We start from the raw sequence: 41,843 nt of genomic DNA on the forward strand, positions 1-41,843 counted from the left end.
GCGAACGTGTGTCGCGGCCCGCACGGGTCGCGCGGATAGAAACTATCACTTATGTCACGACTGGGATGGTGGACCCCACGTCGCGGCCCGCACGGGTCGCGCGGATAGAAACTTGTAGTGGGCCGGGTCTTCAATCTCCCCGCTATCGTCGCGGCCCGCACGGGTCGCGCGGATAGAAACGTCAGGCCCCCGACGACAAGGCGCGCTGGGCGAGTCGCGGCCCGCACGGGTCGCGCGGATAGAAACATTGATGGCTGAGTCGATAACTCGAGAAGGGGGTGTCGAGGCCCGCACGGGTCGCGCGGATAGAAACACGGCCACGCTGGAGCGATACATCAGCCAGCCGAAGTCGCGGCCCACACGGGTCGCGCGGATTGGAATCTGCGATCGGTTATTTCACAGCATTTCAGTGGAGCGTCATGGATTAATCATGATCCTGCTTTTGGCCCGACGGCATCACCACCCACTCTGGCTCCTCGAACTCGCCGATCACGTGGATCTCGCAGAAGGGTGCAGCGCTCTTGATGATCTCCTTCACCTTGGGCGCAGGCTGGGCCTCCATGACGTCGCGGCTGGCCTTGCTGTCCCAGTGGGCGATGGCGATCAGGGTCTTGGGGTCGTCGATCTTGCGATGCAGTTCGGTGCCCAGGGCGCCGGGGGCCTGCTGGATCAACTCGCTGGCGCGCACCCAGGCGTCGGCGTACTCCTCGGCGGTGTGACCGTCGCGGATCTTCACTTCGAAGAGGTACTTCACGGTGTCTCCTCCCATCGGGTGTCGTGTCGGCCTACCTTGAGGGACTCCAGTGCCGTTCGACCGGTTCACTGTTGTCACCCACTAGGCCTATTTCCGAGACCGGACAGTGTCGCATGGTATTCCCGCTTCGCTCAGCAACCCGGAGACACCGTCGCATTGAGCTCGCCACGGCTCGAGGCGGTGCCGTCGGCTTCAGAATGATCGATGTTTTCACGCCCGCTGGGGCGTCAGTGCCTGGGTATGCAGGGCATCCCCGGCCGCATCCATCAGGGTGACGGTGAGGACCTCGCTCTCGCCGTCGAGATCCACCTGGCCGAAGAACTGGTAACCGTCGGAGGGCGGCAGGTTGGACTGCCCCTCCGGTGGTGCCTTCTGGAACACCACCTCGGGGCCGAAGGTGCCATCCAGCTCGCCGGGCCCGAAGGTGCCGGCGTGGAGAGGACCGCTGACAAACTCCCAGAAGGGGGCGAACTCCTTGAAGCTGGCGCGTTCGGGTGAGTAGTGGTGGGCGGCGGTGTAGTGCACATCGGCGGTGAGCCACACCACGTTGTGAATGGCTTCATCGCGGATGGCGCGCAGCAGCTCGGCGATCTCCATCTCACGCCCCAGTGGCTCACCATGGTGATCGTTGGCGATGGCCTCGAAGTGCTCGCCGTCGCGCACGATCAGCCCGATCGGCATATCGGCGGCGATGATCTTCCAGGTGGCGGTGGAGCGGCGTAGGCCCTCGAGCAGCCAGCGCAGCTGATCCTGCCCCAGGAAGTTGGCTGCCTCACCCTCTGCCTGCCGATTGTGGCTGTTGGCCGCGCGGTAGGTGCGCATGTCGAGCATGAAGACCTCGAGGCTGGGGCCATAGGCGAAGCGTCGATGGATCCTGCCGGGCGACTCGGGCAGTTGGCGCAGCGGCATGTACTCGAAGAAGGCACGCCGGGCGCGAGCCGCCAGCAGGCTGGCGTTCTTCTCGGTGTAGCGGTCGTCGTCGAGGAGTTCGCCCGGGTACCAGTTGTTGGTGGTCTCGTGGTCGTCCCACTGGGCGAGCATGGGGACCTCGGCGTTGAACTGGCGAACGTTGGCGTCCATCAGGTTGTAGGCGTACTGGCCGCGGAACTCCTGCAGCGTTTCGGCCACCTTGAGCTTCTCCGGCGTGATCAGGTTGCGCCAGGTCTCGCCGTTGGCGAGCGTCACGCTCTCCTTGAGCGGGCCATCGGCGTAGATGGTGTCGCCGGAGTGGATAAAGAAGTCGGGACGCTGACGACGCATGGTGGCGTAGGTGGTCATGCCGCCGCGCGATTCGTCGATGCCCCAGCCCTGGCCGACGGTGTCGCCGGACCACACGAAGCGCACGTCGCGGGGGGTGGCGGGCGGTAGGCGCAGCCGGCCGCTGATCGGTTCACTGATGGCGCGATGATCGTCGAGGGCGGCGAAGCGTACACGGTAGTGAGCGGTCTCCATGCCGCCAAGCCCGGTGACGTCGAGCTTGGCGGTGAGGTCGGTGGCAGGCAGGACCTCGGGCCCCATCAATTGACGAGCGTGACGGAACTCGGGGTTGTCGGCGACTTCCACCAGCATGCGTGCGGGCCGGTCGGCGCGTGCCCAGAGCATGGCGCGGTCGCGGCGCATGTCGCCGCTCATCACCCCGTAGGGCAGTATCGGGCGGCGGCCCTGGGCCAGCACGATGGAGGGGGCGGCCAGGCAGGTACCGAGGGTGGTGCCTGCCTTGAGACCGAGCTTGAGGGCATCACGACGCGTGATGTTCATAAGGAGCTCCGAGGATGATGAAGGCTGCCACCGCATCATCCGTTGTGGTGATGACATCCTCTTGTCGGTGCTATGACATTTAGACTTCCTTGTTAAGTCATTGATGATTCCACGCCGGGCCGTCAGGGTAACGGCCTTTTGCGTGGAGGCATCATGCGCCGTTATCTGCTGGCCGGCACGGTACATGTCATCCATGGCGATAGCGCCGGCCACCAATGGCGGGCAATTGCTGGCATCGGCCGGGGGTGCCTGGCGGATATTCGCGCCAGCGGCTTGCTGTGTGCCCGGCAGGGGGCGGTAGGCTAATCTTGAATCTGGCGGTCAAGCTGCGCATAGTCGAAGCGATCAACATCGAGGAGCCCTCCGTGCCATCTTTACGTCGGTATCTTGTTCATGTGGCCTGGCTGTTGCTGATGGTGGGGGGAGTGGCCTGGGCTTCCCCGAGTGGGCTGGCGCTTTCCCAGGGCACCACGAAACGCATCCTGACGCTGGACGAGGTGGAGGCCGTCACCACGACCCGCATCGACATGCGTCATCCGGAAGGCTTCGAGGGGCGCTTTACCGGGGTCTGGCTGGATGACTTCCTGCGCAAACATGGCCTGGAGTCGGCGCCTCGGGTGCGCTTCGTTGCCCATGATGGCTACACCGTCTTCCTGAGCCCTGCCCAGCGTCACGAGAAGGCCTACCTGCTGGTGACCCGGCTCGATGGAGAGCCGCTTACCGTCAGGAGCCACGGGCCCTTCATGCTGGTGGTGCCTGAGGACGCCGAGGCCGTGATCGAAGGCAGCGAACCGATGACACGCTGGATCTGGGCCATTCGCGAGATCAACGTCAGGTGATGTCACGCCTGTGGGCAAGAGGCCTGCTGCTGGCTTATCTGCTGGTCGTGCTGCTGTGTCTCTCGACCTTCGGGGTCTACTACTCCGAGGCGAGGCGGCTGGTGGGTGCCAACTACACCGCGATGGTGACCGATCTGGTGCGTGCCCAGCATGACCCCGATCGGCTGCGGCTGATTCTGGAGAGCCTGCTCGACAGGCCCGACCCGCTCCATCTGGAGCAGCTGCGTGATCTGATATGGAGAATCCCGCTCAGGATACAGGGACTTGATAACCACCTGCGGCGCAGCGATCTGCCTCCCCGGGATTATCGGCCCTTCGTGAAGGAACTGGCGGATGTGGAAGGCCGCCTGTCGGAGCTGGAGCAGGTTATTGACCGAGTGGGCCGCGACAGTACCCTGACGCAGCAGGAGGCCCATCAGCTACGCGAGCTGGGACTGGATATCGAGGAGTCGCTGGCCTGGTCCTATAGCGAGCTGAATCAGCTGCTTCACGAGGCCTCTGCCGACCAGCGGCACTTCATGCAGCGCCTTACCCTGACTGGTGCCGTCCTGATGTGGATGCTGCTGGTGGCCATCGGGGGCGTGCTGTTGATGTTGTGGCGTTTGCAGGTGCAGAGCGAGGCGATGCAGCGCCTCAGCCTGACCGACCAGCTGACCGGGGTGGGTAATCGCCGCCGTCTGCTGCAGGAGGCGGAGGGGGCCTTCGCCCGCCGTGAACGCGGTGATGAGCCTCTCGCCTTGGTGCTGCTGGATCTGGATCATTTCAAGCGTTTCAACGACACCTATGGCCACCCCCTGGGCGATGAGGTCCTGGTGCGGTTTTCCCGGTTGTTGCAGGAGAGCGTGCGTCGCATGGATGTGGTGGCCCGCATGGGGGGCGAGGAGTTCGCCATTCTGATGCCCCACAGCGATCTCGATGCGGCCCATCGCCTCGCCAATCGCCTGCTGGAGGCGGTGGGACAGATGCCGATGCCTGGAGCGGTGGCAACCGGCGAGCTTAGCGTGAGTATCGGCATCGCCGAGGCGAGCGAGCAGGATGACTTCGACAGGCTCTATGCCCGCGCCGACCGTAGGCTCTACCGCGCCAAGGAGCTCGGCCGCGATCGCGTGGAGTGGGTGACCTAGCGAGTGTATCTTCAGGAGATCTGTGAATGACGGTGCCGTCTGTTAATGAAACCCCCTTCCAGCAGGTCATGGAGGCGCTCGATGCGCTGCACGCCCAGGACCCCCGCCACGTCACCGTGGAGGGCGAGAGCGTGCCCCGGGAGCTGTGGCATGCCGGGCGCATGAGTGCCTGGCTGGAGCGGTTGCACGAGCAACCCGATGAGCGCATGCGCCTGGCCGTGCGGGGGCAGCATCTGCAGCGCTGGGAGGTGCCGCGCAGCGACTATCCCGAGGGACGGGTGGGCTACCTGACCTGGCGTCGCGATCAGGGGCAGCGCGCCGGCGCTACCACCGCGGCGCTGATGCGCGAGGCGGGCTATGGCGAGGAGGATGCCGAGGCGGTGGCGCGGATGATTCGCAAGCAGGGTCTGGGACGAGAGGCGGGTGCCCAGGCGGTGGAGGACTGTGCCTGCCTGGTTTTCCTGGAGAACTACTTCGCCGACTTCGCCAGGCAGATCGACCATGACCATCTGATTCGTATCGTGCAGAAGACCTGGAAGAAGATGTCGCCGCGGGCCCACGAGCTGGCGCTTGACCTGCCGATGAGCAAGCAGGCGCGCGCCCTGGTGGAGGAAGCACTGGCGGACTGATCGCCCGGCGGCAGATCCGGCATAACGACGACGGCCGAGCCCACCGGGGCTCGGCCGTCGTGCGTTCGGGGCCGTGGGAGAGACCACGGTTGCCCGACATGGCGTTACTCGGTCAGGGTCTGGGCGGCCTCGAGATAGGCGGCACCATGGCTGCTGACGCGCTCGTGGTCGAGGGTCTCGGAACCCAGGTGTACCTCCTCGAGGTCCACGGCCATGGTCTCGAGCTCCTCGTCGATCTTCGCCAGGGCGTTCTCGAGGGTGTAGGTAAGCTCGTGGATGGTGCCCAGATCGCTATTGCTGAGCTCCTCCTGGGCCAGCAGCTCGGCCAGCCGGCGGTTGGTCTCGGTGAAGTTGGTAACCGCCTGCTCCAGGGTCTCGGCGCTTTCGCCCTCGAAGTGGTCGGCGCGCTCGTGGTCGTCGGCACTGGCGGTGCTACCCAGCAGGCCCAGGCACATGGCGGTGAACAGCAGTTTCTTCATGGGAACTCTCGCTGTTGATGAGAATCATTTACGGCGAGAACTCTACGCCTGCTCGCTTATAATGACAAGCGTTATCGTTTGCCTTTGAGTGTCGTTTGTTTCTCCCCGCCAATGACTTCTCTCGCCAATGACTTCTCTCGCCAATGACCTCTCTCACCGCTCCCTCGTGCGTCGATGACCTCAGTCGACGGGCAGCGTCAGGGTGAGGCCGTCCGTGCTCTCGCAAGGCTTGCCGTGGCGCAGGGTCAGGCGTCGCTCGGTGAGATTCATGACCACGCCGAACAGCGTCTCCATGCGCTCCTCGGCGGGCTGGTCGGGGTTGAAGTGGCGACAGATCGACAGCGGATGATTGTCGTGATCGGCGAGGACCTCGAACAGCCGTGCCTCGTCTACCGGGGCATCTTCCGCCAGGCCGCCCAGCAGCGTATTCAGGCGTTCCAGGCGGGGGCGCGAGTCGGGACGCGGGAAGTCCTCGACCCGGCAGGTCACGGCGGCGTCATAGAGATGGTTGGTGTGGGTGACCGCACCGTCTCGGGGGGAGAGCGCGCCGGGCTCGCCGGAGTGGACCTCCAGGCCCACCGCCTGGCCATCGGCGCTCGCCACCAGGAAGTGTGCCGGCGAGCAGACGCGGCTGTCGGTGGCCACCGCCCGGGCAGAGGCCAGGTCGGGGCTCTCGAGTATCTTGCGCAGCGCCACATGGATCGGCAGCCCCTCGCCGCAGGTGCGGGAGCGGATGGCGTTGAGGCAGACGCCGATGCCATGGGCATTCATGCCGATCTTGGCCGCCATGCCGGCCTCGCCGATGCTGACCAGCGGCGGGGCATCGTCGCCCTCGATATGCAGTGCCACCACATTGTCGAGCTGGTCGGCGCGCCAGTCCCAGTTCTGGGCCAGCCACTGTGTTCCAGCGCGTTCGAGGGCGAAGGCGGAACAGCCGCCACTGGCCTGGGTCAGCGAGATCTCGCTGCGACAGTTGAGAGTCAGGATATCGGCGAGCTCGAGCCCGGCGCCCTCGGCGATGCCGGCCATCTCCTCGAGAATGGCGGGAAAGCGCTGTTCGATCATGCCACCGAAGCGCTCGGCCTGGCGACGCGCTTGGGGCCAGTCGAGGCCGACGAAGTCCCCAAACAGGCGGTCGTAGACCTCGATGCTGGCGTGGATCAGTGGCGCATGGGCACGGCCGTGCCCCAGACCGATATCGCGGCGACTGCCGCTGAGGTGAGTTATCTGCATGGTGACCTCCGCACGCGGATGTGTCGGGTCACTCTAGCATGGGGAGGCGGGCGGGGCCGGCAGGGTGCCGGCCCCGGGTGAGTCAGCCCTTGCGCGGGGCGTTGTAGATGCTCTCGTCGAGCTCGCCTTCGCTCTTGCCGACCAGGGTGGTGACCATCAGGTCGCCGGCCACGTTCACGCTGGTGCGGGCCATGTCGAGGATGCGGTCGATGCCGGCGATAACGGCGATCGCCTCCAGCGGCAGGCCGATCTGGGCCATGACGATGGAGAGCATCACCAGGCCCGCGCCGGGCACACCGGCGGTGCCGATGGAGGCCAGGGTGCCGGTGACGATGATCATGCCGTAGTCCATCAGGCTGAGATCGACGCCGAGCAGCTGGGCGATAAAGACCGCGACCACGCCCTGGTAGATGGCGGTGCCGTCCATGTTGATGGTGGCACCGACCGGCAGCACGAAGCCGGAGACACCCTCCGAGACGCCGAGGTTCTTCTGGGCGCAGCGGATGGAGACCGGCAGGGTGCCCGACGACGAGGCGGAGGAGTAGGCCACGACCAGGGCGTCGAGAATGCCCTGCAGGTAGCGCAGCGGATTGAGCTTGCCGATCAGGGCGAGCATGCCGGAGTAGACCACCAGCACATGCAGAATGCTGGCCAGGTAGGCCACGCCGATCACCTTGGCCAGCGGCAGCAGCACCTCGAGGCCATAGCTGCCGGCCACATGGGCGATCAGGCCGAATACGCCGAACGGGGCGAAGGCCATGACGATGCCGGTGAGCTTGTACATCGCCTCGGCGAAGCTGTCGAAGACGCGTACTACCGGTTCACCCTTCTCGCCGATCAGGGTCAGGGAGATGCCCAGGCCGATCGCGAAGACGATGATCTGCAGGATATTGCCGCTGGCCAGGGCGCTGACGGGGTTCTGGGGCACCAGGCCGACGATGATCTCCACCAGGCTGGGGGCCTCCTTGGCCTCGGCACCGGCTTCGAAGCTCATCTCCAGGCCGACCCCCGGCTGGAAGATCCAGGAGGCCAGCAGGCCGATGCTGATGGCGAAGGCGGTGGTGATCAGGTAGAGGGCGATGGTGCGAGCCCCGATGCGCCCCATCTTCTGCGGGTCGCGCATGGCGGTGATACCGACCACCAGGGTCGAGAACACCAGGGGCACGATCAGCATCTTGATGGCGCTGATGAAGATATCGCCGATGGGCTTGAAGACGCTGGCGCTCTCGCCCATCAGGGCGCCGGCCAGCACACCGAGTACCAGGCCCGCCAGGATCTTCTGCCAGAGCGGCGTGCGCCGCCAGAAGTTGCCCCTGGGGCTATGCGGGGATTGGGTCATTGCATGACTCCTTGCTGGATAAATGCAGTTTTATGGTGAGCTTGTTGTGCGGGGCGGTGATTCTACAGAAAGAAGTTCTGTTGTTTCCGCTAAAACGATGCTTTGCACGTCAACGAGAGGCTGCCTGATGCAAGGCAGGCCATGCCGAGCGACGGTGCGTGACGCGCCAGGGAGTGAATATTCCAGGCTTAGCGGGCAGCAAAGTGCCGGGCCTGAGCCTGGAAATAGCGGGTCGCATAGCCTGATCAGGACGAGGGTGGCAGGGCCTGCGCAAGCAGCTCCTGAAAGGCGCGCCAGGAGCGCTCATCGGCGCGCTGTTGATAGGCGTCGCTACCGAAGACGGTGAAGGCGTGGGGAGCGCCGGAGTAGATCTCGATCTGGTAGGTGGCGCCGGAACTCTCGAGCTCATTGCCGAGGGTGGCGACATCCTCCAGAGAGATCATCGCATCGGCGCCGCCGTGGGCGATCAGGATGGGACCAGCCCCTTCGGGCCAGCTCTGGCCTTCGGGCGTGCTCAGGCCACCGTGGAAGCTGGCAAAGCCGTGCACGTCCTCGGCCTCGCTTGAGCGAGCCATCTCCAGCACCACCGCGCCACCGAAGCAGTAGCCCATGATCACCGCGCCATTGGCGGCGCCCTGGGCGCGGGCCTCGGCCAGACCGGCCAGGGTCAGGGTGCGCATGCGTTCGCGATCTTCATAGAGACGCGCCGTCTCGGCCTTCTTGGCCTCGACTTCCGCCGGACGATTGCCCTGGCCGTAGAGATCGACGGCGAAGGCGTCATAGCCCAGCTCGGCCAGCATGTCGGCGCGGCGGCGTTCGTAGTCATCCAGGCCGCCCCAATCATGGATGATCAGCACGCTGCCGCGGGCTTGGCCCTCGGCAAGGGAGAGATAGCCCGCGAAGGCTTCGCCGTCGACCCGGTAGGCGATCTCCTCGCCGGAGGGTTCGAAGGCCTGGACGCCGCCGGCGGTCATGGCCAGGGCCATGGTGGCAGGAAGCAGGGCCGCAGGAATTGGAGAGTGACGAATCATCATGGTAACTCCCGTTGGTGGGATTGCCTGACTCAGTACTGTCGACTCAGTACTGTTTGACTTCGTGTTGCCTGAGTCAGTATTGCCTGGCTCAGTATAGGTGCCACTTCGCCCCCCTGAGGGGCCGAGCGTTGGCAGGGTAGACTTGAGTTTTTTCCTTTGCCCTTCCAGATTTAAGGGGTGTGTCATCTCTGCAAACCATCCCTGAAAACCAAGCGAGACGAACAATATGAATAAGAGCCCGGTTCAGAAGAGTCTGGTAGCGATGGCGGTGGCGGCTTCCGCCCTGGCCATGGGGTCGGCCCAGGCCGAGGTGAAGGTTGGCTTCCTGGGCGGCTTCACCGGTCCGATCGAGACCCTCACTCCACCGGTCTACGATGCGGCGCAGCTGGCCATTCAGCATGTCAACGAGCAGGGTGGTGTGCTGGGCGGTGAGCAGATCTCCATGCCCAGCGGCGATACCACCTGCTCCGATGCCTCGGCGGCCTCCAACGCGGCCGACCGTCTGGTCAACAGCGAGCAGGTCACGGCCATCGTCGGTGCTTTGTGTACCGGTGCCACGATTGCCGCGGCCAACAACGCCGCCATCCCGGGCGGGGTGGTGATGGTCTCGCCGGCCTCCACCGCACCGGCGGTGACCGAGCTGGACGACAACGACCTGGTATTCCGTACGGTGCCCTCCGATGCCTTCCAGGGCGAGGCGCTGGCCAAGATGCTGCTGGAGAAGGGCATCGATGAGGTCGCGGTCACCTATGTGAACAACGACTACGGGCGCGGCCTGGCCGATGCCTTCGTGGCCACCTACGAGGCCGAGGGCGGCACGGTGGCCGAGAACCTGGCCCACGAGGACAACCGTGCCGACTACCGCTCCGAGCTGGGCACGCTCTCGGCCACCGGCGTACCCGACCTGGTGGTGCTGGCCTATGGCGATACCTCCGGACAGACCGTGGTACGTCAGGCCTACGAGAGCGGCATGTTCAACCGCTATATCGGCGCCGACGGCATGGTGATCTCGGGCCTGCTCGATGGCGTGGGCGAGGAGGTATTGAACGACAGCTTCATCGCCACGCGGCCGGGCAACCCGGATAGCCCGGGCACCGAGCGCTTCGTCGAGCTGGCCGAGGCGGGCGAGATTTCCCACGAGGCGGTGTTCGCCGGCCAGGGCTACGACGCCGCCTTCCTGCTGGCACTGGCCATCGAACAGAACGGCAGCGCCGAACGCGAGGGCCTCTCCGAGGCGCTGCGCAGCGTCTCCTCCGCCCCGGGCGAGGTGATCCTGCCCGGCGAGTGGGACAAGGCCCTGGAGCTGATCGCCGCCGGCGAGGAGATCAATTACGAGGGCGCCTCGGGCAGCCATGAGTTCGACGAGAAGGGCGACGTGCCGGGCATCGTCGAGGAGATGGCGGTCGAGGATGGTAAGTTCGTCAGCAAGGGCTTCCTGGACAAGTAAGCTCTGAGTGCTAGACCCGAAACACATAGGCCCCGGCGGTTTCACGTCGGGGCCTTCTTGTTCCAGCCTATCCGTGGTGCTTCACCTTCTCGGGCAGCAACCCCTTTGGGGCGAAGCGCAGCACCAGGGAGATCAGCAGGCCGATCACGAACACCCGGGCCTGCAGGGCGCGGCTGTCGAGGTTGGTAGTGGCCTCCCAGCCGAAGCTGCCCTCGCCCAGGGTGACCGCCAGGTCCAGCACCGCCAGCGCCAGGGGCTCCGACATCACCCAGATGATATAGACCGCGAAGGCGCCGAAGAGGGTGCCGAGGTTGTTGCCCGGGCCGCCGAGGATCACCATCACCAGTACCAGGAAGGTGTGGTTGAGGGGCAGGTAGCCCTGGGGGTCGAAGAGACCGTTGAAGCTGCCCAGGGCGGCGCCACCGATGCCCATCAGTATGCAGCCCAGCACGAAGATCTCCAGGCGCCGGTGGTTGATGTCCTTGCCCATGGCCGCGGCGGAGATCTCGTTGTCGCGGATGGCACGGATCATGCGTCCCCAGGGGGCGTGATAGGCGCGGGTGAGCAGGTAGAAGATCGCCACGATCATCACTGCGGTCACCGAGAAGTAGAGCGCCCGGGCCAGGGTAAAGCCCACCTCGGCGGGGCCCGGTACCGGCCAGGGCAGGGGCGAGACGGTGGCGGTGCCGCGGGTCAGCCAGTCGGCATTCTTGAGCACCGCCTTGATGATCTCGGCGATGCCCAGGGTGGCAATGGCCAGGTAGTCGCTGCGCAGCCCCAGGCAGACCTTGCCGATGAAGTAGCCCACCACCCCGGCCACCACCCCACCGACGATCCAGCCCAGCCAGGGGGGCAGTCCCAGGCCGCCGATATAGTCGTACTGCGACTCGATCTGCTCGGTGACCACGCCCAGGCGGGCCGAGACCAGCAGGTAGAAGAGCAGCGCCAGGACCACCGCCAGGCCGGTGCGCAGGCGCTTGGGGACGCCCAGGTGGTGAAGGCGGCTGGCGCCGACTACCACCAGTAAGCCCCCCAGGGCCATCAGTACCACCATGCCCAGCTCGCCGGCGAGGGGGCTGGCCCAGAACTCGCCGTTGACCGGCATGCTGAAGGCCATGGCGCAGTAGCCGCCGAGGGCCACGAAGCCCATCACGCCGGCATTGAACTGGCCGGCATAGCCCCACTGGATGGTCAGGCCCAGGGCCAGGATGGCGTAGCAGGCGGCCTCCACCAGCATGCGGGTGCTGTAGGCGGCGCCCATGGTGGCAAAGACCCCGAGGATGGCGGCCATCAGGAGGGCGAACAGCACCACCTCGCGCAGGGGGAAGCGCGACGGCGCGGCGACCAGGTCCTCTCGATGCGTTTGCTGTGTGCTCATATCACCTTACCCTTGAAGATGCCGGTGGGGCGCCACACCAGGATGGCGACGAGGATGAAGAAGGGCACCACGATCTTGTACTCGGAGCCGACGAAGGCCAGGTTGCCGGCGCCGGAGAGCCACTCCGGCAGGCTGTCGCGGAAGGGCCGCAGCAGCACGCCCCAGTTGAAGACCGCCAGTGTCTCGGCGAACCCCACCAGGAAGCCGCCGGCGATGGCGCCGTAGGGGTGGCCGACGCCACCGACGATGGCCGCGGCGAAGATCGGCAGCAGCAGGAAGAAGCTGAGGTCCGGCTTGAAGGTGACGTCGAGCGACAGCAGGGTGCCGGCGATGGCTGCCAGCCCCCCGACGATCACCCAGGTCACCGCCACGATCAGGTTGGTGTTGATGCCCGAGGCCCGTGCCAGGTCGGGGTTGTCGGACATCGCCCGCATCGCCTTGCCCAGCCGCGAGCGCGACAGGAAGAGATGCAGCCCCACCACGCAGATCACGGTCAGCACGAACAGGATGAGCTGTGGCTCGGTGACCACGATCGGCGCTCGGGCGCCCTCGAAGGGCAGCGCGAGCCGAAAGATCTCCTTGCGGTCGTCGACATAGAGGCTCTCGCCGCTGGTGCCGGCGAAGACCCGGATCAGCCCCTGCAGCATCAGGGTCACCCCCAGCGAGGCGATCACCATGACGATGGGCTTCACGCCGTGGGCGCGTAGCGGCTTGTAGAAGACCCGGTCGATGCCTACCGCCAGGCCGGCGGTCAGCAGCATGGCCAGCGGCAGCATCACCACGGCGGTGGGTAGCCCGACGGCGGCGCCGGCCTGGGGGAAGGCCAGGGTCAGCAGCAGCACCATGAAGGCGCCGAAGGTCATCATGTCGGCGTGGGCGAAGTGGGCGAAGCGCATGATGCTGAAGACCAGGGTCACCCCCACCGCACCGATGGCGTAGATCGAGCCGGTCACGCTGCCGGCGACGATTACGTTGTTGATAAAGAAGACGAGTTCATTCACGAGGCTGATTCTCCTTGTCCTCCCGGGGCGCTCAGCCGCCCAGGAAGCTCCTGGCCACTTCCGGGTCCGCCAGCAGGGCGGCACCGGTATCGGTGAAGCGGTTCTGGCCGGCGGCCAGCACGAAGCCCTTGTCGGCGATGGCCAGGGCCTGCTTGGCGTTCTGCTCCACCATCAGGATGCCGACACCGGCGGCGTTGACCTGCTTCACCTGGGCAAAGATCTCGTTCATGTAAAGCGGCGAGAGGCCGGCGGTGGGCTCGTCGAGCAGCAGCACGCTGGGCTCGGCCATCAGCGCACGGCCCATGGCGACCATCTGCCGCTGGCCGCCGGAGAGCTCGCCGGCCGGCTGGTGTCGCTTGTCGTAGAGAGGCGGAAAGAAGTCGTAGATCTGCTTGAGCATGCGCTTGACGTTGCCCGGCTTGAGGAAGGCCCCCATCTGCAGGTTCTCCTTCACCGTCAGGCTCGAGAACACATTGTGCTCCTGGGGCACGAAGCCCATGCCCTGCTGCACCAGGCGATGGGGCGGCAGGTTGTGGATAGGCTCGCCGCGCAGCAGGATCTCGCCCTGGGTGACGACGAGCTGGCCGAAGATGGCCTTGAGCATGGTGGACTTGCCGGCGCCGTTGGGGCCGACGATGACACCGATCTCGTCGGCCTCGAGGGTCATGTTCACCCCGTTGAGGATGTTCATGCCGCCGTAGCCGCCATAGACGTCACGCGCTTCAAGTAGTGGCATCTTGGGACGCTCCGAAGTAGGCCTCGATGACCTCGGGGTTGTTCTGGATCTCCTCGATGGAGCCCTCGACCATCACGCTGCCCTGGGCGAGCACGATCACCGGGTCACAGAGCCGGGCGATCATCTCCATATCGTGCTCGATGACCAGGAAGGTGTAGCCCATCTCGCGGTTGAGCCGCTCGATGTTCTCGACCAGGTCACCGAGCAGGGTTCGGTTGACCCCGGCGGCGATCTCGTCGAGCAGCACCACCCGGGCATCGGTCATCATGGTGCGACCAAGCTCGATCAGCTTCTTCTGCCCCCCGGAGAGGTTGCCGGCCAGCTCGTTGCGCACGTGATGCAGGCCGATGAAGTCGATCACTTCCAGCGCGCGGCGACGCACCTCGGCCTCCTGGGAGCGCACCAGTCCGGGCTTGAGCCAGGTGTTGAACAGGCTCTCGCCTGCCTGGGCCGGTGGCACCATCATCAGGTTCTCCAGCGCGGTCATCTGGGAAAACTCGTGGGCGATCTGGAAGGTGCGCAGCAGTCCCTTGTGGAACAGCTCGTTGGCCGGACGGTTGGTGATCTCCTCGCCATTCAGGAGCACCTTGCCGCTGTCCAGCGGCAGGGCCCCGGCGATGATGTTGAACAGGGTCGACTTGCCGGCGCCATTGGGGCCGATCAGGCCGGTGATCGAGCCCGCTTCTACCGAGAGCGAGCAGTCGTTGATCACCTTGAGGCCGCCGAAGGCCTTGTTGACGTGTTGCACGTCGATCATGGGTACCATGCGTTATGTCTCGTGGTTGTTTTATCTATTTGTTTTATCTGCTTTTTTTATTTTCTTGCTTTATCTGCCTGTTGCATCCAGAGGCATCTCTGCCGGCGATGCCTTGCCAGGCCGCTTCGCTGCTCCCGATAAGCGCCCCGATGGGCGGCACGGGAATCAATGCGTCGGGTCATCCTCCATCAGGAAGATGCGGCTGGCGGCGAAGGCACCGACGATCACCACCGCGCCGATGGTCGGGATCAGGTAGCCCCCGACCTGGGGGATGGCGTGCAGGAAGACGAAGGCGACCGCGGCCGGAGCGATGAAGCGCACCAGAAAGCGCCAGGCGATGAACCAGGCCCCGCTGGTGCCCATCTCCTTCACTACCTCGGAGTGGGTCAGGGCCCAGCCGGCGAACAGGGCGATCAGCATGCCGCCCAGTGGCATGAAGATATTGCTGAGCAGCTCGAAGAGGTCGAAGGGGTGGTAACCGAACAGGTCGTGGAAGGGGCTCGCCTCGGCCCAGAGGTTGAAACTGATCACGGTGAGCAGGCCCAGTGCCCAGGTGGTCACTACCATGACGAACACCGCCTGGGGGCGGGTGAGGTCGAAACGCTCGACCAGATAGGCGGCCACCGGCTCGATCAGCGAGATGGAGGAGCTGAGCGCCGCTCCCAGCACCAGAACGAAGAAGACGCCACCGATCAGTGCACCGGCGGGCATCTCGGCGAAGGCCAGCGGCAGGGTGATGAACATCAGGCCCGGGCCTTGACCGGCGTCGAGCCCGGCCCCGAAGACCAGCGAGAAGATCGCCAGGCCGGCGACCACGGCCACGGCGGTATCGACGACGGCAACGATGATCGCGGTGCGGGTCAGCGACACCTCGCCGGACATATAGGCGCCGTAGGCCATGATGGCGCCCATGCCGAGACTCAGGGTGAAAAACGACTGGCCCATGGCCTCCAGCCAGCCCTCCAGGCTGAGGTCGGCGAGATTGAAGGTGAACAGGAAGCCGGCCGCGGCGGGGAAGTCGCCGTGGGTCACGCCATAGGCGAGCACCACCAGCAGGATCACGAACAGCGCCGGCATGATCACCCGCAAGCCGCGCTCGATGCCCTGGTGGACGCCGAGGCCGACGATCAGCCCCGAGGCGGCGATGAACAGGGTGTGATAGAGCGTGAGCAGCGAGGGGGAGGCGAGTAGACCATCGAAGTCGGTGGCGATACTCTCGATATCGGCCCCGACCAGGGAGCCGGTCAGCATCTGCCAGGTGTAGTGGATGGCCCAGCCGGCGATCACCGAGTAGAAGCTGAGAATCAGGAAGGCCGAGATGCCGCCCAGCCAGCCGATGGCTTCCCAGCCTCGTGAGGTGCTGTGGGTGCGGGTGAGGAAGCGCATGCCCATGATGGGGCTGCGCCGGCTGTTGCGACCGAGCATGGTCTCGGCGATCAGGATCGGTATGCCCACGGCGAAGATGGTGAGGGCGTAGACCAGAAAGAAGGCCCCACCGCCGTTCTCGCCGGCCAGGTAGGGGAAGCGCCACAGGTTACCGAGGCCGACCGCCGAGCCGATCGCTGCCAGCAGGAAGGTACCCTTGTGAGTCCAGACGTTATGCGTGCTCATCGTGGCTCCGAGGCTGAGTCCGTGGGCCGGTGGCCGTTTCGCCACTGTGCGCCAAAACCCGGTCGGTAACCAGTGCACTCCGTTTACGTCGCGTTAACGTTCTGGAAGATAAGGGTATCGACTACCCATCCTGGTCTCTGTCGTCGGGGTCACCCAGGGTCGGCTCCAGGGCGCGGCAGGCGTCGGGGAGGCGGACGGTGTCGCCCAGGGCGAGCTTGCCGTGAGACTTGAGGCGGCGGCCGTTGTCCACGGCGATGATCGCCGCCACATCGCCGATGCTGGTGCCATCCACGTAGGCCTCGACCTTCACGCGCACCACGGCGCCTTCGTGGCGCGCCGAGAGGATATCGCCGGGCCCCGGTTCGGAGTGGCCACTGCTGTCCTGCTGGAAGTGGCGCATCACGCTGTCGGCGCCGGGGTCGTCCCACTCCACGTGCTTGTGCATCTCGGCTCTCCTGCTTGGGTTGCTATGAAGGCGGCGGCGAGGCGCGCGCCCGCCGCGGGTGACTCCAGCATAGAAGGTTGCAGCAGCCCAGGGAAAGGAACGGCCGACGAGCGGCCATGAAAAAGCCCGCCGGGTGGCGGGCTTGGCAAAGCGATACGGCAGCGCTTACTTCTTGGCGGCGCGCTTGCGCTCGTTCTCGGTCAGGTGCTTCTTGCGCAGTCGAATATGGTTGGGAGTGATCTCGACCAGTTCGTCGTCATCGAGGAACTCGATGGCCTGCTCCAGAGAGAACCTCACCGGCGGGGTCAGCACGATGTTCTCGTCGTTGCCCGAGGCGCGCATGTTGTCGAGCTTCTTGCCCTTGGTGGGGTTGACCACCATGTCGTTGGCGCGGTTGTTGATGCCGATCAGCATGCCCTCGTACACCTCGGTGCCGTGGTCGATGATCAGCTTGCCACGCTCCTGCAGGGCATAGAGGGCGTAGGCCAGTGCCTTGCCCGGGACCATGGAGACCAGCACCCCATTGCGGCGCTCGATGGCGGCGTCGGGCTTGAGCGGGCCGTAGTGGTCGAAGCGGCTGGTGAGGATGCCGGTGCCCGAGGTCAGGGTCATGAACTGGCCGCGGAAGCCGATCAGGCCACGCGCCGGGATGATGAAGTCCAGACGCACACGACCCTTGCCGTCGGGGTTCATGTTGCTGAGCTCGCCCTTGCGGTAGCCGAGCTCCTCCATGATGGCACCCTGATGCTGCTCCTCGCAGTCGATGATCACTTCCTCGTACGGCTCCTGCATCTGGCCGTCGATCTCGCGAATGATCACCTCGGGGCGGCCCACGGCGAGCTCGAAGCCCTCGCGGCGCATGGTCTCGATCAGCACCGAGAGGTGCAGCTCGCCACGACCGGACACCTTGAACTTCTCGGGGGTATCGCCCTGTTCGACACGCAGCGCCACGTTGTGGATCAGCTCCTGCTCGAGGCGATCCTTGATGTTGCGGCTGGTGACGAACTTGCCGTCCTTGCCGGCGAACGGCGAATCGTTGACCTGGAAGGTCATGGAGACGGTGGGTTCGTCCACCGAGAGCGGCGGCAGCGCCTCGGCGGCGGCCGGGTCACACAGGGTGTCGGAGATCGCCAGGTTGTCGATACCGGTGATGCAGACGATATCACCCGCGGTGGCCTCGTCGGTCTGCACGCGCTCCAGGCCCAGGTGGGTCATCACCTGGCCGACCTTGCCCTTGCGGGAGTCGCCCTCCTTGGTGATGACGGTGACCTGCTGATTCGGCTTGACGGAACCGCGGCTGATGCGGCCCAGGCCGATGACACCGACATAGCTATTGTAGTCCAGCGCCGAGACCTGCATCTGGAAGGGGCCGTCGAGCTCGACCTTGGGCGGCTCGACGATATCGACGATGGCCTGGAACATGGGGGTCATGTCCTCGGCCAGCTGGTCGGGCTCCGGGCCGGCGATGCCGTTGAGAGCCGAGCAGTAGATGATCGGGAAATCGAGCTGCTCATCGGAGGCGCCGAGATTATCGAACAGGTCGAAGATCTGGTCGATCACCCAGTCGGGGCGGGCGCCGGGGCGGTCGATCTTGTTGACCACCACGATCGGCTTCAGGCCCTGGTCGAAGGCCTTCTGGGTCACGAAGCGGGTCTGGGGCATGGGGCCATCGACCGCGTCGACCAGCAGCAGCACCGAGTCGACCATGGACATGACACGCTCGACCTCGCCGCCGAAGTCGGCGTGTCCGGGGGTGTCGACGATATTGATGTGGTAGTCCTGGCCGGCCGGCGCCTGCCAGCGGATCGCGGTGTTCTTGGCCAGGATGGTGATGCCGCGCTCCTTCTCCTGGTCATTGGAGTCCATGACGCGCTCCTGACCTTCGGCCTTGCGGTCCAGGGTGCCGGACTGGCTGAGGAGTTTGTCGACCAGGGTGGTCTTGCCGTGGTCGACGTGGGCAATAATGGCGATATTGCGAAGATTGCTTACATCAGAATGACTTACGGTCGTGCTCATAAGGTGTGACTCGCTGATATGTACGCACCTATGTACACGTTCTGGTAAGTACCCTAGGCGCGGGGCAGGGATGTGGGACGCGTATTGTACAGATTAGCGGTGCGCAGGAGTAGCAAGTTTGCCGATGTGGGCTGTGTTTCCTGGCGCTGCGGAGGGGTCAGCCTGCCTGGCGGTTCGTGGTGATGCGCTCCAGGCGAGCCCCGCAATGGCGCAGGCGCTCCACCAGATCGTCGAGGGCGTCATGGTCGAGCAGCGGATCACAGCCGCCGAGGCGCTCGTACCATTGACGGGCCATGCAGATGCCGACGATGGGGGGCGGTTTCTGGCGCCTCAGCAGTCGGGCGAACAGGCCGGGTGGCTCGCCGGACAGGGTCACGGCGTCAACCTCGCCGGCATCGATGCGCTGCACCAGCTGCAGCAGGACGCGGGTCGAGGCGATACAGCCAAGGATGGGGAACACCAGTACCGAGCCGCTGGTGTCAGCGATGGTGGCATTGAGCCGTTCGCCCAGCGGGAGGCCGGAGAGGCGCACATGGCGTGCCTTGTAGCGGCTGGCGATACGGGTGACCCGGGTGTCCTGGGTATCGTCGATCACGATCAGCTCGACGCCCTGGTCGGTAGTGAGTGGTGCCACTAATGAGAGTTCTCTGGGTAGCCTTGCACCGGCATTGCGTGCATCGATGAGTAGGGTGCCGGATGGTAAGGCCATGAGGAACTCCGAGGCCAGAAGAAAAGGCTCTGGACGACGGCCTGGAGTCGCGGCCGGCGGGTATGTTGTAATAAAGTGTAGCTTGAAGTTAATTGATGTATCAAATGTTATTGATGCTACGTGGTGGTGCCTCCGCCTCCATTTGTGCACCAGAATGGTGCGCAGGCTGGCGAGCCTCTCCCCCGGTACGCCCGCCCACACCTGTTTAGCACCGGAAGGATCCGAAAATAAGTTCCTTTATTCAATATCTTGAGAATTTCTTTTCTGCATGGTGCATAGGTTGGCACGCCGCCTGCAATGTTATGATCATCAGTCAGTGTTATGGGGCCGTCGTGGGCAGCGTGCCTGCGGCGTGCTACAACAACTTGCTGGGGTTCCTGCATTCCGGTGCCTGAACCCCTCAATTATCGAGCCATGCTCAACCGGAGGACACCATGTCTACCAAGACGCTCGCCCTGATCGAAGAACATGACGTCAAGTGGGTCGACCTGCGCTTCACCGATACCATCGGCAAGGAGCAGCACGTCACCATTCCGGCGCGTGATGTCGATGAGGAGTTCTTCGAGAACGGCCAGATGTTCGATGGCTCTTCCATGTCTGGCTGGAAGGGGATCAACGAGTCCGACATGATCCTGCGACCCGAGGATGGCACCGCCTTCCTGGACCCCTTCACCGAGGACGCCACCCTGGTGCTGCGCTGCGATGTCATCGAGCCGGCCACCATGCAGGGTTATGACCGCGACCCGCGCTCCATCGCCAAGCGTGCCGAGGCCTACCTGCAGTCCACCGGCATGGGCGACACCGCCTTCTTCGGTCCGGAGCCCGAATTCTTCATCTTCGATGAGGTGCACTGGAAGGCCGACCCCGAAGGGGCGATGTACAGGATCACCTCCGAGGAGGGGGCCTGGGCCACCGATCGTCAGGTCGAGGGGGGCAACCTGGCCCACCGGCCGCGGGTCAAGGGTGGCTACTTCCCGGTACCGCCGGTGGACAGCTTCCACGATATTCGCGGTGCGATGTGTAACACCCTGGAGGCGATCGGCCAGAGCGTCGAGGTGCACCACCACGAGGTGGCCAACGCCGGTCAGAACGAGATCGGGGTCAAGTTCAACACCCTGGTCAAGAAGGCCGACGAGGTCCAGGAGATGAAGTACGTGATCCACAACGTGGCTCACGCCTACGGCAAGACCGCCACCTTCATGCCCAAGCCGGTGGTGGGCGACAACGGCAGCGGCATGCATGTGCACCAGTCCTTCTGGAAGGAGGGGGTCAACCAGTTCGCGGGCGACGAGTACGCCGGCCTCTCCGAGATGGCGCTCTACTACATCGGCGGCATCATCAAGCACGCGCGTGCCCTGAACGCCTTTACCAATGCCTCCACCAACTCCTACAAGCGTCTGGTGCCGGGCTTCGAGGCGCCGGTCATGCTGGCCTACAGCGCCCGCAACCGTTCGGCCTCCATCCGTATCCCCTACACCGCCAGCCCCAAGGGCAAGCGGGTCGAGCTGCGTTTCCCCGACCCGACCGCCAACCCCTACCTGTGCTTCGCGGCGATGCTGATGGCCGGGATCGACGGCATCAAGAACAAGATCCACCCCGGCGACGCCATGGACAAGAACCTCTATGACCTGCCGCCGGAAGAGGGCAAGAAGGTGCCGACCGTGGCCCATAGCCTCGACCAGGCCCTGGAAGCGCTGGAACAGGACCGGGCCTTCCTGACCGAGGGCGGTGTCTTCACCGACGACATGATCGATGCCTATATCGAGCTCAAGAGGGAGGATGTGGATCGTCTGCGCATGGCGACCCACCCGATCGAGTTCGACATGTACTACAGCTGTTAACTACGCACTGCAGCTGTTGATGAGAGCCCGCGGGCTCTGGTTAGGCCTACGCAAGCGGCACGCCTTCGGGCGTGCCGCTTGCGTTATCACCGACTCAATGGATCAGCATATGGCCCACGATACCCAGAGAGAAGCCGAGCACCGCGCCGAGCGGCGGGCCCCAGTGGCGCTCGAGCCTGGCCTGGGGGGCCAGGTCCTGGAACACCGAGTAGAGGATGCCGCCGGCGGCAAACAGCATGATGGCTGCGACTACCGAGGGGTAGTCGGACAGCCACCAGAACCCACCGAGGCCGGCGAGCGGCCCCAGCCAGGCCATGGTGAAGAACATGCCGACCAGGCGGCGTGAGGAATAGGCGGTGCTCTGGCGCAGCTCGTGATAGGCGTTGAAGCCTTCCGGCAGGTTCTGCAGCGCCATCAGGCCGGCCAGCAGCATGCCGCCGTTGCTGCCATAGGCGAAGGCGGCCCCCAGCGCCAGCGCCTCGGGAACGAAGTCGGCGAGCATGGCGGCAAGCTGGCTGGCCGAGGAGCCGCTGCGTGCCAGCATCACATCCAGTGCCATGAAGGCAGTGCCGCCGGCCAGGAACCAGGCGGCAGCGCCTCCGAGGGAGAGGTCCGGCAGGCTCTCGGGCACCAGCACCAGGGCCACCGCCGAGAGCAGAGCCCCGCCACCGAAGGCGATGATGCCGTGGCGCAGCTCGCTCTCGAGCCACGGGATATCGATGCGCTCCTTCCAGGCCGCCCAGGCCCCGAGCGGCATCGCCATGCCCGCCATCAGCGTCAGTGCCACCACCGCTTGCCAGTTGTCCACCATCGGTCTCCTTGGAGTGTGTCTACAGGGCCATCCTAGGCCGTAGCCTCGCCGCTCGGCCAGTTGCTGCTGGCGCTGGGGCATCGGGCCTGCTTATGATGTGATCTACATTATCGGTAGGCGGCAGGTTGCCGGCGATCGACTCTTTGGCAAGGCGGAGACCCCCATGGGCAAAACGGTCCTGACACTCGTGCTGGCTCTGGGCGTAACACTGACGGCCTACGGCCAGACCATCTATCGCACCACGGACGCCCAGGGGAATGTGGTATTCACCGATGATCCCGACCTGGGCGGCGAACAGGTGGAGCTGGCGCCGGTGACGGTGGTACCGTCCCGGGGGAGTGCAGACGCCGGCCAGGTCGCGCCGCGGCCTACTAATAGTGCGCCCGCGACGTCCCGTCCGGGGCAGCCCTTCATGCCCTATGACAGCTTCCGCATCGTCTCACCGACCCATGAGCAGGCCTTTCCGGTAGGCGTGGCGGGTAATATCGCCGTGGACCTGGGGATCTCGCCCGGCCTGCGCGAGGATCATCGCGTCAGGCTGCTGGTGGATGGCCAGATCAGCCAGTCGGCGATGCACACCTCGGCCTTCATGGTGCCCAACATGAACCCTGGTGAGCACGTGCTGCAGGCCGAGCTGCTGGATGCCCGCGGCGAGATTCGCCACCGCACCTCTCCGGTGACGATCTATGTGCTGCGCGCCAACGTGAATCGCCCGACCAGTGGCTGAGGACGCTTCCGGACGTCCCCGCCTTCTCCTGCCATGACACTGTCCCCCTTCTGATCAACGCCTGCCGATAAGAGGAGGGAAGTGTGTTCCGCTGTCTCGATCCCCGCTATTCCGATCCTCGCTGTTTCGCTTGTCGCCGGGGACGGTGCAGGGCGCCACGAAATGCACTAATTTGGTGCATGTATGGCGCGTCTCGTCCCGTCATAAGCCCGCCTAGGGAGCCTCGCGCCCTGGCCCGTTTCTTGCTTCATCTAGACGTCCCTCTTGCACAAGCCCTCTTGCACAAGCCGACCTGGAACCGATATGGCCGCCGCGATATACCAACGCCTGATGGAACACCTCTCCACTGCCGTGCTGCTGCTGGATGGTGAGCTCAGGGTGACATGGATGAACCCCGCCGCCGAGGCGCTGCTTTCGGTCAGCCTGAGCCGGGTTCGGGGAAGCGCACTCTGCTCGTCGATGGAGCAGGAGGATGGGATGGAGGCGGTGCTCACCAAGGCGCTGGATGCCTGCCACCCCTTCACTCGCCGTGAGGCGCGCCTGGTGCTGCTGGGAGGCGAGCCACTGACCGTGGACTTCACCGCCACTCCCCTCGCCGAGGACGAGCTGCTGCTGGAGGTGGAGCCCCGTGATCGTCTGATCCGCATCTCCCGGGAGGAGGCGCTGATGACCCGCCAGGAAACCGTCAAGGTGCTGACCCGGGGGCTGGCCCACGAGGTCAAGAATCCGTTGGGGGGCATTCGTGGCGCGGCTCAGCTGCTGGAGCGCGACCTGGAGAATCCAGCGCATCATGAGTTCACGCGCATCATCATCGAGGAGGTGGATCGCCTGCGCGATCTGGTCGACTCCATGCTGGGGCCCAACCGAGTGGCCCGTCATGAACCTCTCAGCATTCACAGGGTGCTGGAGCGGGTCCGCACCCTGGTGCTTGCCGAACACCCCGGGGTGCGCATCGAGCGTGACTACGACCCCAGCCTGCCGGACCTCTCCGCTGATGAGGCGCAACTGATTCAGGCGGTGCTCAATGTGGTGCGCAATGCCATGGAGGCGATGCACGAGGCGTCCACCCCCGAGCCACGGCTGGTGCTGCGCACCCGGGCGCGTCGTCAGTTCACCCTGGGAGCCGAGCGCCATCGGCTGGTGTGCGAGGTGGCGATCATCGACAACGGGCCGGGCATCCCCGAGGCGCTGCAGGAGACGCTCTTCTACCCCATGGTGTCGGGGCGTGCCGGAGGCAGCGGCCTGGGGCTCTCCATCGCCCAGGGCATCCTGCATCAGCACCAGGGGCTGATCGAGTGCGCTTCGGCGCCGGGCCATACCGAATTCCGACTGCTGATTCCTCTGGAGACGCGCCATGACTGATATTGCACGCGTGATGGTCGTCGATGACGACCGCGCCATCCGCTGGGTGCTGGAGCGCGCCCTGGCCCAGCCCGACCTCGACGTGGAGTGCCTCGAGCGTGCCGACTCGGCTCTCGAACGCCTGCTGGCCGACCCGCCTGACGTGCTGATGACCGATATCCGCATGCCGGGCATCGATGGTCTCGATCTGATGGCCAGGGTGCGCGAGGCGCACCCGGAGCTGCCGGTGATCGTGATGACCGCTCACTCCGACCTGGATAGTGCCGTGGCCTCCTATCAGGGCGGTGCCTTCGAATACCTGCCCAAGCCCTTCGATGTCGATGAGGCACTGGCGCTGGTGCGCCGTGCAGTGGCCCATGCCCGCGAGCGCCGCAGGCCGATCAGCGCCCCGGAGGGGCTGGATGCCGAGATCATCGGCGAGGCGCCGGCCATGCAGGAGGTGTTCCGCGCCATCGGCCGGCTCTCCCACTCGCCCATTACGGTGCTGATCAATGGCGAGTCGGGTACCGGCAAGGAGCGCGTCGCCCGGGCGCTGCATCAGCACAGCCCGCGGACGGACAAGCCCTTCGTGGCGCTGAACATGGCGGCGATTCCCCACGACCTGATCGAGTCCGAGCTGTTCGGCCACGAGAAGGGGGCCTTTACCGGGGCGACCGCAAGTCGGCAGGGCCGTTTCGAGCAGGCCGACGGGGGTAGCCTGTTTCTCGACGAGATCGGTGACATGCCCGCCGAGGCTCAGACTCGGCTGCTGCGCGTGCTGGCCGACGGCGAGTTCTATCGGGTGGGCGGGCATACCCCGGTGAAGGTGGATGTGCGCATCATCGCCGCCACCCATCAGGATCTGGAGCGGCTGGTGGAGGAGGGGCGCTTCCGCGAGGATCTGTTCCATCGGCTCAATGTGATTCGTGTGCATCTGCCGCGGCTGGCCGAGCGCCGCGAGGATATCCCGCAATTGACGCGTCACTTTCTGGCCGAGGCGGCCAGGGAGCTGGCAACCGACGTCAAGGTGCTGACCCCCGAGGCGGAGCGCTATTTGGCGCGACTGCCCTGGCCCGGTAACGTTCGCCAGCTGGAGAACACCTGCCGCTGGCTGACCGTGATGGCCTCGGGGCGCGAGATTCTCTGCGAGGATCTGCCGCCGGAGCTGCGCCAGGTGAACGAGGAGATGCTCGGCGCCAGCGGCGACTGGCGGGCGGCCTTTCGCGACTGGGCCGATCAGGCCCTGGCCGCCGGCCATACGCACCTGCTGGAGGAGGCCATGCCCGACGTCGAGCGCATCCTGATCGAGACCGCGCTGCGCCATACCGGTGGACGCAAGGGAGAGGCCGCCGAACTGCTGGGCTGGGGGCGCAATACCCTGACGCGAAAGTTGAAGACGCTGTTGCCGGCGCTGGCCGAGGGAGAGTGAGCCCACGAGGCTATTGGGCGAGGAGCTATGGGACGAAAGGTGCATTGTGAGGAGGTGGCGCCCTGGCTTAGCGTCCATAAGAATGCATTGATTCAGCAGGCCTGCCATGTCCGCCCTCACCACACCGTCCCAGCACATCCACGTTACCGAGGTGGGGTTGCGCGATGGTCTCCAGAACGAGCCGGTGGTGCTGAGTACCGAGCAGAAGCTGACCCTGGCCAGGGCGCTGGTCGCCGCCGGCGTGCGCGAATTCGAGGTCAGCTCCTTCGTCAGCCCAAGGGCGGTGCCGGCGCTGGCCGATGCCGCCGAGATGGTTGCGGCGCTGCGTGGTGTGGGGGGGCTGCATCTCTCGGCCCTGGTCCCCAACCTGCGTGGCGCCGAGCGGGCGCTTGAGGCGGGCGTCGACTCGGTGGTGCTGTTTGTCTCCGCTTCCGAGCGTCACAACGCCAAGAACGTCAACCGCAGCGTGGCGGCCTCACTCGAGGGGTTCGAGCAGGTGGCGCGCCTGCTCGAGGGTAGCGATATAGCCCTCAGGGGGGCCGTCGCCACCGCCTTCGGTTGCCCCTTTACGGGCAATGTCCCGGTCGAGTCGGTGACCGGGATCGCCCGACACTTCGCCGACCTGGGCGCGACGCACCTCTCTCTCGGCGATACCACCGGCATGGCCACGCCGCCGCTGGTCACCGAGCGTGTCACACGGCTGCGGGACGCGACGCCCAACCTTCCGCTGACGCTCCACTTTCACAATACCCGCGGCATCGGCCTGGCCAATGTCATGCAGGGGCTGGCGCTCGGCGTCGACCGCTACGAGAGCTCCATCGGCGGGCTCGGCGGCTGCCCCTTTGCGCCGGGGGCCTCGGGCAATATCGCCACCGAGGACCTGGCCTATCTGCTCGAGGAGATGGGGCTCGAGACCGGCCTCGACCTCGAGGGACTGATCACCGCGGCAGGCCGCGCCAGCGAGCTGATGGGTCGCCGTCTGCCGGCCCAGGTCTCCCAGGCCGGCCCCCGTCTGGCACTGAGCGACTGCAGCGTCGTACCCACCGCACAGGGATGATGGCGAACATGACTCCTACCTCCTCCAGCTCTACCGGCTCGCTTGCGGGCGTACGCGTCATCGATCTGACCCGGGTGATCTCCGGCCCCTTCTGTACCCAGATCCTCGGCGACCACGGTGCCGACGTGATCAAGATCGAGCCGCCCGGCAAGGGCGACGTGGTTCGCCAGCAGGGCAATATGGTCGATGGCGAAAGCTGGTACTTCGCCCAGTTCAATCGCAACAAGCGCTCGCTCACCCTCGATCTGCGCAGCGACGAAGGCAAGCAGATCCTTCACCGGCTGCTCGAGGATGCCGACGTGCTGGTGGAGAATTTCCGCCCCGGGGTGCTGGACAAGATGGGGCTCGACGACGACACCCTGCGCCAGCGTTACCCCCGGCTCGTGGTGGGGCGCATCAACGGTTTCGGCTCCAGCGGGCCCTATCGCGACCGCCCGGCCTACGACTTTATCGCCCAGGCCATGAGCGGCTTCATGGGCGTCAACGGCAGCGCCGATGGCGAGCCGATGCGGGCGGCACCGCCGATCAGCGACATGGTGGCCAGCCAGAACCTGGCCTTCGGCATCTGTGCGGCCCTGGTGCGCCGCGCCACCACGGGGCGGGGCGATATCGTCGAGACGGCCCTGACCAACGGCCTGATCGCCATGATGGGCTACCTGGCGGCGGAGTACTTCGCCACCGACCGCGTACCGGCCCGCACCGGCAACGATCACCCCATGCTCTATCCCTACGGGCTGTTTACCGCCCGTGATGGCGAGGTGGCGATCGCGCCGAGCAACGACACCATGGTCGAGCGCTTCCTCGGCGCCCTGGACATGCTGCACCTGCTCGACGATGAGCGCTTCGCCGACAATCGTCGGCGCATGGCCAACCGCGAGGCGCTGCGCGAGATACTCAATGCCATCATCGTGACGCGCCGGGTCGACGAGTGGATCGAGCACTTCAATCACGCGGGGGTCCCCTGCGGACGCGTGCATGACCTGCGCGAGACCTTCGATGACCCCCAGGTGCAGGCCCAGGAGATGCGCCTGGAGCTGACCCAGGCCTCCGGCCGGGTGCCCGTCACCGGCTTTCCGGTCAAACTGCGCGAGGCGCCCGCGAGCCTCTACTACCCGGTGCCTAAGCTCGGGGAGCATACCGAGGAGCTGCTGGCCGAACTGGGCATCGAGGGCGATGAGCTGACGACCCTGCGGGAGCGTCGCGTGATTTAAGGCAGTAGAGCCGCGGGCAGGCCGGTCGTGCCTGCCATAACAACAAGCAGAAGGAGCACACCAATGCGTACCGTCAAGAAAGGGGGTCTCGGCCTTGTCGCCGCTACTTTGGCAGGCGTCGGGTTCGCCATCAGCGCGCCGGCCCAGGCGCTGCCGATCAGCGAATGCATCGCGCCGGCCGACCCGGGTGGCGGCTGGGACTTTACCTGTCGCTCGGTCGGCAAGCTGTTGCTGGAGCTGGACCTCGTGGAGAGCCCGGTGCAGATCACCAACATGCCGGGCGGCGTGGGGGCGGTGGCCTTCGCCAACGTCGAGAGCAGCCGGGCCGACGACAGCGACCTGGTGGTGGCCACCAGCACGGTTGGCGTGACCCAGATTGCCCAGGGCAAGTACCCCGGCGGTGCCGATACCATGCGCTGGCTGGCCATGCTGGGGACCGATGTGGGCGTCATCCTGGTCGACGACGAGAGCGAATACGAGAGCCTCGAGCAGCTGATGACCACCCTGGTCGAGGATCCGGGCGCCCTGGCCGTGGCCGGCTCCAGCGGTGCCGGCGGCTGGGATCATATCCGTGCCCTGATGCTGGCCAAGGAGGCGGGCATGCCCAATGAACAGATCGGCAACCTGCGCTGGGTGCAGTTCGACGGCGGCGGCCCCGCGGTGACCCAGATGATGGGCGGCCATGTCGACGTGGTGTCTACCGACCTGGGCGAGATCGCCGGTTTCATCGAGTCCGGCGATGTACGCGTGCTGGCGGTGCTCTCCGAGGAGCCGCTGCCCGCTCCCTTCGATGATCTGCCCACCGCCGCCTCCCAGGGCTATGACGTGGCCGGCTACAACTGGCGCGGCTTCTATACCGGTGGCGAGGTCTCCGATGAGGACTATGCCGGCATGGTCGATGACCTGAAGTCCCTCTACGACAGCGAGGAGTGGAAGGCGGTGGCCGAGCAGAATGGCCTGGTGCCGCTATGGCGAGGTGGCGATGAGTTCAACGGCTTCGTGCTGGAAACCATCGACCAGGTGGAGTCCATTTCTCGAGAGATCGGAGTCATCGAGTGAAGGAGGGAGTCGGGGCGGTCGGTGATCGTGTCACCGGGGTAGTGCTGTTGTTGGTGGCAGCGGTTGCCTGGTGGCTGTCCCATGATTTCACTAGCGGTTTCGGGCAGACGATAGGGCCGGGAGCTTTCCCGCGTCTGGTCAGCGTGCCCCTGGGGCTGCTGTCGCTCTACCTGATCGCCCGCCCGGGAGTGAATCAGCGCTGGCCGGAACGGTCGGCGCTGCTCCGCCAGCTTAGCCTGCTGGTCCTGCTGATGGTCTATGCGGGGCTGATTCAGCCGCTGGGCTTTCTGCCTACCGCCCTGCTGACCGTGACCCTCATGATCCGGCTCTTCGGTGCCAGCTGGCGCCAGGCCCTGCCGTTCGGCCTGCTGCTGACCCTGGGCCTCTACCTTCTCTTCGAATTCGCCCTCGGCATGCCGCTGCCCGACATGCCGGGCATGAACTGGTAAACGCGCCATGGAACTCCTCGCCTTTCTCGCCCAGGGCTTCGCCGTGGCGCTCGAGCCCCAGCACCTGTTTCTGGCGCTGGTGGGTTGCGCCCTGGGCACCCTGATCGGAGCGCTGCCCGGCCTCGGGCCGGTCAACGGGGTGGCGCTGATGATCCCGCTCACCTTCAACTTCAGCCTCTCGGCCACCGCCGCGCTGATCCTGCTGGTCAGCATCTATTACGGTTGCATGTATGGCGGCCGCATCAGCTCCATCCTGCTCAATATTCCCGGCGACGAGCCGGCCATGATGACCACCCTGGATGGCTTTCCCATGGCGCAGCAGGGCCGTGGCGGCGAGGCGCTGGGACTGACCGGTGTCGCCTCCTTCGTCGGCGCCCTGGTGTCTACGGTGGGTTTGGTGCTGTTCGCCCCGGTGCTGGTGGACTTCGCCATTCGCTTCGGCCCGGCCGAGTACTTCGCGCTGTTCGTGCTGGCCTTCGCCACCATCGGTGGGGTGACCGGGGGGCACCTGGCGAAGAGTTTCCTGGCCGCCTGCCTGGGACTGCTGCTGGGCACCGTGGGCATCGATGCGGTCAGCAGCGTGCCCCGCTACACCTTCGGCTGGTATGAGCTCTACGACGGCATCGACTTTATCGTGGCGCTGGTGGGGCTGTTCGCCATCTCCGAGTGCCTGGTGTTCCTGGAGGATAGCCATCAGGGGCGCAAGCCCACCATGACCCTGGGGTCGGCCCTGCCGGGTGTGCGCACCGCCTGGCGCTGCCGTGGCACTATCGGGCGCAGCTCGGTGCTGGGTTTCATCGCCGGCGTGCTCCCAGGAGCGGGGGCGGCGCTGGGCAGCCTCCTCTCCTATACCCTGGAGCGGCGCTGGCAGGGCGCGCGTGGTGACTTCGGCAAGGGCGACCCACATGGGGTGGCGGCCCCGGAGGCGGGCAATAACGCCGCCGCCGGTGGCGCGCTGATTCCCATGCTGTCGCTGGGCATTCCCGGCAGCGGGACCACGGCCATCCTGCTGGCCCTGCTGCTGTCGATGAACATCACCCCGGGACCGCTGCTGTTCGAGAACCAGCCCGAGCTGGTATGGGGCCTGGTGGCGGCGCTGTTTATCGGTAACCTAATGCTGCTGGCGCTCAATATCCCGCTGGTGGGGCTCTTCGCCCGCGTGCTGCGTGCGCCGGGCTGGTTCCTGATGCCCATGGTGGTCATGGTCGCCTTCGTCGGTGTCTATTCGCTCGGCAACAGCGCCTTCGACCTCTACCTGATGCTGGCCTTCGGCGTGCTGGGCTATGTGCTGCGCAAGCTGGAGATCCCCACGGTGCCGGTGGTGCTGGGACTGCTGCTGGGGGGACAGATGGAGTACAACCTGCGTCGCGCCATGTCGATCTCAGGGGGGGACTGGAGCATCATCTGGAACAGTGGCATCTCGCTGGGGATCTATCTCTTCGCCATTGCGCTGCTGCTGGGTGGGCTGCTGTTCCACTGGCTGATGAAACGGCGAGTGTAGATCACGGCCTCTTCCCTTCGAGTCGCACCCTCACCGAGGCTTCAACGACTCCAACGACTCCAACGAAAAAGGGGCGCCGGCATGCCGGCGCCCCTTTCCTATTGGGCCTCGTCCCGCAGGGGGCGAGGCTCGCCTAGCCTTGCGCGAGCGGCCGGGTGCGCGCCTCCAGCCAGGCCAGGGCGTCGCCCTCGAGGTGGGGGGCGAGTCGTTCGCGCACCTCGGCGTGGTAGGCGTCGAGCCAGTCGGCCTCGGCGGCGTCGAGCAGCGCGACGTCGAGGCAGCGGGTGTCGATCGGACACAGGGTCAGCGTCTCGAAGCGCAGGAAGTCACCGAAGTCGCTCGCCTCGGCCGGCCGGTTGGCGACCAGGTTCTCGATGCGCACCCCCCACTGCCCCGGCCGATACACCCCGGGCTCGATGGAGGTGATCATCCCCGCACGCATGGCGGTGTGGGGCGCCACCGGCGCGCCGGCGCTGATCACCTGGGGCCCCTCGTGGACGTTGAGGAAGTAGCCCACGCCGTGGCCGGTTCCGTGACCGTAGTCGCGGCCGATGGCCCATAGCGGTGCCCGGGCGATGGCGTCCAGGCGGGGCGCGGCGATGCCCTGCGGGAACTGGGCCCGGGAGAGGGCGATGGTGCCTTTGAGCACCAGGCTGCAGTCCTCGCGCTGGGCCGCCGATACCTCGCCTACCGGCACCATGCGGGTGATGTCGGTGGTGCCGCCGTGGTACTGGCCGCCGGAGTCGATCAGCAGCAGGCCGTTGCCCTCGATCACCGCGTGGGCCTCGGGCGTGGCCCGGTAGTGGGGCAGGGCGCCATTGGCGTTGAAGGCGGCGATGGTGTTGAAGCTCTCGCTGACGAAGTGCGGGTCCCGGGCGCGCTCCTCGCGCAGCCGCGTCTCCACGTCCAGCTCGGTGACTCGCTCGCCGCGCGCAAGCGCCTGCTCCAGCCAGGCGAAGAAGCGGCACAGGGCGGCCCCGTCGGCCTCCATGGTGCGGCGCACATGGGCCAGTTCCTGGTCGGTCTTGCGGCCCTTGTCCAGGGTGCTGGGCTGGAAGGCCTCGACCACTGCCATCTCGGTGGGGAGCGCCTGGCGTGTGCCCAGGGTCAGCCTGGCCGGGTCGAGCAGCACGCATGACTCGGCGGGCAGGGCGGCGAGATGCGCGCGCCAGTCGTCGTAGGGGGCGATGTCGATGCCGTCGGCGGCCAGCGCCGCCTCGAGCTCAGCCTCGACGGTGCCGGGGGCGACGAACAGGGTCGCCGTCTCCCGGCCGACCAGCAGATGGGCGAGGAACACCGGGTTGTAGGCGACGTCGTCGCCGCGCAGCTGGGTCAGCCAGGCGATGTCGTCCAGGGTCGAGATCGGGTGCCAGTCGGCACCCTGCTCGGTCATGGCCGCGCGCACCCGCGCCAGACGCTCGGGGCGCGTCTCGTCCCGGAAGGCGGCGGGCTGGGCGTAGAGCGGCTGAGCGGGCAGCGCCGGTCGCCCCGGCCAGATGGCGTCGAGCAGGTCCAGGTCACCGCGCTGGGCGATGCCGACGGGGCCGAGAATCTCCTCCATCTGGCTGGCGTGGGCCAGGGCGACCACCTGGGCGTCGTAGCCAATGGTGGCGCCGGCCGGCAGGCGCTCGGCCAGCCACGCCATGGGCGCCGTGGCCTGGCCCTGAACCAGTTTCATCATGGCGATGCCGCTGCCCGCCAGCTGAGCCTCGGCCTGCACGAAGTAACGGCTGTCGACCCACATTCCGGCGGCCTCCTGGGTCACCACCAGGGTACCCACCGAGCCGTCGAAGCCGGAGAGCCAGGCGCGGCCGGCCCAGTGCTCGGGCAGATACTCGGAGTTGTGGGGGTCGGAGGAGGGCAGCCACCAGGCGTCGATGGCGTGCTCGCGCATGACGGTGCGCAGGGCGGCGAGTCGGTCCGCGGGCGTCGAGAGGGCTTGGCTCATGTCAGGCTCCAGAGGTCGAGGAGGAGGAAGAGGTGGCGGTGGTGCGCTGGCTGCCCTTGAGCATGCGGCCGATCAGCGGTGTCAGCAGCGCCAGAACCAGGGCACAGAGTACCAGTGCCACGGCCGAGCGGCCGAACAGTGCCGGCAGCTCGGCGAGCTTGTCGGCGCTGACGTTGCCGCCGATCAGGCCGGCCACCAGGTTGCCCAGCGCCAGGGAGGTGAACCACAGGCCCATCAGCTGGCCGCGGATGCGCTGAGGCGCCAGGGTGCTCATGGTGGAGAGGCCCACCGGGCTCAGGCACATCTCGCCGAGGGTCAGCAGCAGCAGACTGGCGGTGATCCACAGCGGCGAGACCAGGCCGTCACCGACCAGCACCTGTCGGGCGGCGAGCATCATCAGGCCGAAGCCCGCGGCGGCGAACAGCAGCCCCATCACGAACTTGGTGGCGCTGCCCGGCTCCAGTCCGCGGCGGCCCAGGGCCGGCCACAGCCAGCCGAACAGCGGACCGAGCAGAATGATGAAGACGGCATTGAGCGACTGGAACCACACCGTGGGGATCTCCCAGCCGAACAGGGCGCGGTCGGTGTAGTCGTTGGCGAAGAGGTTGTAGGAGGTGGGCTGCTGCTCGAAGGAGGCCCAGAAGAAGGCCGAGGCGACGATCAGCAGGAAGGCCACCACCACCCTGGCGCGCTCCCGGGCGTCGAGGCCGGCGAAGGCCATCAGGTAGACGAAGAAGCCCAGGGCGCAGACGATGATCACGCTGGTCATGGCCTCGGCGATCGCCACCGGCTCGAGCCGGATCACGCCGACGGCCGCGAGCGCCACCAGGGCGGCGCCGAGGATCGACAGCCCCGAGACCGCCAGCCCCACGCCGCGACGCTTGACCGCCGGGGCGTCCCAGCTGGCCTCGCGACCGCGCTCGGCGTCGGCGCGGCGCATGGCGGGGATCGCCCATAGGCGGAAGATCAGCAGAGCTGCCAGCATGCCCAGGCCGCCGATGCCGAAGCCCCAGTGCCAGCCGCCGCTCTCGATCAAGAGGCCGGTCATCAGCGGGGCCAGCAGGGCACCCAGGTTGATGCCCATGTAGAAGATCGCGAAGCCACCGTCGCGGCGCGCATCCTCTTCCTCGTAGAGGCTGCCCACCATCACTGTGATGCAGGTCTTGAACAGCCCCGAGCCGAGCACGATCAGCAGCAGGCCGACGAAGAAGGCGCTGGCACCCCACAGCGCCGAGAGGGCGATGGCCAGATGGCCCAGGGCGATCAGGATCGAGCCATACCAGACGGCGCGGCGCTGACCCAGCCAGTTGTCGGCCAGCCAGCCGCCGGGCAGGGCGGAGAGGTAGATGGCACCGGCGTAGATGCCGACGATGGCCGCGGCATCCTCGCGGCTGAAGCCGAGACCGCCCTCGGCGAGGCCGGCGGCCATGAACAGCACCAGCAGCGGGCGGATGCCGTAGTAGGAGAAGCGCTCCCACATCTCGGTGAAGAACAGTGACCCGAGCGGTCGGGGGTGGCCGAAGAAGCCGCGATCCCCTCGGGATGTCGCGGCGGGAGCATCGGAAGTCGAGGTCATGAAGCGTCTGCCTTGTCAGGTGTTTGTGGCGTTGGGGCCGCGTCGAGCGGGATGCTGCCAGGCGAGCCTGCGGTCTGGCTCCGCCCTTGCCTGGTGTTCTTGCTGAATGACGCGGTCTGGGTAGACGATTCTATGGAAATTCGTTAGTAGGCGAAACGATATTGATCGGTCGCGGTGCAGCGCGATGGCCAGGTTGCATCCGCCGGTGCCAGAATGGGGCTTCCAAGGAGAGATTGCCCATGACGCAGATGAGCTGGGAGCGGCTGCTCGATCCGGGGCGGCTACACGACCGGCGCGGCGCGCGCCCCGGGAACGGCCGCGGTGAGATCGGCCGCAGCCCCTTCCACAAGGATCACGACCGGATCGTCTTCGCCGGCTCCTTCCGGCGCCTGGGGCGCAAGACCCAGGTGCACCCGCTGACCGACAATGACCACATCCATACGCGGCTGACCCACTCGCTGGAGGTCGGCTGTGTGGGGCGCTCGCTGGGCATGATCGTCGGCGAGGGGCTGAGCGGCCGGCTGCCGGCATGGATCACCCCGGCCGACCTGGGGGTGATCGTGCAGGCCGCCTGCCTCGGTCACGATATCGGTAACCCGCCCTTCGGCCATGCCGGGGAGTACGCCATCCGCGACTGGTTCAAGCGCGCCGAGACCGATGGCAAGGGGTTGCTCGAGGGGCTGTCACCCTTGGAGCGCGAGGATCTGCTGACCTACGAGGGCAATGCCCAGGGCTTCCGGGTGGTCACCCAGATCGAGTACAACCAGTTCCGTGGCGGCATGCGCCTGACCACGGCGACCCTGGGGACCCTGCTCAAGTATCCCTGGACGGTGGAGCATGGCGGAGCGGCGGGCAAGTTCAGCTGCTATCAGAGCGAGCGTGAGCTGCTGGTCGAGGTGGTCGAGCGACTGGGGCTGCTGCCCAGGGGGGAGGGGCGCTGGTGCCGCCACCCCCTGGCCTGGCTTGTGGAGGCCGCCGACGATATCTGCTATGCCCTGCTCGACCTGGAGGATGGCCTGGAGATGGACATCCTGCGCTATGACGAAGTCGCCGAGATCCTGATCCAGATCGCCGGTGGGGCTCCGAGCGACTACACCGCCATGCAACGTCAGGGGGTCTCCCAGCGCCGGCGCATCGCGGCCCTGCGTGGGGCGGCCATGGAGCGCGCGGTCAACGATGTGGGGGCGGTGTTCGTGCAGCATGAGGCGGAACTGCTGGGGGGGCGACTGCAGGCAGACCTGCTGGAGCTGTGTCATCCCGATCTGGACTGGGGGGTGAAGGCGGCCAAGCAGCTGGCCCGGGAGCGCATCTTCCAGAACGAGCGCAAGGCCAAGCTCGAGATCGGCGCCTACACCACCCTGGGCATCCTGCTCGAGGCCTTTATCGGTGCGGCCCATGAGCTTCACTACACCGGCAGGTCGACCTTCAAGCACCAGCGGGTGCTGGCGCTGATCGGCGAGAATACGCCGCGTTCCTCATGGAGCCTCTACGACAGTTATCGACGCATGCTCGACTTTATCGGCGGCATGACCGATCACTACGCCGTGGACCTGGCCCAGGAGATGGGGGGGCGGCTGCGCGGCGACTGAGCCGACTCGGCGGACTCCGTTACTCGCCTGGTGCCCGGCTCGCTCCGGCATGCTCGAGCAGGGTGGCGATGACCGCGTCGTGGGTGGCGGCATCGAAGTCGCCGGGACAGAGTTCGGCCAGGCGGCCGGCCAGCTGGTCGCCGCTGACCACCAGCAGATCGTCGGGGCCCTGGCTGGCGTCCACCTGCCAGCCGGGAAGGGTCAGCACGCCCATCACCGGTACCGTGCGGCCGGTGCGTGAGTTCAGCCACTCGGCCATCCAGCGCGCCAGTTCGCGGGTCTTGCTCAGCGGTGTGCGCTCGCTCCAGCCCGGGAAGCGCAGCCGCGAGGGCTCCACCACGAGCCGGTACTGCTCTTCTCCTGAGGGGGTAAAGGGGCGGGAGCGGGCTCGGGTCTCCACCACGAAGACGCCACAGGGCGTGACCACCACGTGGTCGATGCGTGTATCGGCCGCCGGCACATCGTGAAAGACGTAGAAGGGGTGGGCCTCCGGGCGCACCAGCCGCTCCAGCTCCTGGCCGACCGCCAGTTCGCAGGCCAGCCCCAGCTTGAGGCGGCGAATGCGCTGGAAGTCACGCATCAGTCGAAAGCTGAAGGTCAGCACCAGCAGGGTGCTCAGCGCCCCGTAGAAGGCCCACTCCACCCAGATCTGTTCCGTGGCAAGGAGCATGCGGCCCATGCCGTAGACCAGCGGGGCAAGCGTGATGATGGGGCCCAGGGCACCACTCAGATAGAGTCCGGCGAAGGCGTCGTCGAGACGGTCGCGCAGCTGCTGGCCGGGCTCACGCAGCGGTTGGGCATCGAAGGGGGAGTGCACTCGTGCATCATGGAGGTTGCGAAGCGCCACGACGATTCCCCCCATGGCGGCGAGGGGAAACAGGAAGATCAGGGGTAGCAGGTATTCCAGCCAGGCCATCGGGATTCCTTGCTAGGGGGAAGCGGCGAGAGGTGGCCCATTCTAGACAACCTGCCCCACGCGGGGCCATGCTCTGTTTGGCGCAGACAGCGAGGCATCAGGATGACGGCAGCACAGGTGAAACCCGAGACCAGCGAGGCAAACCTGGCGGCACTCGTCGAGTTTGTCGAGTGCCATCCACGGCTGGCGGTGCTCGGTGGCGCCGGCATCAGCACCGCCAGTGGCATTCCCGATTATCGCGACGCCGCCGGCGAGTGGAAACGCTCGCCGCCCATGGAGCATCGCCAGTTCATGGGCAGTCATGCCGCCCGGCAGCGCTACTGGGCCCGCGCCCTGGTGGGCTTTCGCACCCTGGATGAGGCGCGGCCCAATGCGGCGCACCAGGCCCTGGCGCGACTCGAGAGCCTGGGGCATGTTCGCGGGATGATCACCCAGAACGTGGATGGCCTGCATCAGCGCGCCGGCTCGCGGCGGGTGATCGACCTGCATGGTCGCGCCGACCGGGTGCGCTGCATGGGATGCGGCTCCAGCCGCATGCGTCATGCCCTGCACGCGGAGCTCGAGAGCCTCAATCCACGCTGGACGGCCCTCGGCGCGGCCGCGGCACCGGACGGGGATGCCGATCTGGAAGCGGATTTCTCCGCCTTCCGGGTGCCCGATTGCTCGCGCTGCGGCGACGGTATCTGGAAGCCTGATGTGGTGTTCTTCGGTGACAGCGTGCCGCGTGGCGTGGTCGAACGCGCCTTCGCCCTGATCGAGGAGTGTGATGCCCTGCTGGTGGTGGGCTCCTCGATGATGGTCTATTCGGGCTTTCGCTTCGCGCGCGCCGCGGCCCGGCAGGGCAAGCCCATCGCCTGCCTCAACCTGGGGCGTACCCGTGCCGACGACCTCTATACCCTGAAGGTGGCGGCCCCGGTAGACGCCTCGCTCGGGGCGCTGGTCGAGCGGCTGGAAGCTCGACTGGCCGAGGGGAGCCTCAACCGCCGGCCAGCTTGACCGTGTAGCCGCGGGTCTCGAGCTCCGCCTTGAGTGTCTCGCGGTGGTCGCCCTGGATCTCGATCACCCCCTCCTTGACGGCGCCGCCGGTGCCGCAGCGCTTCTTCAGCAGCTTGGCCAGACGCTTGAGCTCGGCCTCGGGCAGTGGCACGCCGCTGATGGTGGTGACGCCCTTGCCCTTGCGGCCGCTGGTCTCGCGGCGAATCCGCACGATGCCGTCGAGTTCGGCAAGGCGTGCCTGTTCCGCCTGCTCGGCACAGCGACAGTCGGCGACGGGGTGGCGGCAGTCGGGGCAGGTCTCGCCATGCTCGGTGGAGTAGACGAGACCGCGCAGCTGGTCCTGGAGTGATGACATGGTGTGGCTCCCGGGGTGGGTGGCTTCAGGCCGGGATGATAGCGGCTGTGGCCGCGACCTGCATGGCCCTCAGTGCATGGCGGTGCGTGCGTCCAGGTCGCGTGTGAGGCGTGCCACCACCGAGGGGAGCTGGAACATGCTGGTGATCATGATGGCGCCCTCGGGCGTGATTTCCGCATCGGGGAAGCGGTTGAGGTGAACGACCAGCATGCCGGCATCGAGGGCCGCCTTGACGCCGACCACCGAATCCTCGATGGCCAGGCAGTGGTGGGGGGAGTAGCCCATCCTCTGTGCCGCGTGCAGGTAGAGGCAGGGGTCCGGTTTCCAGCAGTTGGCGGTGTAGGCGCTGAACAGATGGTCGCCGAACAGGGTGTCCAGGCCGGTAGCCACCAGGGAGGTACGGATCTTGTTCTCGGGCCCGTTGGAGACCACGCCCATGGGGAAGGTCGACAGGGCCGCCAGTGCTTCGGTGGCACCCTCGATGGGAATGAGCTCTGTCGCCAGGCGCCGGTCGAGGTTGGCTCGCATGCTGGTTTCCAGTGGCTCGAGCACCTTGGGGTCGACACTGCCATGGCGGCTCTCCAGCTCGGCGACGATGCGTCGGAAGCGCGCCCCGCGGAACTCGCCGATATAGTCGGTGGCCTGGAACGGCAGGCCCACGGCGTTCAGTGCCGTGGCCATCTCGTCGGCGAGCAGCGGCTCGCTATCGACCAGGGTGCCGTCGCAGTCGAAGAGCAGGCAGAGTGGATGTGCCATCACCGGGCCTCACGAGGAAACAGGGCGTTATAAATCCATTGTTACAGATGTCGGGGCTCCCTGCCCATTATTAAAGCCCAGTTACGCTGATTTTTGAACACTGTTCATAAATATCCCGAAAAACCGGATGTCACGGGGTCACGGCCCTGATATTCGCGGGCATCGAAGACCCGAGCCTATACTGACCACGCGTCTCGGTCAGGAGTGGGCCAATGAATTTCGAACGTGTCGTTTTCGGTTTCTTCATCATCCTCACCCTGAGCCTCAATGCCGCCTTCGTCGCGCATGGCCTCGAGGCGGCAGCGCATCATAATGTGTGGATTCTCACCCTCGCCATCATCGCCAACCTGGTGGCGATCGGCCTGAGGCTGGGGGATCGCTCCGAGACCGGCGCGCTGCTGTTGGCATCCGGGTTGGTGGCGGGGGCCCTGCTGATCACGGCGCGTATCATCTGGATCGTCACGGTGCCCAGTGGCTGGGGTGTGCCGGAAGTGGGCGCCATGGCCGATATCATCTCGATCGCCAGGGGGGCGCTGGTGGCGAATATCATTGCAACGGCGATCCTGGTCGGCGATACGCTGCTCTCGCGGCGCTAGTTGAGCGAACGGGCCGATGACGACCACTTCCGATCTCGACCGTGTAGGAATGATCCTTCTGCGCTACATGCGCCGGCCCCTGTTCGTACTGCTCTTCGTCTATTCGGTGGGGATCATCGGCATGGTCCTGATGCCGGGGCGGGTCGTCGATGGTGAAACGACCCATATGGACCTCTTCCACGCCTTCTATTTCTTTACCTATACGGCGACCACGACCGGCTTCGGCGAACTACCCAACGGTTTCAGCGATGAACAGCGCCTGTGGACGATCTTCTGCCTCTATACCGGTGCCATCGCCTGGTTCTATGCGATTGGATCGCTGATCAACCTGGTTCAGAACCCTCACTTCATCCAGTCCATGGATGGCTTCCGGTTCGCGCGCAAGGTCAGGCGCAACGCGGAGCCTTTCGTCATCCTGTGCGGTTTCGGTGATGCCGGCAGTCTGCTTGCCCGGGGACTGAGCGACCATCGCATGCGAGCGGTGATTCTCGATGTGGACCCGGAACGCATCAAGGCGCTGGGGGTACGCGACTACACGGTGGCGATGCCGGGGCTCTGCGCGGATGCCAGTGCGCCCAAGCATCTCCTGGCGGCAGGGGTCGAGCATCCCGCCTGTCGGGCCCTGGTGACGCTGACCAACGACGACGATACCAATCTCAAGATTGCGGTGATGGCACGGCACCTCAATCCACGGCTGCGGGTCATCTGCCGTTCCACCTCGACGCGTCATGGCGCCACGCTACGAGCGCTGGACAATGTCACGGTGGTCGATCCCTTTATGATCTTCGCGCAGCTTCTCTACTGGGTGATCGCACGCTCCGAGCTCCATAACCTCAATGCGTGGTTTGTCGGCGCACCCGGCGTGACACTTGGCGCGCCGTTGCGGGTGCCCCAGGGGGAGTGGATCCTGTGCGGGTTCGGCCGAATGGGCCACCGGATCCATCGTTGTCTCCATGACCATGGCATCGGCGTCCGCGTTATCGACCCAGGCGAGGGAAGTGATGAGACGGAGACGGAAGGGGATCCGGTGTTGGCCCAGGCCGACCACTCGGCGCTGGAGGCGGCCGGTATCGGAGACGCTGCCGGTATCGTTGCCGCGATGAATCGCGATGCCGACAATCTCAGTACGCTGCTGTCGGTCAATGAGCTCAACCCCGATGTGTTCCGCATCGTTCGTCAGAACAGCCATGCGAATCAGGTGGTCTTCGACGCCGCAAGGACCGATCTGGTACTTCAGCACAGCCTGACAACGGCGCGTCGCATCCTGAAGCTGCTGATCTCGCCGCTGATCCAGGAGTTGATCGACTGGCTGGCGCAGCGGGAGCCGACCCGGACGGAGGCCCTGGTGGCTCGACTGCAGGCGGCCGTCGGTGACGAACCCCCACACCTGTGGTCGGTCAGACTGAACCCGGACGAGGCGCCGGCCGTGACCCGACTCCTGAGCGAGGAGGGCATGGTCACGCCCGGAGCCCTGTGTCGTGATGCGCGCGCCTTCTCCCAGGCGCTACCGTGCGAAATGCTGGCCATTCGCCGCGAGGGGCAGTCGATCATGCTACCGGACGCCGACTTTCCCCTCGGGGCGGGGGATGAGCTGCTCTTCTGCGGGGTCCAGGCGGCGGAGCTGATGCTGCAGGCGACGCTCCATAATCCCTATACGCTTCATTATGTCCTGACGGGAGTCGATCCACCGCGGGGTTATGTGTTCACGTGGCTTGCCGATAGGTTTGGGGGGCGTTGCCGTGGCAACACGTCGAACAGCCGGCACCCTCGAACATGACGCTCCAGGCGTGCACACGGGCGATATCCTTGGCCTGGAGCGCGTTTTCCAGGCCAGTGTCGACTAGCATGAAGCGAGGTCCGGAGCGGATTATTCCAGATCGATGGCTCCTCCGGTGAGATCCACAACCAGCAGGCGAGGTACGGCATGAAGCAGGACACCCTCTGGTCGCTGGCGGGTTCCGCCGCGGCGGTGGCAGCCAGCATGATGGCCCGCAAGGCGGCGGACAAGGCCTACCAGAAAGAGGTTGGCGACAGCCCACCGGCAAACCCCGATGAGCCCGATGTGGAGTGGCGCCAGGCCCTGCTGTGGGGCGCCGCCACCGGCGTGCTGGTGGGAGTCGCCCGGGTGGTAGGCAGGCGTGCCGGGCGCGAGGTCATGCACAGGGCACCTCGTGCCGGCAAGAAGGGGGGAGTGTTGCCCCGGCTGAAGCGGTAGTACGGGTCGCAGAGCTCGGAGATAATACAAGGCAGCGGCCCCCCGAACCAATGAACTGCACCCCGAAAGTTGGACACCCACATCCAACCTTCGGGGTGTTTTTATGAGTAACCGATACGACGAGTGTTTCAAGCTGCTGGTGGCACAGCAGTGCTTGCACGGTGACACCAGCTTGAGGGAG

39 protein-coding genes and 1 CRISPR repeat array are annotated in these 41,843 nt (G+C 66.0%); of the genes, 19 read left to right on the forward strand and 20 right to left on the reverse strand.

Annotated features, from left to right (window positions below; genetic code table 11):
* Positions 1 to 10 precede the first annotated feature (10 nt).
* Positions 11 to 381: a CRISPR direct-repeat array (repeat unit 33 nt; unit sequence GTCGCGGCCCGCACGGGTCGCGCGGATAGAAAC).
* A 43-nt stretch (positions 382 to 424) separates the two neighbouring features.
* Both IOC61_RS05115 and IOC61_RS05120 read right to left on the reverse strand, forming a co-directional pair.
* Complete coding sequence (locus IOC61_RS05115; protein ID WP_195687803.1) at positions 425 to 754, reverse strand: antibiotic biosynthesis monooxygenase family protein; 330 nt, start codon at positions 752 to 754, stop codon at positions 425 to 427.
* 210 nt (positions 755 to 964) lie between these two features.
* Entirely contained in the window at positions 965 to 2,512 is a 1,548-nt protein-coding gene (locus IOC61_RS05120; protein ID WP_195687804.1) for an alkaline phosphatase D family protein, read from the reverse strand.
* Positions 2,513 to 2,665: 153 nt separating this feature from the next.
* On the opposite strand from IOC61_RS05120, the gene IOC61_RS05125 reads away from it, so the two are divergent.
* The 4 genes from IOC61_RS05125 to IOC61_RS05140 are packed head-to-tail and all read left to right on the forward strand — an operon-like array spanning position 2,666 to position 5,104.
* A complete protein-coding gene (locus tag IOC61_RS05125) occupies positions 2,666 to 2,818 on the forward strand; it encodes a hypothetical protein (RefSeq protein ID WP_195687805.1) in 153 nt (50 codons plus the stop codon).
* Between the two features lie 59 nt (positions 2,819 to 2,877).
* Positions 2,878 to 3,351 (forward strand): molybdopterin-dependent oxidoreductase, encoded by a 474-nt coding sequence (locus IOC61_RS05130; RefSeq protein WP_195687806.1) that lies wholly within the window; start codon positions 2,878 to 2,880, stop codon positions 3,349 to 3,351.
* The gene (locus IOC61_RS05135) at positions 3,351 to 4,475 is read left to right on the forward strand and encodes a sensor domain-containing diguanylate cyclase (protein ID WP_195687807.1); all 1,125 of its coding nucleotides are present in this window, start codon (positions 3,351 to 3,353) and stop codon (positions 4,473 to 4,475) included. The genes IOC61_RS05130 and IOC61_RS05135 overlap by 1 nt, the downstream gene beginning before the upstream one ends.
* A gap of 26 nt (positions 4,476 to 4,501) precedes the next feature.
* A complete protein-coding gene (locus IOC61_RS05140) occupies positions 4,502 to 5,104 on the forward strand; it encodes a DUF4202 domain-containing protein (protein WP_195687808.1) in 603 nt (200 codons plus the stop codon).
* Between the two features lie 104 nt (positions 5,105 to 5,208).
* On the opposite strand, the gene IOC61_RS05145 is transcribed toward IOC61_RS05140, so the two are convergent.
* From IOC61_RS05145 to IOC61_RS05160, 4 genes are all read right to left on the reverse strand, one after another.
* On the reverse strand, positions 5,209 to 5,583 hold the full coding sequence (locus tag IOC61_RS05145; RefSeq protein ID WP_195687809.1) for a DUF6746 family protein: 375 nt from the start codon (positions 5,581 to 5,583) through the stop codon (positions 5,209 to 5,211).
* Between the two features lie 180 nt (positions 5,584 to 5,763).
* Positions 5,764 to 6,816 (reverse strand): C45 family autoproteolytic acyltransferase/hydolase, encoded by a 1,053-nt coding sequence (locus tag IOC61_RS05150; protein ID WP_195687810.1) that lies wholly within the window; start codon positions 6,814 to 6,816, stop codon positions 5,764 to 5,766.
* An 82-nt stretch (positions 6,817 to 6,898) separates the two neighbouring features.
* A complete protein-coding gene (locus tag IOC61_RS05155; RefSeq protein WP_195687811.1) occupies positions 6,899 to 8,155 on the reverse strand; it encodes a dicarboxylate/amino acid:cation symporter in 1,257 nt (418 codons plus the stop codon).
* 245 nt (positions 8,156 to 8,400) lie between these two features.
* Complete coding sequence (locus IOC61_RS05160; RefSeq protein ID WP_195687812.1) at positions 8,401 to 9,189, reverse strand: dienelactone hydrolase family protein; 789 nt, start codon at positions 9,187 to 9,189, stop codon at positions 8,401 to 8,403.
* Between the two features lie 226 nt (positions 9,190 to 9,415).
* Between IOC61_RS05160 and IOC61_RS05165 the strand changes: the two genes are divergently transcribed.
* Positions 9,416 to 10,636 (forward strand): ABC transporter substrate-binding protein, encoded by a 1,221-nt coding sequence (locus IOC61_RS05165; protein ID WP_229332943.1) that lies wholly within the window; start codon positions 9,416 to 9,418, stop codon positions 10,634 to 10,636.
* A gap of 67 nt (positions 10,637 to 10,703) precedes the next feature.
* Here IOC61_RS05165 and IOC61_RS05170 read toward each other — a convergent pair whose 3' ends face one another.
* The 8 genes from IOC61_RS05170 to IOC61_RS05205 all read right to left on the reverse strand — a co-directional run bounded on the left by IOC61_RS05170 (position 10,704) and on the right by IOC61_RS05205 (position 19,289).
* Positions 10,704 to 12,014, reverse strand: coding sequence for a branched-chain amino acid ABC transporter permease (locus tag IOC61_RS05170; RefSeq protein ID WP_195687813.1), 1,311 nt, complete (start codon positions 12,012 to 12,014; stop codon positions 10,704 to 10,706).
* Entirely contained in the window at positions 12,011 to 13,015 is a 1,005-nt protein-coding gene (locus IOC61_RS05175) for a branched-chain amino acid ABC transporter permease (RefSeq protein WP_195687814.1), read from the reverse strand. Before IOC61_RS05175 ends, IOC61_RS05170 begins: the two co-directional genes overlap by 4 nt.
* Before the next feature lie 31 nt (positions 13,016 to 13,046).
* Positions 13,047 to 13,751 (reverse strand): ABC transporter ATP-binding protein, encoded by a 705-nt coding sequence (locus IOC61_RS05180; RefSeq protein ID WP_195687815.1) that lies wholly within the window; start codon positions 13,749 to 13,751, stop codon positions 13,047 to 13,049.
* Positions 13,738 to 14,517 carry an ABC transporter ATP-binding protein gene (locus tag IOC61_RS05185; protein WP_195687816.1) on the reverse strand — a complete coding sequence of 260 codons (780 nt, stop codon included), beginning with the start codon at positions 14,515 to 14,517 and terminating at the stop codon, positions 13,738 to 13,740. The genes IOC61_RS05180 and IOC61_RS05185 overlap by 14 nt, the downstream gene beginning before the upstream one ends.
* Positions 14,518 to 14,673: 156 nt before the next feature.
* Positions 14,674 to 16,119 carry a sodium-dependent transporter gene (locus tag IOC61_RS05190; RefSeq protein ID WP_195687817.1) on the reverse strand — a complete coding sequence of 482 codons (1,446 nt, stop codon included), beginning with the start codon at positions 16,117 to 16,119 and terminating at the stop codon, positions 14,674 to 14,676.
* A 121-nt stretch (positions 16,120 to 16,240) separates the two neighbouring features.
* On the reverse strand, positions 16,241 to 16,564 hold the full coding sequence (locus IOC61_RS05195) for a hypothetical protein (protein WP_195687818.1): 324 nt from the start codon (positions 16,562 to 16,564) through the stop codon (positions 16,241 to 16,243).
* 165 nt (positions 16,565 to 16,729) lie between these two features.
* Positions 16,730 to 18,580 carry a translational GTPase TypA gene (gene typA, locus IOC61_RS05200; protein WP_195687819.1) on the reverse strand — a complete coding sequence of 617 codons (1,851 nt, stop codon included), beginning with the start codon at positions 18,578 to 18,580 and terminating at the stop codon, positions 16,730 to 16,732.
* 157 nt (positions 18,581 to 18,737) lie between these two features.
* Positions 18,738 to 19,289: a hypothetical protein gene (locus IOC61_RS05205; protein ID WP_195687820.1), complete on the reverse strand. Its 552-nt coding sequence runs from the start codon at positions 19,287 to 19,289 to the stop codon at positions 18,738 to 18,740.
* 434 nt (positions 19,290 to 19,723) lie between these two features.
* Here IOC61_RS05205 and glnA point away from each other — a divergent pair, with 434 nt between their 5' ends.
* Positions 19,724 to 21,130 carry a glutamate--ammonia ligase gene (gene glnA / locus IOC61_RS05210; RefSeq protein ID WP_195687821.1) on the forward strand — a complete coding sequence of 469 codons (1,407 nt, stop codon included), beginning with the start codon at positions 19,724 to 19,726 and terminating at the stop codon, positions 21,128 to 21,130.
* A 94-nt stretch (positions 21,131 to 21,224) separates the two neighbouring features.
* Here glnA and IOC61_RS05215 read toward each other — a convergent pair whose 3' ends face one another.
* Entirely contained in the window at positions 21,225 to 21,938 is a 714-nt protein-coding gene (locus tag IOC61_RS05215) for a divalent cation transporter (protein ID WP_195687822.1), read from the reverse strand.
* A 166-nt stretch (positions 21,939 to 22,104) separates the two neighbouring features.
* Here IOC61_RS05215 and IOC61_RS05220 point away from each other — a divergent pair, with 166 nt between their 5' ends.
* The 8 genes from IOC61_RS05220 to IOC61_RS05255 all read left to right on the forward strand — a co-directional run bounded on the left by IOC61_RS05220 (position 22,105) and on the right by IOC61_RS05255 (position 30,715).
* Positions 22,105 to 22,668: a DUF4124 domain-containing protein gene (locus IOC61_RS05220; RefSeq protein WP_195687823.1), complete on the forward strand. Its 564-nt coding sequence runs from the start codon at positions 22,105 to 22,107 to the stop codon at positions 22,666 to 22,668.
* Between the two features lie 315 nt (positions 22,669 to 22,983).
* Positions 22,984 to 24,030, forward strand: a complete 1,047-nt coding sequence (gene glnL, locus IOC61_RS05225) for a nitrogen regulation protein NR(II) (protein ID WP_324254688.1) — start codon at positions 22,984 to 22,986, stop codon at positions 24,028 to 24,030.
* Complete coding sequence (ntrC, locus tag IOC61_RS05230) at positions 24,023 to 25,438, forward strand: nitrogen regulation protein NR(I) (protein WP_195687825.1); 1,416 nt, start codon at positions 24,023 to 24,025, stop codon at positions 25,436 to 25,438. The genes glnL and ntrC overlap by 8 nt, the downstream gene beginning before the upstream one ends.
* A 106-nt stretch (positions 25,439 to 25,544) precedes the next feature.
* On the forward strand, positions 25,545 to 26,495 hold the full coding sequence (locus tag IOC61_RS05235; RefSeq protein WP_195687826.1) for a hydroxymethylglutaryl-CoA lyase: 951 nt from the start codon (positions 25,545 to 25,547) through the stop codon (positions 26,493 to 26,495).
* Between the two features lie 8 nt (positions 26,496 to 26,503).
* A complete protein-coding gene (locus tag IOC61_RS05240; protein WP_195687827.1) occupies positions 26,504 to 27,706 on the forward strand; it encodes a CaiB/BaiF CoA transferase family protein in 1,203 nt (400 codons plus the stop codon).
* Between the two features lie 63 nt (positions 27,707 to 27,769).
* Positions 27,770 to 28,765, forward strand: coding sequence for a Bug family tripartite tricarboxylate transporter substrate binding protein (locus IOC61_RS05245; RefSeq protein WP_195687828.1), 996 nt, complete (start codon positions 27,770 to 27,772; stop codon positions 28,763 to 28,765).
* Entirely contained in the window at positions 28,762 to 29,214 is a 453-nt protein-coding gene (locus IOC61_RS05250) for a tripartite tricarboxylate transporter TctB family protein (RefSeq protein WP_195687829.1), read from the forward strand. Before IOC61_RS05245 ends, IOC61_RS05250 begins: the two co-directional genes overlap by 4 nt.
* Positions 29,215 to 29,221: 7 nt before the next feature.
* Positions 29,222 to 30,715 (forward strand): tripartite tricarboxylate transporter permease, encoded by a 1,494-nt coding sequence (locus IOC61_RS05255; RefSeq protein ID WP_195687830.1) that lies wholly within the window; start codon positions 29,222 to 29,224, stop codon positions 30,713 to 30,715.
* 133 nt (positions 30,716 to 30,848) lie between these two features.
* Here the strand turns inward: IOC61_RS05255 and IOC61_RS05260 are convergent, their stop codons facing one another.
* Together IOC61_RS05260 and IOC61_RS05265 are read right to left on the reverse strand one after the other, a co-directional pair.
* Positions 30,849 to 32,663 (reverse strand): aminopeptidase P family protein, encoded by a 1,815-nt coding sequence (locus tag IOC61_RS05260; RefSeq protein WP_195687831.1) that lies wholly within the window; start codon positions 32,661 to 32,663, stop codon positions 30,849 to 30,851.
* A 1-nt stretch (position 32,664) separates the two neighbouring features.
* On the reverse strand, positions 32,665 to 34,239 hold the full coding sequence (locus tag IOC61_RS05265) for a peptide MFS transporter (protein ID WP_195687832.1): 1,575 nt from the start codon (positions 34,237 to 34,239) through the stop codon (positions 32,665 to 32,667).
* Positions 34,240 to 34,478: 239 nt separating this feature from the next.
* On the opposite strand from IOC61_RS05265, the gene IOC61_RS05270 reads away from it, so the two are divergent.
* Positions 34,479 to 35,828: a deoxyguanosinetriphosphate triphosphohydrolase gene (locus IOC61_RS05270; RefSeq protein ID WP_195687833.1), complete on the forward strand. Its 1,350-nt coding sequence runs from the start codon at positions 34,479 to 34,481 to the stop codon at positions 35,826 to 35,828.
* A 19-nt stretch (positions 35,829 to 35,847) separates the two neighbouring features.
* Here IOC61_RS05270 and IOC61_RS05275 read toward each other — a convergent pair whose 3' ends face one another.
* A complete protein-coding gene (locus IOC61_RS05275; protein WP_195687834.1) occupies positions 35,848 to 36,744 on the reverse strand; it encodes a nuclease-related domain-containing protein in 897 nt (298 codons plus the stop codon).
* A gap of 102 nt (positions 36,745 to 36,846) precedes the next feature.
* On the opposite strand from IOC61_RS05275, the gene IOC61_RS05280 reads away from it, so the two are divergent.
* A complete protein-coding gene (locus IOC61_RS05280) occupies positions 36,847 to 37,740 on the forward strand; it encodes an NAD-dependent protein deacetylase (RefSeq protein ID WP_195687835.1) in 894 nt (297 codons plus the stop codon).
* On the opposite strand, the gene IOC61_RS05285 is transcribed toward IOC61_RS05280, so the two are convergent.
* Positions 37,721 to 38,095 (reverse strand): translation initiation factor Sui1, encoded by a 375-nt coding sequence (locus IOC61_RS05285; protein ID WP_195687836.1) that lies wholly within the window; start codon positions 38,093 to 38,095, stop codon positions 37,721 to 37,723. The genes IOC61_RS05280 and IOC61_RS05285 overlap by 20 nt on opposite strands.
* 69 nt (positions 38,096 to 38,164) lie before the next feature.
* Positions 38,165 to 38,851, reverse strand: coding sequence for an HAD-IA family hydrolase (locus IOC61_RS05290; RefSeq protein WP_195687837.1), 687 nt, complete (start codon positions 38,849 to 38,851; stop codon positions 38,165 to 38,167).
* 212 nt (positions 38,852 to 39,063) lie between these two features.
* Between IOC61_RS05290 and IOC61_RS05295 the strand changes: the two genes are divergently transcribed.
* The 3 genes from IOC61_RS05295 to IOC61_RS05305 all read left to right on the forward strand — a co-directional run bounded on the left by IOC61_RS05295 (position 39,064) and on the right by IOC61_RS05305 (position 41,662).
* Positions 39,064 to 39,447, forward strand: coding sequence for a DUF6394 family protein (locus IOC61_RS05295; protein WP_195687838.1), 384 nt, complete (start codon positions 39,064 to 39,066; stop codon positions 39,445 to 39,447).
* Between the two features lie 16 nt (positions 39,448 to 39,463).
* Positions 39,464 to 41,224: a potassium channel family protein gene (locus tag IOC61_RS05300; protein WP_195687839.1), complete on the forward strand. Its 1,761-nt coding sequence runs from the start codon at positions 39,464 to 39,466 to the stop codon at positions 41,222 to 41,224.
* A 147-nt stretch (positions 41,225 to 41,371) separates the two neighbouring features.
* A complete protein-coding gene (locus IOC61_RS05305) occupies positions 41,372 to 41,662 on the forward strand; it encodes a DUF4235 domain-containing protein (RefSeq protein WP_195687840.1) in 291 nt (96 codons plus the stop codon).
* Positions 41,663 to 41,843: the final 181 nt, after the last annotated feature.

This window comes from Halomonas sp. KAO (assembly GCF_015595025.1).
GTDB lineage: Bacteria > Pseudomonadota > Gammaproteobacteria > Pseudomonadales > Halomonadaceae > Halomonas.

Bases quoted from the DNA above. Each gene is read 5' to 3' on its own strand.
- IOC61_RS05300 (WP_195687839.1), top strand. From the start codon at position 39,464: ATGACGACCACTTCCGATCTCGACCGTGTAGGAATGATCCTTCTGCGC.
- IOC61_RS05280 (WP_195687835.1), top strand. From the start codon at position 36,847: ATGACGGCAGCACAGGTGAAACCCGAGACCAGCGAGGCAAACCTGGCG.
- IOC61_RS05190 (WP_195687817.1), bottom strand. From the start codon at position 16,119: ATGAGCACGCATAACGTCTGGACTCACAAGGGTACCTTCCTGCTGGCA.
- IOC61_RS05295 (WP_195687838.1), top strand. From the start codon at position 39,064: ATGAATTTCGAACGTGTCGTTTTCGGTTTCTTCATCATCCTCACCCTG.
- IOC61_RS05285 (WP_195687836.1), bottom strand. From the start codon at position 38,095: ATGTCATCACTCCAGGACCAGCTGCGCGGTCTCGTCTACTCCACCGAG.
- IOC61_RS05185 (WP_195687816.1), bottom strand. From the start codon at position 14,517: ATGGTACCCATGATCGACGTGCAACACGTCAACAAGGCCTTCGGCGGC.
- IOC61_RS05165 (WP_229332943.1), top strand. From the start codon at position 9,416: ATGAATAAGAGCCCGGTTCAGAAGAGTCTGGTAGCGATGGCGGTGGCG.
- IOC61_RS05245 (WP_195687828.1), top strand. From the start codon at position 27,770: ATGCGTACCGTCAAGAAAGGGGGTCTCGGCCTTGTCGCCGCTACTTTG.
- IOC61_RS05195 (WP_195687818.1), bottom strand. From the start codon at position 16,564: ATGCACAAGCACGTGGAGTGGGACGACCCCGGCGCCGACAGCGTGATG.
- IOC61_RS05160 (WP_195687812.1), bottom strand. From the start codon at position 9,189: ATGATGATTCGTCACTCTCCAATTCCTGCGGCCCTGCTTCCTGCCACC.
- IOC61_RS05125 (WP_195687805.1), top strand. From the start codon at position 2,666: ATGCGCCGTTATCTGCTGGCCGGCACGGTACATGTCATCCATGGCGAT.
- IOC61_RS05290 (WP_195687837.1), bottom strand. From the start codon at position 38,851: ATGGCACATCCACTCTGCCTGCTCTTCGACTGCGACGGCACCCTGGTC.
- IOC61_RS05275 (WP_195687834.1), bottom strand. From the start codon at position 36,744: ATGGCCTGGCTGGAATACCTGCTACCCCTGATCTTCCTGTTTCCCCTC.
- IOC61_RS05135 (WP_195687807.1), top strand. From the start codon at position 3,351: ATGTCACGCCTGTGGGCAAGAGGCCTGCTGCTGGCTTATCTGCTGGTC.
- IOC61_RS05220 (WP_195687823.1), top strand. From the start codon at position 22,105: ATGGGCAAAACGGTCCTGACACTCGTGCTGGCTCTGGGCGTAACACTG.
- typA (WP_195687819.1), bottom strand. From the start codon at position 18,580: ATGAGCACGACCGTAAGTCATTCTGATGTAAGCAATCTTCGCAATATC.
- IOC61_RS05180 (WP_195687815.1), bottom strand. From the start codon at position 13,751: ATGCCACTACTTGAAGCGCGTGACGTCTATGGCGGCTACGGCGGCATG.
- IOC61_RS05205 (WP_195687820.1), bottom strand. From the start codon at position 19,289: ATGGCCTTACCATCCGGCACCCTACTCATCGATGCACGCAATGCCGGT.
- IOC61_RS05120 (WP_195687804.1), bottom strand. From the start codon at position 2,512: ATGAACATCACGCGTCGTGATGCCCTCAAGCTCGGTCTCAAGGCAGGC.
- ntrC (WP_195687825.1), top strand. From the start codon at position 24,023: ATGACTGATATTGCACGCGTGATGGTCGTCGATGACGACCGCGCCATC.
- glnA (WP_195687821.1), top strand. From the start codon at position 19,724: ATGTCTACCAAGACGCTCGCCCTGATCGAAGAACATGACGTCAAGTGG.
- IOC61_RS05155 (WP_195687811.1), bottom strand. From the start codon at position 8,155: ATGACCCAATCCCCGCATAGCCCCAGGGGCAACTTCTGGCGGCGCACG.
- IOC61_RS05260 (WP_195687831.1), bottom strand. From the start codon at position 32,663: ATGAGCCAAGCCCTCTCGACGCCCGCGGACCGACTCGCCGCCCTGCGC.
- IOC61_RS05145 (WP_195687809.1), bottom strand. From the start codon at position 5,583: ATGAAGAAACTGCTGTTCACCGCCATGTGCCTGGGCCTGCTGGGTAGC.
- IOC61_RS05270 (WP_195687833.1), top strand. From the start codon at position 34,479: ATGACGCAGATGAGCTGGGAGCGGCTGCTCGATCCGGGGCGGCTACAC.
- IOC61_RS05235 (WP_195687826.1), top strand. From the start codon at position 25,545: ATGTCCGCCCTCACCACACCGTCCCAGCACATCCACGTTACCGAGGTG.
- IOC61_RS05140 (WP_195687808.1), top strand. From the start codon at position 4,502: ATGACGGTGCCGTCTGTTAATGAAACCCCCTTCCAGCAGGTCATGGAG.
- IOC61_RS05170 (WP_195687813.1), bottom strand. From the start codon at position 12,014: ATGAGCACACAGCAAACGCATCGAGAGGACCTGGTCGCCGCGCCGTCG.
- IOC61_RS05150 (WP_195687810.1), bottom strand. From the start codon at position 6,816: ATGCAGATAACTCACCTCAGCGGCAGTCGCCGCGATATCGGTCTGGGG.
- IOC61_RS05255 (WP_195687830.1), top strand. From the start codon at position 29,222: ATGGAACTCCTCGCCTTTCTCGCCCAGGGCTTCGCCGTGGCGCTCGAG.
- IOC61_RS05240 (WP_195687827.1), top strand. From the start codon at position 26,504: ATGACTCCTACCTCCTCCAGCTCTACCGGCTCGCTTGCGGGCGTACGC.
- IOC61_RS05305 (WP_195687840.1), top strand. From the start codon at position 41,372: ATGAAGCAGGACACCCTCTGGTCGCTGGCGGGTTCCGCCGCGGCGGTG.
- IOC61_RS05265 (WP_195687832.1), bottom strand. From the start codon at position 34,239: ATGACCTCGACTTCCGATGCTCCCGCCGCGACATCCCGAGGGGATCGC.